Here is a 56869-nt window from a genome sequence, read left to right on the forward strand (position 1 = left end):
TGAAAATAGAATCAACTACTGTATTATATTATAAGTCACACACTAAGAGGAGTGTTATAAAATGATTGATATGTATCTATATGACGACGACGAATCAGCTCAAGTCCAATTTGTCGGATTTGTAGGTGAACATAGTCGTTACGATTTGATGTTAGTCCAAACCAATCGCCATTTTGGTAAAACTATCGTATTAAATATGCAAACAAATAAATTTGGGATTATCGGCACAGATGATTTGGAAGAAGAAGGTTACATTTCATATATACTTGGTGTTAATGAAGATGAAGGAAATGAAATCACCGAATATTTAAATGAAGTCATTCAATAGCTATTAACTATTAGAAAGCTTCATTAATTTTATATCACATTTGCATATGAGACTCCTAGGAAACAACGCGTGTCACATACTACAGGAACAATACATATGCCTATGCCTACATAATCAAAATCGTAATATTTAAATATAGCAAAAGAACTCATCCACAAATTTTAATGGATGAGTTCTTTTTAAAACGAGAGCTTTATGTTCTGTTCCCTTTTTATTAATCAACATTTATTTTTCTGTATCTTGAATACTCGGCTTAATCTTTACATCTTGTAATTTATTTTCTTCAAAATCATGATCAACCTCTTCAGTTTCATCTACATATGCTTTAAGTTCTTGTTCTGGAATACGTCTCAAGATAAAATATGGACAACCAAAATTACAATATTCTAATAAATAATCTTGTATTGTCGAAAAACGTTTGCTCAACTCTGCCTTTTTGTTTTTATCAGTATAAAAACCTTTTAATCTTAATTGTTCGTAACCAAAGTCACCTACAACGTAATCATACTTATCTAATATGTCAGAATAACGATTTGCGAAGGTTTCCTCGTCAAAACATTCTCTATACTCTTCTATGATTTCAAAGTAGTGTTCATTCACTTTTATCATTTCATTCACCTAATCTAAGTATACTATCCATGCATTCAATGAACGTCCAACTGCTTTAGTCAGGCTGGTGCTATGCATATATACTTTATATTTCTAATAAAGACTTAGCCCATAAAGTGAAGCTAAATTAAGCACACTTAACAAATGAACTAAGTCTTATTTACTATTAAATCTTTGTATCAGTACCCAATTTTTCTTCACCAATACGATGTTTTTCTTTGGCAGCTGCATTCACTTGTTCATCTGCATGATATGAGCTTCTTACAAGCGGACCAGCTTGGCAATGTTTGAAACCTTTATCCATCGCAATTTTTCTTAATTTACCAAATTCCAATGGTGTATAGTATTTTTCAACTTTTAAGTGTTTACGTGAAGGTTGCAAATATTGACCTATTGTTAAGATATCAACATCATTTGCTCGTAAGTCATCCATTGTTTCATAGATTTCTTCATGTGTTTCACCTAAACCTACCATTAAACTTGATTTAGTTGGAATATCGGGTTGTAACTCTTTAGAGCGTCTTAAGAACTCTAACGTACGATCATACGTTGCTCTTGCACGAACTGTCGGCGTTAATCGGCGGACTGTCTCGATATTGTGGTTTAAAATATCTGGTTTTGAAGCCATTAATGTTTCTAACGCTTCAAAATCTCCACCCATATCTGATGGCAATATTTCTATTGAAGTAAACGGATTACGTTCACGCACTTTACGTACCGTCTCAGCATAAACATTTGAACCAGCGTCTCTTAAATCATCGCGTGCTACTGCTGTTATAACAACATGTTTTAAGTTCATTAATTCAACAGATTCAGCCACACGTTCTGGCTCATCTAAATCTAACTCGTTAGGTAATCCTGTCTTAACTGCACAGAAACGACAAGCACGTGTACATACTGCACCTAAAATCATAAATGTAGCAGTACGGCGTTCTCCCCAACATTCATGTATATTGGGACACTTTGCTTCTTCACAAACTGTATTCAAATTCTTTTCGCGCATCATTTTCTTCAGACCAGTGTAGTTCTCATTAGTGTTCAGCTTTATTTTCAGCCAATCTGGTTTACGTAAAATTTCTTCATTTTTAGTAGCCATATCCGCACAATCCTCCTGAGTTTGAAATCTGTAATCATTATAACGAAATTTTCAATAAATTAAAACGTATATTGTTAATTTTTAAAATTCTAGTAATTTTTCCTTGAAAATATCTCTTAAGAACTCAGGCATTAAGTAATCTATAGCCTCATCTTTTAACATTGGGAAATAACGACCGAATGTGTACATATCAACTGTCCCTAAAATGTAAGTCGCTTCATCATCAATTTCTTCGCCGTTAATAAAGTAACGTGATTCAGATTCTATAAAACCTAAATTATATAATATATATCCACCAAATATATTACCTCTAAAGCCTAAACCTTGTGCATGCTCATGAATATATTCTTGTTTCTGGCTTTTTATTATAACGTTTTTCAATTCTTGTCCACTTAATTTAATCCTTACTGCATTAATTGGGTGAGGTAGCATCTGATGAATATCATATTCAGTAACTTGATCTGCAATGACACCTTTAACGATTAATCCAGCATTGATAATCGTACAGTCAGCATTCGTAAATTCAAATATACTTTCAGCAAGCATATGCGCCGTTTGCGTAATAACATCTGTTCTACGTGGCAGCTCGATTTGTCGATCGACAATAGGTTCACTTAAAAGTGCCTTACCTTCAGCTTCAAAATCTGTTTCAACTTCAGGCAAAGTTTCAACTGGATATATCGTAGCTTCTTTTCTAACAACTTGTTTGTTTTCAATTTCAAGGGTAACTTCACCTAAAAAATTGCCATATTTACCTGCTGCTGCCATTAATACACCGTTATTCATTTCACCATTTTCAAAATAATGATGAGTATGACTACCTAAAATAAGGTCAATTTCAGGAATTTCTTGGCATAACTTTTCATCGAAGAAAACACCGACATGACTCATAATAATTAATAAATCATACTCCCCTTCGTTAGCACTAATTTCATCTTTTATTGCTTCTAAAGGATTCGTTACTACCCAATCAAGTGCTCTATAAAAAGGCGTAAATGGTGCAGTAGCTGCAATAAATAAAATGCATACACCATCTATAACTTTAATTAAAGATGTTGATATATGATTTGGTAATTGTCCTTGTTCATCAAAAACATTGGCACATGTCACTTCGAAGTTCGCATCATCATAAAGTGTATTTAAAGCTTCATGTGAAATTGTCATACCTTCATTATTTCCTATCGTGGCAATATCACACTGTGCTTTATTTAACAGTTCAACATTTTTTGTGCCCATCGTTGCCTCAGTAACTGGCGCAGATAAGTCAACATGGTCGCCAATATCTAAATAGAGTGAGGGATGATCTAGTTTCGGTCTATCTTCGGCTAAATATTTTGAAATTCGTGCATATTCATGTAAATGACTATGTATATCATTTGTATGATAAATCGTTAGTTTCATCTATAATTTCCCTCCTCTTACTTTATAGGAATGATTTTATTATTAAATATATACCCATAATTAACATAAATGTACGTAATAAAAAGACTACTGTATCTGATTTTATGGATTGATTCACTTTCACGCCTAGTTTAGCACCAAAATAACTCGCAATAACTAGGACGATAGCATATGACCACGCGACATGCCCTTGTACAATGTGTCCTGCTGAACTCATTATACTTGTGAAAAATATCATCATCATACTTGTACCAACTGCCACATGAGGCGGGAACCTAAATACAATAAGCATTAATGGTGTCATTAATGCACCGCCACCAATGCCGAATAATCCAGTTAAAGTACCAATAAATAGTGTCGCAATAAATGCTACTAGCGGCGGTACACTATAATGATATTTCTTACCAGTACCATCGACATAACTACGCTCATATTTGGGTTTATCAAATATTTTAAATGGTTTAATCTTATTTCTTATAATAAGTAAGATGGATACAATGATTAAGAATATACCAAAATATAAATTAAAGGATTCTAACGTTAAATAGCGACTTAGTAACGCTCCAATTAAAGAACCAGGCAATAAGCCAAATAAAAATATTGATCCGTTTTTCACATCTACTTGCTTTGTTTTTAAATAACCTAAAGTTGAAGTTAAACCCGTCACTATTAAAATAACGGAAGATGTTCCTATAGCGATTTGAGGCGTAATACCTTCTAACAGGTTATTCTCTACCCCAAGATATATCAAAGTAGGCACGATAATGATACCGCCACCGATACCCACAATAGAGCCTAAAATTGCTGATAACCCTCCAATTAAAATCAATAATATAATTGTTAACATGTAATCTCTCCTAGAATAATTTTAATTGTTGCGGTGCTAACCCTTGATAATCAATGCCTAATATTTTTTGGTAAGTTTTTGCATTTTGAGCAGCATGGCCACCAGAATTATTATTAAAAACAACGTAAATGTTTTTAGCTTTGTGTTCTAATACTTTCACTTTACTTACTAAATCTTTTAATTCTTGTTCATTATAATCGTATAAATACCTTACATCTCTCCATGCTTCATCCGTCATATCTTTTTAGTCCAGCCGTGAACATTTCTCCCATGATACCTAACAAATGCAGTTTCATGCGTAATGCGATTAACTAACGGAATCGAACCTTGACCTGCTTGTGGTTCATCACATACGGAATGTATTATTTGTTGCTGCGTTAAAAACGCTAATGTTTCTTCTTTATAAGCATCATTAAACCATGATCGATTACGAAATTCTACACACATAGGAAATGCTTTTAATTGCTCACGAATATAGCGTATATATGTAATATTCTGAACTGTACAATCAAACCATGGTGGAAATTGTACTAATACCATAGCCAGTTTATTTTCGTCTTTTAATGGCTCTAGCATCGCTTTAAATTGATCAAATAGGATTTGCCTAGTTTCTGCATAATCATGATAATCAGCATGCAAAGTTAATGCTTGATGTATCTTTACGACAAATTCAAAGCGTTTAGGTGTTTCTCTTATCCATTTTCTTATATTTCTTTCAGGTTGAATTGCATAATAAGTAGCATCTAATTCTACTATCGGGAAATGACTTGCATATGTCACTAGTTTATCTGCTTTTCGTTGCAAGTCTTCGTATAATGAAACATGATCGCCCCAACCCGTTAATCCAATATTTATCATAGTATCACCAATGTAATGATACCATATATGTTTTATTGGATTCACTTGATTAAATTTAATTTACTATAACTTTAAAAAACAAGAGATTTCTATAATATACAGAGTACACTTAGCCTAATTTACTCATCTCTATATTATAGAAAAACGATTGCTCATAATATAAGGATACGAGCAATCGTTTAGCGTAAGACATCTATGTTATTGATATAACAATTTAACTATTCAATAGTGCTTTTGATTCATTAATTATACGTTGAATTAACAACGTAGCGGACACATTTTGAGCAAGACGTGGACTTTGACCGCTCCATAAATGTGTCCACTGTGCATCCCCTTTTTGAGCTGCTTCTTTACGAATCGCACTCGTTAACTGGTTTTGAATTGGATAGTCCGGTATGTCATCGTTATATTCATCCATTTTATGGATAAAATCATTGTCAATACCGCGAGCGGGCTTTCCAGTAAATACATTAGTGATTACAGTATCTGTTTCTTTACTTTGCTGTATCATATTTTTATATAGTAATGATGCACCACTTTCTTCAGTAGTTAAAAATGCAGTTCCCATTTGAATTGCTTCTGCACCTAAAACGATACTTGCCACTAGTCCACGACCGTCCATAATACCGCCAGACGCAATAATTGGTATATCAATTGCATCAGCAATTTGAGGGACGAGTGACATTGTTCCAATTAATGGCGTCTGGTTACTTCCAGTAACAGTAAATGAACCTCTATGACCGCCTGCTTCACTACCTTGTGCAATAATAGCATCTACCCCTGCACTTTCATTAGCGATTGCTTCATCTACAGAGGTTGCGGTACCCACAATGGTTATATCTCTTTCTTTTAATTTTGCAATGGTTATTTGATCAGGAATACCGAAAGTAAAAGTAACCACCGGTACGCCCTTTTCAATAACAACATCAATTGCATGATTAAATTGATGTGTTTCATCCATATTCAATACTGGCTCTTCAATGTTAAACGCACGCCGATATGGTTTTAGCCAAGCATTCATATGTTCTACTTTATCTGGAATATATAATTTCTGACTAGGTACAAACAAATTAACGGCATAAGGTAAATCAGTCAGTTGTTGTACATAGGTAATTTCTTTTTCAAGTCGCTCAGGTGTGAAATAACCTGCACCGATACTTCCCAATCCTCCACTATTACTCACAGTTGCTACTAATTCAGGCGTTGTGTTACCTGCCATGCCTGCTTGCACAATCGGAAATCTAATACCTAAAACCTCAGTAATTCTTGATGATAATTTCATATAGCACACCCCTTTTTCAACACTTATATTTAACTACAAAATGAGTATAAAAGTGTTATTAAAACGTTATTTCTTGTTGTATGCTTTCATTTGTTCTTCGATTTTTTCATTTTCTTCTTCATCCATTTCATCTTCTATCTCCATACCTAACATCTCTTCAATTAGATCTTCATAAGATACAATACCTTCTGTACCGCCGTATTCGTCTAATACAATCGCCAAATGTTTACGTGATACAGTCATTTTTCTTAGCACCCACTCAGCCTTATTATGCTCATTTACAAATAAAGCTTCAGAAGTATATTGTGTCATATTGTTATCGGTCTCACGACTCCAAGCTAATAAATATTTTGAATGGAAAACACCAATAACATTATCTATATCTTCATCATACACTGGATAGCGGGTATAGGGATTTGAAACAACTGTATCATATGCCTCTTTGTAAGACACATCTGATGAAAACGCTGTAACATTTATTCTAGGTGTCGTATCAATATCTTTAATTTTTAATTTTTCAAAATCCATAACCCCTTGTATACGGTTGCGTTCCATTTCATTAAATGCACCTTCACTACCTGCAATCGAAACCATCTGTCTGATTTCCTCTTTTGAAAATCGTTGCTGGTCTTCATTGCCTTTAGAAAGAAACTTATTTATCGCATCAGTCATACTATTTAAGATTAACGTTATTGGTTTAAATATAATAATAAAGAATGAAATCGGTGTATAAACTAAACGTGAAATTCTATCAGGGTATGTAGCAGCAATCGATTTGGGAATGACTTCAGATATTACAATAATCGTTACTGTTGTCACAGCTGTTGCAATACTAACACTAATTCCTAAATCAACAGCTAAAATTGTTATTAATGTAGGTAAAACAATATTTGCTATATTATTACCAATAAGAATAGTGGTAATAAATTCACTTGGTTTAACTAATAATTGCGATAATTTTTTAGACTTTTTATCGCCTTTTTGAGCTTGTGTTTGCATCTTCATCCTATTGGCTGCCGTCAATGCGGTTTCACTGCCTGAAAAGAAAGATGAAGCAAACAAAAGTATGATTATAGCTATAATCATATATGCATTACTCCTTTAGTATAATTTATAATAAAAAAATTTATAAGTTATAATTTGATTCCCTTCTTTCAAAACTTATAAACATTACAAAAGGATTAGGATTTTGAATCATCTAATTGTGATGAATTAACTAAATTAAATTTTAAATAAGTTAATTAGTAAATATCATCCTTTAGTACTATTTCCTATCATATATATATTATGAATTTTATAGCTATGCTAGAATTAAGATAAGCGTGACACTTAAGTACGCTAAATTCGGGAAACTCTTCACAAACTCACTTATATTAGTGAGTTTTTTAAGCTAACTTTACAAGGAATGTTTTATTTATGGGAAATTTAATGATGTATACGGCTTTTGCCTTTTTCTGTATATTATTCTTAATAATAATTTTCAGCCTCCTTTTTGATATTAGCAAACTAGGAAAATGGATTATTATTTGTACAGTAATGATACTGCTCTTATCAATTATCGTTTTGTACAGAACAGGTGCAGACCTGCGAAGAGAAAATATCAGTACGCTCCAATACGGTACTAGCTATACATAAACACAAGTGCCCAACCAATTCATATGGCTGGGCACTTGTTTTCTTATCCTTCTTGAAATTCGTCAAACCCTCACCCTATTAATGGTGAAAAGTTTGAAATATACCTTTGCTTTCTTCTATTTTCAAGAAAATATGTCACAAATAGTATGATTGGTGTATACCAATGCTATAAACTTCCCTTGTATTTTGAAATTATGATAGCGCATAAAGTTGTTTCTTTACTAAAAGGGGTGTTTTTTATTAAGTATTATATGACTTTAGTTTCTGCTTTCGCTACATTAGTCGCCTATCTCATACCAATATTATCTTTTAACAAAGTATTTAATGGTAACTTATATTTTTATAGTGGATTTTTTATAATCATAATATTAATTATGATTAATATTATTTCAGCTATCAATGGTGACCGCATCGTAAATAGCTTACTGTGTTTATTAACACTGGTAGCACTACTTATTTTTACTTTTCCAATATGGAAGGTTTTAATTTTTTAAAATTATGCATAAATACTAAAGTTATGTATAAAAAAGCACGAGATGATACGCAAACTTCGATAACATTTAAAGAATAAATGATATTGAATTCGTATCTCTCGTGCTTTTATTTTGTAAGAAATTGTTGAATCAGCAGCTAAGACTAGCCAATTGATCCTTCCATTTCGAATTTGATTAAACGGTTCATTTCAACAGCGTATTCCATTGGAAGTTCTTTTGTAAATGGTTCAATGAAGCCCATTACAATCATTTCAGTCGCTTCTTCTTCTGAAATACCACGGCTCATTAAATAGAATAATTGTTCTTCTGAAACTTTAGATACTTTTGCTTCGTGTTCTAACGAAATATTGTCATTAAATACTTCATTATATGGAATAGTATCTGAAGTAGACTCGTTATCTAAAATTAAAGTATCACATTCGATGTTTGAACGTGCGCCTTTTGCTTTACGACCAAAGTGCACGATACCACGATAAACAACTTTACCGCCATCTTTAGAAATAGATTTAGAAACAATTGTAGAAGATGTGTTTGGCGCTTTGTGAATCATTTTAGCCCCAGCATCTTGTACTTGTCCTTTACCAGCAAATGCGATAGATAACGTACTGCCTTTAGCTCCCTCGCCTAAAAGTACACAGTTTGGATATTTCATAGTTAACTTAGAACCTAAGTTACCATCAACCCATTCCATATTACCATTCTCGTATACTAAAGTACGTTTTGTAACTAAGTTATATACGTTGTTCGCCCAGTTTTGAATCGTTGTATAACGTACATGCGCGTCTTTGTGTACAATGATTTCAACAACAGCTGAGTGTAACGAGCTTGTTGAGTAAACTGGTGCTGTACAACCTTCTACATAGTTTACAGATGCGCCTTCATCAGCAATGATTAAAGTACGCTCAAATTGACCCATGTTTTCAGAATTAATACGGAAATAAGCTTGTAAAGGTGTATCTAATTTAACGTTTTTCGGAACGTAAATAAATGATCCACCTGACCACACAGCTGAGTTTAACGCTGAGAATTTATTATCTGCAGCAGGTACAACTGTTGAGAAATACTGTCTGAATAAATCTTCGTTTTCTCTTAAAGCGCTGTCTGTATCTTTAAAGATGATACCTTGGTCTTCAAGTTCTTTCTCCATGTTGTGATAAACAACTTCTGATTCATATTGTGCTGAAACACCAGCAAGATATTTTTGCTCAGCTTCAGGAATACCTAATTTATCAAACGTACGTTTAATTTCTTCAGGCACTTCATCCCATGAGCGTTCAGTATTTTCTGATGGTTTAACATAATAAGTGATATCATCAAAGTTTAATTCTGATAAATCTCCACCCCATTGAGGCATAGGCATTTTGTAGAATTGTTTTAATGATTTTAATCTATAATTAAGCATCCATTCAGGTTCACTTTTCATATTCGAAATTTCGCGGACAATATTTTCTGTCAAACCGCGTTCTGATCTAAAAATGGAAACATCTTCGTCGTGGAAACCATATTGATAATTCCCAACATCAGGTGCTTTTTTAGCCATTTAAATCACTCCTTTTATATATTAAAAACGACTTACGTGCAAGTTCATTTATTGTATTATTCTCTTTTAACTGTCTGCTATAAGAATAATGATTTCATTTATATACGTTCATGAAATTTCATGTTGTTCCTACTAGTTTGAATGGGATTTTACACAATGTCAATGGTTCGACTCGAATTAGTCTCCTGCATTGCCTTCCTTTTCAACTGTACCCTTTTCTAAGGCTTTCCAAGCTAACGTGGCACATTTAATTCTTGCAGGAAATTGTGAAACACCTTGCAGTGCTTCGATATCTCCCATGTCTTCACTGATTTCATAATCTTCGCCAAGCATCATTTTTGAGAATTCTTGACTCATTTTCATGGCATCAGCTAACGAATTGCCTTTAACCGCTTCGGTCATCATTGAGGCGCTAGACATTGAAATTGAACAGCCTTCTCCATCAAATTTCGCATCTTTGATAAAACCATCTTCTATATCAAACGTAAGATGAATACGATCCCCACACGTTGGATTGTTCATGTCTACTGTCATAGATCCATTATCTAAAGTACCTTTGTTTCTAGGGCTTTTATAATGATCCATAATCACTGAACGATACAACTGATTTAAATTATTAAAATTCATATGAGAAAAACTCCTTCGTTTGTTTCAAGGATTCAACTAATTGGTCAATATCTTCTTTCGTGTTATAAATGTAAAAACTTGCACGGGCTGTAGAAGATTGTTTTAACCATTTCATTAGTGGTTGAGCACAGTGGTGCCCTGCGCGAACAGCTACACCTTCAGTATCAACCGCAGTTGCAACATCATGCGCATGAACATCAGTCATATTGAAAGTAATGATACCAGCACGACGATCTTTTGCTGGACCATATATCTCGATACCTTCTATCTCTGACATTTTGTCATAAGCATACTGTGTTAACGTTGCTTCATGTTGATGAATTGCTTCGAACCCTAAATTTTGTAAATATTTTATAGCCTCTGCAAAGCCAATCGCTTGTGCAATCAGTGGCGTACCTGCTTCGAATTTTGTTGGCAAATCTGCCCATGAAGCTTCATATTTATCAACAAAATCTATCATATCTCCACCAAATTCAACCGGTTCCATGTTATTTAACAATGTGCGTTTACCATATAAAACACCTATACCCGTTGGACCAAGCATTTTATGACCACTAAAACTATAAAAGTCAGCATCTAAGTCTTGCATATCTATATCCATATGAGGGGCAGCTTGTGCACCATCCACACTGATAATTGCACCATGATCATGCGCTATTTCGGCAATAGCTTTGATATCGTTTATAGTGCCCAATACATTGGAAACGTGCGCTATAGCAACTATTTTTGTTTTTTCATTAATAGTTGCTTTAACATCCTCAATCGCTAATTCTCCATCTTCTGTCAATGGAATAAATTTCAATTCTGCCTTTTTACGCTTCGCTAGTTGTTGCCAAGGAACGATATTAGCATGATGTTCCATTTCAGTAACAACGATTTCATCACCTTCATTAACATTTGCATCGCCATAGCTATGTGCAACAATATTAATTGATGCTGTAGTACCACGTGTGAAGATAATTTCTTCAAAGTATTTCGCATTTATAAAACGTCTTACCGTTTCACGTGCATTTTCATAACCATCTGTTGCTAATGAACCAAGTGTGTGAACACCACGATGCACATTAGAGTTATATCGTTTGTAGTAATCATCAATCGCATCAATCACTTGAGTAGGCGTTTGACTTGTTGCTGTAGAATCTAGATAAGCTAGTCTATTACCATGTACTTGCTGCTTAAGAATTGGAAAATCTTTTACAATTTCACTAACATTTAATGATTCGGTCAAATTATCCACAGACCTTTCTTAATTAAAAATCTATAATCAGACCTTAGTAAAGTTAGGAAGGCTACTTTTAATTCAAATTTAAAAAGTACTTAACAAAAATTATTCGCATCCCTAACAATTGAATTACTACTGTCTTTAACGTAATTAATATCGTTAATTATTTATTAATTTTAAGTTCAATTACTTCACGTAATTTGCGTTTTACATCTTCAATCGGTAATTCACGTACAACTGGATCTAAGAAGCCGTGAATAACTAAACGTTCAGCTTCTCGACGTGAAATACCACGACTCATTAGATAATAAAGTTGTTCTGGGTCTACACGACCTACTGATGCTGCATGTCCTGCTTCTACGTCATCTTCGTCTATTAACAGAATAGGATTCGCATCCCCACGTGCCTTTTCAGAAAGCATGAGTACACGTGATTCTTGTTGCGCGTTTGATTTAGCGCCACCATGTTTAATGTAGCCAATACCATTAAATATTGTTGAAGCACTTTCTAACATAACGCCGTGTTTTAAAATATATCCGTTTGTTTCTTTACCGTATTGTACGATTTTAGACGTTAAATTGATTTTTTGACTACCCGTACCAATAACAACAGATTTTAATTCACTTTCTGAACGATCACCAATTAAATTAGTAGTATTATCAATTATTTGGCTACCTTCATTCATTAGTCCTAATGCCCAGTTAATTGTTGCGTCTGCTTCTGTCATACCGCGACGAATAATGTGACCTGTAAAGCCTTTGTCTAAATAATCTACTGAACCATAAGTGATTTTCGAATTTGCAGCAGCACTTACTTCTGAAACGATGTTAAGTTGGTTACCTTCACCACTTGCATTTGACAAATAGTTTTCAACATACGTTACTTCTGCACTTTCTTCAGTAGCAATAATAACGTGATTATAGAAACTTGCATTAGCATCGTCATGTAAAACAACGTATTGAATTGGATGTTCAACCACTACGTTTTTAGGTACATATACAAACATACCACCATTAACAAGCGCTGTGTGTAATGCTGTTAATCTATGTTCATCAACAGTTACTGTGTCATTCATAAAATATTTTTTTACTAAATCAGGATGATTCTTCAACGCATCTGATAATCCTTCAATGATTACGCCATCGTTTTTTGCAGAATCAGAAACCTTTGTATAAGCAAGTGTATTATTATGTTGTATTACTAAGTTCTCTGTGTTTTCTACATCAATAATTTCTTTTACTTCTGCAGGTAGATTTTCAATTGATTCATAAACATTACCTACTGTTTCATGTTGTTTAAATGAATCGAAATCCCATTTGTTAATTTTTGTTTTATCTGGTTTTGGCATTTCTAAAGTTTCAGTTAATTTCAACGCTTCTCTACGTAATTCAGTTAACCAAGAAGGTTCATTATGGGCTTGTGAATATTCAACAAGTTGAGCTTCAGAAATGTTCAAAGTTTCAGTCGTCATACTATTTTTTCCTCCCATTTGATGATTGTATGATTTAATTCATTGGTATAAATCAAAACCTTAAATCTTCATCTAAATTAATGTTTTCATATGATTTGAGACTTATTATTGAGCGTTGAACTCTTCTTTAACCCATTCATAGCCTTCTTCTTCTAAACGTTTTGCTAATTCAGGTCCGCCTGAAGTAACCACTTTGCCCGCATACATAACATGTACATGGTCTGGAGTAATGTAGTTTAATAGACGTTGATAGTGAGTGATAATTAATGCACCGAATTCTTCGCCACGCATTAAGTTGATACCTTTAGATACTACTTTTAGAGCATCGATATCTAAACCAGAGTCAATTTCATCTAAAATTGCGAATTTTGGTTCTAACATCATTAATTGAAGAATTTCATTACGTTTTTTCTCGCCGCCAGAGAATCCTTCGTTTAAATAACGTTGCGCCATATCTTGATCGATATCTAAACGATCCATTTCTTTATCTAATTTTTTGATAAATTGCATCAAGTTAATTTCATTACCTTCTCCACGTTTAACATTAATTGCTGAACGTAGAAAATCTGCAGTTGTAACACCAGTGATTTCTGACGGATATTGCATAGCTAAGAAAAGTCCAGCTTTTGCACGTTCGTCAACTTCAAGTTCTAATATGTTAACACCGTCTAATAAAACTTCACCTTTCGTTACTTCGTAGTTAGGGTGTCCCATGATTGCTGATGATAATGTTGATTTACCAGTACCATTTGGTCCCATTACAACGTGTATTTCGTCTGTGTTAATTGTTAAGTTAACACCCTTAAGAATTTCTTTATCTTCAATAGACACATGTAGGTCTTTAATTTCTAATGTTGATGGCATACATATTCCCTCCGTATTATATGATATGTTTTTCTTATCTAGTTTATAATAATTTTAATCTACAGTCAAAAGACTGAGCCTTTCTTACATCTTCTAATTATAACGTAGTTATATTCGAATATAAACCTTTTCAGGAGCTAAATTAAAATCGTTATTAAAACACAATCATTTTCGATAGGGATTCTTTAATTTTTGTAACTGATAATAATATCATCTTTGTTCTCAATACCTATATTCTTTTAAATTAGAGTCTCAGTTCATTTATATGTGATAAACAATAATCTTTTCTATTTTGCTTTTAATATTATCATGCTTACTTTTATGCTATTATCATTTATATATTTTTAATCAAAAGGAGACTGTCATGTCAAAAATAAAATGGTCAAATATTTGGAAAGGATTTGCTATGGGAACAACTGATTTAGTTCCGGGAGTGAGTGGAGGTACAATCGCACTCTTACTCGGTATTTATGATGAATTCATTCGTTCTGTTAGTGGTCTTTTTTCAAAACGTTTTTGGGAAAGTTTAAAATTTTTAATACCAATCGGATTAGGAATGGTAATTGCTATTGGGTTATTAAGTAAAGTTATTAATTACTTACTTAATGAACACACAGTACCCACGATGTTCTTTTTTGTTGGGTTAATCGCAGGAATCGTTCCATATTTATTAAAAACTTCTCGATTTAAACAAACATTTAATGTTAAACATTACTCTCTTGTAGCATTGGGTATCATTATAATTGTTGTTATTACTTTATTAAATAACGGCGACAAGCATGCAGGTGAAACACTAGAAATTTCAACTGGTCTTTTCATAAAATATTTTATTGCTGGTGCGTGTGCTTCTAGTGCTATGTTACTTCCAGGTATATCAGGATCATTTATGTTATTAGTGTTTGGAGTATACGGTACAGTAATGTATGCTCTCTCAGAATTTATTTCGCTAAACTTTAATGCCATTCCTGTATTGATTTCTGTTGGTTTAGGCGTTATTGCCGGTTTCTTATTTGCTAGTAAAATCATTCAACATTTATTGACTTACCATACTTACTTAACCTATGCATTAATTATTGGTTTTGTAGTAGGTTCGCTTTACGCAGTATTTCCTGGCCTCCCGGATTCTATTTTAATATGGATAATTTCAATCATAACGATAATTTGTGGCTTTATTATTAGTTATAAATTAGGAAGCACTACAAAAGATTAAAATCAATATATGTTTGAAACGCCGTCGATATTGCTCGATGGCGTTTTTAAATACACTTTCTCAAAGTTTTCGATGACACAAAACACAAATTCAATTTTTTAAACTCTGTAAATCTTGATAGTGGATAACTACACTCATTTTTTATATAATGAACTTTCAATCATTTTTAGATTGAATCAGAAAATATTGGAGGAATTAATTAATATTTGGGAACCCTTATTAGTTTAATCACGTTTATCATTTTATTAATACTTACTGCATTCTTTGTCGCTTCAGAGTTCGCAATAGTCAAAGTTCGAACATCAAGAATCCACTCGCTTGCAACAGGTAATAACAAAAATGCACTTTCAGCACAAAAGGTAGTAACACACTTAGATGAATACCTAGCCGCCTGTCAATTAGGTATTACAATTACCGCTTTAGGCATCGGTATGGTCGGCGAATCGACTTTCGAGTTTATGTTACACCCGCTTTTCAGTAGTTTAGGCTTGTCAGATTCGATGATACATGTCTTCACATTAATTAGCGCTTTCGTAATTGCAACCTATTTACACGTTGTAGTCGGCGAAATGGCTCCTAAGACAGTTGCGATACAAAAAGCCGAACAAATCACATTAATTATAGCTAAACCAATGATCATGTTTTACAAATTATTTTATCCATTTATATATATACTTAATGGTTCAGCGAGATTAATTTTGAAGATGTTTGGCATGCAACCTGCTAAAGAAAGTGAACTTTATCATTCCGAAGAAGAATTAAAATTATTGATTAAAGAAAGTCATGAAGGCGGAGAAATCTCTGAAAATGAATTAACACATATCAATCGTGCTTTTGCCTTTGATGAAATGACGATTAATGATGGTTATATTGCTCTCGACAAAGTTTCAATTATCGATATTAAAAATGATGTTGATGAAACAAAAGCTTATATAAATAATGCGAATTACACAAGATTCCCTGTATTTAGAGATAACCCAACTCAAATTGTTGGTTACTTACATGCTAAGGATTTTTTAAAAGATGATTTAACGACACTTGAAAATATTACAAACGATATTCTAAAAGTAAGTCTTAATACTAAATACCATCATGTATTAGAGCTGATGAAAACACATCAAATCCACATCGCACTTGTCGAAGATGAAAACCGTAATCCTATTGGTATAATTACCATGGAAAACATTTTAGAAAATATAGTTGGCGATATTAAAGATGAGCATGATTTAGTCTAAATATGTACTTTAATTAAAATAGTATTTCAACCGTAGACAAACCACCGACGAAGTTAAGCAACTTTGTTGGTGGTTTTTTGTAGTTCTTTAAGTACAATCTTATTATTTTATATGTCAGAAGCGTTTGGCTCAGACACGGTTACATATTTACGTATTGAAGTATTCTGCAAGCACTAAATTAGTCCCATTTGCTCATGCGTCTTGTAAGAATCCAGATAAATGCGCTAAAAAATAACCCGGAAGTATATGTCCCATCACTTTTAAATCATTTATGATATAAAAGCATCCCATAACTTCCGAGCTATTAAATAAAATATCAACAGCGAAAGTGATATTTTAGTGATTCTATATATAATCAATATATAAACCTTCCATTATTATAGAAAGCTTACCATTAATTTGTTAGTTCTCCCATTGAAAATTAAACTGATTTTTCTCAATCAATCTATTTCCATTCTCTTATTTTACTCACCTGAGACCACTATTTCAAATATAAGAGATAAGCGTGCATCACATGTTTCAATCATTTATTACAATTCACTTTATAAATGCTATACACAACTATATTTTACAGTTTTTTATTATTGCCTTATATTGTCCAAACGTCAAAAATACATACCCACGCATTTATATATTTTGATAATCTAATATATAATTTATGATATCCTTAAGCAAAAAGGAGATTTATTATGGGTTTACTAGCTGCTATTGTATTAGGGATTATTTTCATACCTATCTACGCTTATTTTTGGGCTTTTATATTTCGCTGGGAAAATAATAGAAGAGTTAAGCGGAACAACTTTACCCCCATGACTGATAAACAGTATTATTTACTTTTAATCGTACATGGAATATTTGCTACATTTTTAGTTATCTTTGCAATATACATAAGTTACTTTAAATGATATGTGGCTATTTCATAATAATAAAGCCCTCTACACTCATATTCTCAACTTTAATTTTTTATTATCGTATTAATTAAAAAACAAGAAAGAGTTAAAATGGAATGACAATTATTACCGAAATAGCAATTTTGTGTTAACGAATCACAATGGCAATCCTATACAACTTAGACGCTTTTACATATTTTTAAGAAAGACTGTTAAAGATGAAGAGATTATAAAAGAAGTATCTTCACAAATATTAAGTCGTAGCCATATCTTTAAAAAGTGTTATAGAACAAATGGATAAGGAAATGATGAACAACCTTGAATAAGTAAAACTTAGTTAACACGTCCAAATTTGGTCGTGTTTTTTATGCTTTATATTCGATAATTTTTACATACTGCCCTTTTTCAATTCTTACAACCATAAAAAAGAACCCTCAAACCGTTGCGGTTAAAGGATTCTTCATAAAATTTGATATTATTTTGCTGGTACGACCGCACCATCGTATTCTTTGTTGATATAGTCTTTAATTTCTTTAGACTGGAGTACATCAATTAGCGCTTTAATTTTCTCGTCATCTTTATGACCTTCTCTTACGCCAATTAAATTCGCATAAGGATTGTCTTTTGCTTTCTCTAGAACAATTGAATCATCTTTAGGGCTTAAATCTTGATCAATTGCAAAGTTTGAATTAATAATTACAGCATCAGCATCTTCGTTTTGATAAATTTTAGGTAGATACTCTGCAGATTGTTTATTATTAAATTTGATGTCTTTTTTATTTTCTACAATATCATCAAACGTAGCGTCTTCTGTTTTAACGCCATCTTTTAATTTAATAAGTCCTTCATCTACGAAGAATTTTAAGAAACGTCCTTCTTCAGCTGGATTATTCGAAACATATACTGTTGCGCCTTTTGGTAAATCTTTTAAACTTTTATATTTTTTAGAGTAAACTGCCATAGGCTCCAAGTGAATGTTTCCTGCTGATTCCACTTTATAGCCTTTGTCTTCCTTCTCTGTTTTTAAATATGGTGTATGTTGGAAGAAGTTCGCATCAAGTTCACCTTTATCTAATAATTTATTCGGTGTTGTATAATCATTAATCGTTTTGATTTTTAGCTTATAACCTTTATCTTCTAACAATGGTTCTGCTTTTTCTAATATTTCTGCGTGCGGTGCTGGCGAAGCTCCGACTGTAATTGTCTTATCTTTTTCATCTCCGCCACCGCCACATGCTGCTAATAAAAGTGCTAAAGCAACTACAGAAACTAAACTTAATATTTTTTTCATATAATAAAGTCCCCTTTTAAAATTTATCGTTTATCTATTTTATTTGTAGACCAGTCACCAATAAATTGAATGATAAATACAATAATCAGTATTAAAACTGTTGATACAAATATGACGTCATTTTGATTTCGTGTGAAGCCAGTTAAATACGCTAAGTTACCTAAACCACCTGCACCAATTACACCAGCAACCGCTGTTGATCCAACTAAAGCAATTGCAGTCACTGTAATACCGGATATTAAAGCTGGCATTGCTTCTGGTAAAAGGACTTTTTTCACTACTGTCCATGTATTTGCGCCCATTGACCAAGCCGCTTCGATTACGCCTTTGTCGATTTCTTTAAATGCGATCTCTACTAATCTTGCATAGAACGGTGCAGCACTAATAATCAATGCTGGTAAAGCTCCAGTTGGTCCACTAATTGTTCCTAATATTAAACTTGTGAATGGAATCAACAAGAGTATGAGAATAATGAAAGGTATCGCTCTGAATAAGTTTACGATAAATGAAACTACACTATAAAAGACTCTTGCCACTGGTGATTTACTTTTAGCTGATAAGAAGAGTAATACACCTAAAATCAGTCCTAAAACAAAAGCAAACGCTGTTGCTATTACAGTCATATAAATTGTTTCATATGTTGCTAACCAAACTTCGTCCCAACTAATATTTGGCATAGTAACCATCTCACGGAGTATGTCACCAAACGAATTACCCATGCTTTAACACCTCCACTGAAACGTGTTGCGCTTCTAAATCATTTTTGAACTTTTCGAATTTTTCTGAATTTACTGTTGGTAAATGCACTACTAAAAAGCCGATTGAACCGTCTTTCGTATGTTTAATATTAGCTTCCAATATATTTACATCAATATTATGCGTCTTAGTTATGTATGATACTAACGGCTCCGTAGTATTGCTTCCTGTAAAATTCAAGCGAACTACATAATCATTTTCATTTAATGTTATTAAATCTGTGATAGATTCATCAAAATCATCGTCTAAATCATCTTTCACAAAGCGTTTTGTTACTTCATGTTGTGGGTTTTCAAAGACAGTTGTAACCTTGCCTTGTTCAATTACACGGCCATTTTCCATAACAGCGACTTCATCACAGATACGTCGAATGACATGCATTTCGTGTGTAATGATTACGATTGTTAAATTTCGTTCTTCTTTAATCTTTAATAATAATTCTAGAATTTCATCTGTCGTTTGAGGATCTAAAGCACTTGTTGCTTCATCGCAAAGCAATACAGTAGGTTCATTAGCTAATGCACGCGCGATACCGACACGTTGCTTTTGACCGCCTGATAATTCCGATGGATATGCATTTTCTCTTCCTTTTAGTCCTACCAATTCCACTAGTTCTAAAGCACGTTGCTTCGCTTCACGGCGCGAAACACCAGCAATTTCTAGCGGAAATGTAATATTATTTAATACATTTCGTGACCACAGTAAATTAAAATGTTGAAAAATCATGCTCACTTTTTGACGTTTTTTTCTTAAATCTGATTTAGATAAATCACCAATCTTATCTCCATCAATAATTACGTCACCTGAAGTAGGTTGCTCGAGATTGTTCAAGAGTCTTACTAAAGTACTTTTCCCCGCTCCTGAAAAACCAACTACTCCAAAGATTGAGCCTGATTGAATGTTTAAATCAACATGATCTACAGCTAGTACGTCGTGTTTTTTTGTCTTGTACCTTTTGACTATTTGATTTAATTCAATCATCACACTTGCCTCCTTGTATTACACTATCAATTAAAAAATGCTTCCTCTATTATTCAGTGAAGAAAAGAGAAAGCATTAATCGCTTCTCTCATCTCCCAAAGTTAATCGTAACTTCATGTGAATTGGCACCATTTCTGATTCAGACGGTTGCCGGGCTTCAAAGGGCACATCCCTCCACCACTCTTGATAAGAGTATCATTTATTTAATTATTTTTAATCCTATCATCGCACTCATGTTTCGTCAATAACTATTTTAAATTTTCTAACAAATAAGGAACAGATTGAAATGCGTAAATTCTTTTCTGCTCTTTACCTTTAGACATCAACATGAGCACAGGTACAGATTGTATTTCTTGCGCTTGGCTAAAATCAGGATGAAAATTCAAATCTATTTTTGTAATTGGTAGTTTCAAAATTTCATTTGCTATATCTAACATGCGTTCTGAAACTTTACAAGTTCCACACGTTGGTGTATAACCAAATATTAAATATTTTTCTTTTTCTTCATGTTCGTGCACATCTGCACGGTGTTCACTTGTTACATTCATGTTAATAAACTTACCCTTTCAGCTATATAATCTAATTTTGCTTTAGCTACTTTTTCTGCGTCTTTTACAGAAAAACCATGTTTTCGCAGTACTTTGGATAAATATGGTTTAGGGCATCTAGCAACCTCACAATATTGTCTATCTATGCGTATATGTTTACTTTCACTGAGATATCGTTTGAACCATTTCCGTATCTTTTCACCTTCTTTATCTGAATCAACAAGAATATACACTTGTTTATCATATAAAGTTTCAACCATTTCATCGATTTTATCAATGCCCATAGTACCGTTTGTACATATGATATCAATTGGCTGATCAATAACTTGCTTTACCCGCTTCTTGTCTGACTTGCCTTCGACAATGATAACTTGGTTTAGTATCGTCATGACATCCACCCTCTAAATGTTGATAGTTGTTCAATCTACTTAGTTCTTCACAATACTTAGCGACTATAAACATAATTTACATATTCCTAATCTTATCTTATTATTGAAAATAATTTTTGTCATTTAAAGACATCTAATTAAATATTCATTATCTTATATAAGAACTGTTTTTTAGTACTATTAAGCTATGATTTACTATAGCTCACTTTATGCATCTTTTAACTTGACTAAAAACCACATAAAATAGATTATTCTCATTAAAAAAACCCCAAGATAATCTATATCATGGAGTTCATACTTTGTTTTTATTCACCAATCATTTCTGAGTATTGCTCAGCTGATAGTAATTCATCTAATTGACTTTCATCACTTAATTCAACTTTTACCATCCATGCTTTATCGTATGGTGATTCATTTACGAATTCTGGGCTGTCTTCTAATTCTTCGTTAGACTCGACAACTTTCCCAGTAACAGGTGCGTATAGTTCTGAAACTGTTTTTACTGATTCAACACTACCAAAAGTTTCACCTTCGTTAATCTCATCGTCGACTTCTGGTAATTCAACGAATACGATATCTCCTAATTCACCTTGAGCATATTCAGTTATACCAATTGTTACTGTATTTCCTTCAATTTTAACCCATTCATGTTCTTTAGAATATTTAAATTCACTCGGTACTGCCACAAGAATCCCCTCCTAAATGATTTTACATATTAATGATGCCATATGAAAAGCTTTCAAGCAACTATTTCCTGATACCATAATGCAATCAGATGTTTTCACAGCAATAGATGAAGCGTTTCCACAATCACTATTGTAACCACTTATTTAATTATGAATTTAAAATTTATTTTATAACCAAGTTTCTTTATATTGGTCTTCTTTAAATCCAACTGTAACTTTATTTCCTGAAATGGCTAGCGGTCTTTTAACTAACATACCATTTGAAGCCAATAAATCTAACTTTTCATCATTCGTTAGATCTTTCAACTTATCTTTCAATCCAAGCTCACGATATTTTGCGCCATGTGTGTTAAAAAGTTTATTAATATCAATTTCTGTCGCTTCAATAATATCTTTAAACTCGTTTTTAGTAGGTGTATGTTGAACGATATCAATTGGTTCAAAACTAACACCATACTCCTGTAAGAACTTAGCTGCCTTCTTACAAGTTGTACAATTAGGATACTGGTAAAATTTTATCATTATGCTGTACCTCCTATGTCTAGTTAACACTAATATATCAAATTTCTACTTAAAACGCTCTTAATATCAAGCTGATTTTTTTAATAATGGCTAATTGTCAGTTATAATAAAGTTAATAATATCTAAAATAAAGGAGTTATACTATGCAACCAATAAATTCTACAGACAATTTTAAAGAAACAATACAAAGTGATAATCCTGTCATTGTTAAATTCGAAGCAGGCTGGTGTCCAGATTGTAAAGCGATGGACATGTGGATTGATCCAATCACTGAAAAATATAATGATTACCAATGGTTCACTGTAAATCGTGATGAATTAGAAGACGTAGCGTCTGACAATGATGTAATGGGTATTCCTAGCTTGTTAGTTTTCAAAAATGGAGAAAAACTAGCTCATTTACATTCAGCAAATGCAAAATCTCCAGAACAAGTTGAATCATTTTTAGCAGAAACATTTAAATAAATTATAAAATATTGCAGATGAAAATCTAAGGCATACATTTAAGTATAAAGGCCGCATTGAATTTTAATTTCAATGCGGCCTTTATATATTTATCTCAACAATCATTCAAATGACTGCTTACCCACTTTACAATTATTATATGACAGTTAAAATTTATCAATTATATTATTTAGATGACGTTCTCTATGTGGTACTTCGTCTTCTAAATCAGTTAAATATAAAAATCCGACTAAGCTCTCATCGTCTTTCACTCCAAATAACGCACGCATTTCAGGTTCAAAAATATATGCTGGCGTTTTCCAACACGTACCAATGCCAACTTCATGTAGAAGAAGCATTAAATTTTGAGTGAAAGCTCCAAATGCCATATAATTTTCTAAATTTTGTTTTTGTCTTGGATCTTCTTTTAAGACTAAAGCTAGCATGCCCCAAGATTTGTTGCTACATTATAATGATCTTCTTGTTTTTTCTTCAGATTAGGAAACGCGATTTTGGTAAGCTGTTTACTCATATCCCCTAATCTATCTTTAGCAATATGAACAACTCTCCATGGCTCTCTCATACCATGATTAGGTGCATCAGTAGCTTGTTGAATAGCTTGATATAAAGCAGCATCGTCTATATTCATATCTCTTTTGAACACTTTAATACTACGACGTTGTGCTATTGCTTCTTGCAATTCCATATAATATCGCCCTTTCACTATTGATAATTATTTTCAATTATAAGACAGGTCGAGATTATTTTCAAACTACTCATATAACTTTAATTGTTGTTTTAACGCTTCAACATGAATTTGACCTGGTGCTTTAGGACTATCAAGACAGCCATACGTTACAGTGCCTCCAAATAATCCCTGCGCAGTCCTTGATATAACACCCAATTTTGACATTGCAATGCCTATTACTTGTTGAGTGACTGAATCAGACGTTTCTGACATCGCACTTAATAAATTAAGCACATCTTGTTTTTCATGAGGCATTACTGCAACTTTTAAATAATCTGGTTCAAGTTGATGCATTTTAAAATAAAGATGTTTTAAAGCTTCTAATGCCGGTGTTTTTTTAAAATCATGATAGGACAATACCACTTGGATTTGTTTGCTTTTAAATTGTTCAATTAAATCTATTAAAGGTTGTGTTGATTTCCCGGGTTCAAATTCAATATCAACTAAATCAATATGTGCTAAATTGATCATTTCAGCTAATGCATTCAAATATGCTTCTTGTGATAACGTGCCGCTTCCACCTTGTGAAGAAGTACGATAAGTAACGAGTATTTTTTTCCCTAAATTTAAACTATAGATATTGTCTACTACTTTAGACACATGCTTCACATCAAAATCCACCCACTGATCTATTCTAAGTTCAATGATTTCTATTGAATCTTGAAATTTAATTAAGTCTTTTATAGTAGATTGTGAAAGTTCGTTTTCTGGCGCTATCGTAACAGCTATATCAACTTCAGTCATTTTTATTACTTCCTTTATCTAATATGATTAAAATAATTGTATAACAATTTTCAAAAATAAAACAATCAATATACATTAACTTATAAAATGGCAGTATTAATCAAAGAATGAATTTTATATGATTTAAAAATAATTCTTCGGGTATACAGTAATAGTAAGTCATTAAGGAGGTAATAAAATGGCAGTAAATTATGAAACTAAAGCAACAAATACAGGTGGCCGTAACGGACACGTTCAAACAGATGATAAAGCAATCGATGTAGCGGTTATTCCACCAGCACAAGCTGACGCTGAAAAAGGTACAAACCCTGAGCAATTATTCGCAGCAGGTTATGCCTCATGCTTTAACGGTGCATTCGATTTAATCTTAAAACAAAACAAAGTGAGAGATGCTGAACCAGAAGTAACTCTAACTGTGCGTTTAGAAGATGATCCAGATGCTGAAAGCCCTAAATTGAGCGTTTCAATTGATGCTAAAGTTAAAAGCGTATTATCTCAAGAAGACGCTGAAAAATATTTACAAGACGCACACGAATTTTGTCCATATTCAAAAGCTACACGTGGCAACATTGACGTTGATTTAAACGTAGAAGTTGTTGACTAGTATTTAATATAATATTTAACCCCTAGACTCTATTTCGAGCCTGGGGGTTATTTTGTGTTTTGATGTTTCTGCCCTCTTATTTCTTGATGTCTTTAGTATTCTCTGTCTAGGTATTTAATTGTCATCATCACTAAATTGAGTGAAAAAATAAACAACTAAAATTGCAAAAGAAACCAGGATAAGTGCTGTCAGAGAAACAATAATTATAATTAATGCCTCCAAAAGTCTTGCCTCCACTTTAGTATATACCACTATATTATATCATAATCCATCAAATGAATTTCAATTCTTTAAATTTTAAATTTAATTAAAAATAAATTTAAAGCGATGAATTTATTAATCCAAGGAATTTTAAGTTAATTATATTTTTGACATAAGCAAATGGAAAAGTTGCCCAATCACTTCTTTTACTATAGTATTATAAATAAAATATCAGAATATTAATTATTTTATTATATATACTTTGTACAGTTTAGGAGGCATTCAATGACAGATATACGTTACTTAACAAGTGAAGATTCATCTATTTATCGCGCTTTTTTATTAAAGGGCATCCACAAAGAACTTGAAGTATTTGCATGGAAATTGCAAAATGACAAATGCTTAGTTGAATTAAATATACAAAAATTACTTTCTTCACAAACATCAGATTATGCAGTGCTTGGTGCCTTTGAACAAGATGAATTAGTTGGTGCGGCTACTTTAATTCACAAACAAAAATATAGCTTATCTCATAAAGCAATAATGGAAAACATGTGTGTACAAGGTCATGATGATCATTCAAGAGATTATATCTCTAAATTGTTAATGCGCCATATTTTCCAAATATGCCATGACAAAGAAATAGAAATCTTATTAACTTCACTCATTTCTAATAACATTAGTGGAAAAGTATTTTTCAGTAATCTCAACTTTGACACACTCTTTTTAGAGGAACATGCTAGAAAATATGAGGACTATTACGTCGATGAACATTGGTTAATATATTACTTTAAAGGCAATGATTTAGAACTATTTAATTAAATAGTTGATACCTGTATATAAAATAACGTTATATTTATTTCATAATCACAATAGCTCGCTTTATGTAGCAAAATCATCGAGTTAAAGTAATTTTTCAAAAGTTTTCCTATAATGGCTTGCAATCAAAAGCATTTAGAAATATTATTTTAATAAGTCATACTTACAATCTACATATGCACATTAAAATATCATCTTTCCAATTATAGAAAGGACTGAACAAATTGAAATATGCTACTACATTACTATCTTTGTTCTTATCATTAATCACTTTAGCTACACCTTTACTAGCTGTTAACAAAGTGTTAGAAGGCGATATGGCAATATTAGCAGGCGCTTTGTTTATCTTAGGTGTTTTATTATTTAACCTATACGCTTGTATACGTGGCGATCGTGTAGCTAATATCTTTGCTATGTTCGTATCCATCTTCGCATTTATTCTAATGAGTTATCCAATGTGGAAAACATATGTAATGGGTTTTTTAGGTTAGCTTTCTTTTTATACATAACTTCATCTATTTACTATCAAGTGCATCTATTGTTAAATTCAAATTTATCAATAGATGCACTTTTATTTTAAAATTAATTCTTTAGAAAGTTTTTATATAAGTTTTTATTTTTCATTTTACAAATCAAATGAAAGCGCTATAATTAGACAGATGGGGGGAGTCAAACATATGAATTTAGCTTTATTAGGTTTCATTATGATTATCGTTTTCTTGATATTAATCATGTCACGTAAAATGTCAGCATTAACAGCATTGATTGTTGTACCAACTGTTTTTGCTTTGATTGGCGGTTTCTACTCTGGTCTTGGCGAATACATGCTTAAAGGCATTGAAACAGTTGCACCAACAGGTATTATGCTCACGTTCGCCATTTTATATTTTGGTGTCATGATCGATGCCGGGTTATTCGAACCTGTCATCAATCAAATTATTAAAGTAGTTAAAGGGGATCCAGTTAAAATTGCAATGGGTACTGTTGTCCTAGCTTCTATGGTCGCATTAGACGGCGATGGCACTACTACATTCATTATAACTGTAACTGCAATGATGCCACTATATAAAAAAATTGGCATGAGCTTATATACACTTTCAACCTTAGCACTACTATCAATTGGGGTTATGAACATGTTACCTTGGGGTGGCCCGACAGCACGAGCAATTTCATCTTTACAGGTTACCACTGAGGAAGTTTTCATACCTATTATTCCTGCAATGATTGCAGGTATCGTTTTTGCTTTTGCCGTAGCATACATATTAGGTAAACGTGCAAAAAAATACATTACTTCTAATACACATATTGATTTAGATGATGTAAGACCTACAGATACGAAAGAAGAGTCATTATTAAAAAGACCTAAAATGCTCATACCAAACGCAATTTTAACAATTTCATTAATTGTTTGTCTTGTGATTGGTCTGTTGCCTATTCCAGTTATGTTCATGCTTTGGTTCGGTGTTGCAGTTGTACTCAATTATCCAAACCTAAGTATTCAAAATTCAGTAATTAAAAAGCATGCTGGCGATGTACTATCAGTAATAAGCCTTGTTTTTGCATCTGGTATCTTTACGGGTGTTATGGATGGTACACATATGGTTGATGAAATGGCAAATACATTAGTGCAAATTATTCCTGATGCTTTAGGTAATCATTTTGCTTTAATTACTGCCATACTAAGTGGGCCTTTCACTTACTTTATGGCTAACGATCCATTCTATTATGGCGTATTACCAATTCTTGCTGAATCAGCACAACAATTTGGTATATCTAAAGTAGATATGGCCAGAGCTTCAGTATTAGGACAACCGCTTCACGTATTAAGTCCACTGTATGCTGCCGGTTATTTACTAGTCGGTATGCTAGATATTGAATATGGACAAAACCAACGTATTGTTATCAAATGGGCAATAGGATCAAGTTTATTTATGATTCTAGTCGCTTGTATTCTCGGTATTATACCTTGGTAGAATTATTTTTTTGACGTGTATAACAACGTTTGAAATTAAGAGCCTGGAACATAAATATCCCATTCTCAAATTAAAAGCAGCAATCTATTAGTTTCTAATGGATTGCTGCTTTTCTATGTTAAAATATTTGTTAATTAATTTAGTTATCTTCATTAGTATCTATATTGTCCTTTATATAAGTTCAATCAATGAATAATCTAACGTTTTGTTTTTGTTTAAAAATGGCAGTGATTTGGGCTGCCTCCTGCGGGAAAAGCACTAGCCGAAGACTACAGGATGAGGCCGTGCACGCGAAAAGCATGTACTAAAAGCTGCTCATAAAGTCGTAAGTTTTTTCAACGCTATGACTGGAAACACTCTTTTGAGTGCTTCCAGTTTTTTTATTTAGTAATATTCATATTTTTTGATTAACACATACTAAAAAGCGGGTATATAAAAAGAAAACGCATAACCCATTGCGTTACACGTCATCAAGTATTATTTATTTGAATTACTTGTTTATTAACTTTAAAATTATATAGCTAAAAAATACGATTAAATTTCATTTATTTCACAATTATCGTTTTACCCATATCATACATGGGTAAAACTTAATGTCGGATTTACAATATTAAGGAGTGTTATTTATGAATCAGCTCAAAGAGTGTAATTATATTAATCCTTCGAAAGTTTCACTTGATTGGGAATGTTTTGTCGTCAGTAAGACTGATATGGAATTAGATGGATTACCTAGAGAGCTTATTAATTCATGGATGGCTCAAAGTATACTTGAACCATTCTCTATTAGAAATAATGAAATTAATTTTAAAACAAAAGATATTAAAGATGCTTTAAACAAACAAAACTGGTATTACGAAACATAGATTACTAAATATATTAAGCTATGCTTATATTATTAAGATATAAACTCAGCGCCCGTTTAGCAGAAGCTAACATTTCATGATCTATATAATTACTATAAAAATACGAGTTTAATTCATTATAGCTAGTTGCATCTTTAGGGAAATTATTATCCCTTTTAATTTTGTGAGCGAGTTGTCCAAGAGGTGTATCGTCTTCTATAAAACTAATTACAAAATCATAAAATGTCATAAGCATTACCTCGATTTTATATATTTTTAAATCGTTACATGATTTACCATATCGTACTTTTGTCTAATCATATCAAATATAAGTTATTTGTCTACCACGATTCTTTTTATTATTTAAAAAATTAAAAAGAATTGTTGTTATGGCTATATTTAATTCGGAAATGTAAACTTTATAAAGTTTTTTTAATTTAAAGTAAACATTATAAACTGCCTGCAAAATTGCGTGTTTTGTAAGCAGTTTTTTAATTTAAAAAATAAATGATTACTTTTTATGATATGCCAAGAATTAGAATTAACACCCTTTTGCGTCCATTATACTCATATATTTTGAACGAAAAAATGACTGTTAGATTTCCGTAGAATTCTAACAGCCATTTAATAAGTCTAGGATTGCTAGCCTAGACTTATTTATATTCATATTACTTATACTAATACATTACCGTTCTGATCAGCTGGTTTCAATAATGTAAGGATAGCACCAATAATCGCTAATATTTGAGGAATACCTGTCCAACAAAATACTAGATATAAAATCCCTACGCCAGTTTTCCTAGCGTAGAATTTATGAATACCAAAGCTACCTAGAAACACTGCTAATACAATATAAATCACTTTATTTACTTCATTCATAGCTAAATCTCCTCGCATAATTAATTTACTTTCATTATACATCAAACTACTTAATTAATTAAATAATATTAATTATCGCTATATAATAGTTCAAAATACGATCTCTCAATTGTCAAAATTTCACTATATTCATTTGGCATAATTTCATTACTTAACTCTATTAATTCAGTCAAAATATAATCCATCAATTTAGCATTTATTTTGTGGTCATCAAAATGGACTTTCACTTGCTCAATCAATGTATTTTCTTCCATAAGTAATAATGCACGTCCATATGCTTTATCAACTTTTCCCCTTTGAAACGTCGGTGTTAAATATCCAATAACTTCATCCACATTGTCAAATTCATCAAAGGCTACTTTTATATGCGAACTAAGTTTACTCGCTATTTCTTTGATACGTTCATCTTCTTGTTTGTTATCAGGCATGAGCTTATTTCGTATATAGTCTTTTTGTTTTATAATTTTGGTTTCAGTTTCATCATATTGTTGTTTATTATCAGAGTAATCCTTGGACTTTAAATTATTAACTGCTTCTTTAGTTTCTTCTAAGTTCACATTCATATTTTCCAATATATAACCACCCCTTCCAGAAAATCGTTATTTAAATTGTATAGTATTATCTTTCCTAATTTTATCTTTTGAAACTTTTAATTAATCAAACGGTACTCATCCATTTGATTGTGACTCAATATATTCTATATAAATATTTACACTATTGCTGTTAAGTATTTAGTGATAAACTTATAATGTTATAATAAAAATTATATTTACTACATTTAAAATTACAAAAAGCAATAATATTATGTCTTAAATCATTGGCAATTCAACTTTTATATTAAAGGAGGTCTAGTGCTTTGAGTCTACATTTCATGATTATATTCTGGTTATCATTAGTTTTTCTAGTATGTGGTATCGCGTTACTTATCACTTACAAAAACAAAAAGTCTCAGCAAGCTAAAGAATCATTACTTGGAGCAACATTTATGTTAATTATTATAGGTGTCGCTGGTATTTTATGCTCAATTATATTCAGTTAATCGAATTAAGTCCTGATCACAACGCGAATAATCTCTTAAAGATTATTCGCGTTGTGATCAGGACTTTTTTAATTTCTCATAAAATTATAAACCTAATTTACATGTACAATTATAAAACTAAATTTTCGATATAAATCTGGTGGAATCGTAATTAATCAGTCAGAAAATGATAAATTGTTAACATAGCTATTCCTAAAATAAAAAAGTATATAAAGCGTTTATACGCTCTCCTTTTCTCATGACGAACCTCTTCACTTGAATGGTTAACATTTTCGTGCAATCTCGTATTTACAAATAAAAATGGCATTGTTCCTAAAAATGCGAATACAAGACTTAATATTATTGCTATCAGAATATTCATAACATCACCTCTATTAAACAATTTCTTCAATATTGTTATTCCCTGTAATTAACATTTTAACTAAATGAGTCGCATTTACTTTCAGTTGTGTTTAATACCATTTTCAGCAATATAGTTTATAATGAAAATTAAATAATAATTTTTGAACAACAACAATTAGGAGGGTTAATTTTGAAGTTAACATACTTACCTCAATGGGAGGTTATTAATCAAAGTCAGAAACAATTTGTAATACAGGAAGATGCCAATTCTATTTCATTGGTCAGCCCAATTAATGACTATGCAATGGGTATCTTAAGCCAAGTTCATTTTTCTATACAAAATGGTGAAGTAATTAGCACTACTGTAGAAAATAATAGTAAAAATCTAAAAATAGAAATTAATGAAACACAATCACAACTTAAAATCATTGACGTTTAATTTTTTAGACTAAGCCCTTTCTACAATTTGTGTAAAATGCCAATTACAATATTGTAGAAAGGGTATTATATTAATAAGGCAATTATGTATTAAAAATATGTTGCTATATTTAAGTCGTTTTAATAAAGACGGGTGAGTGATAATTATGAAATTATTCAAAAATTTACTTTTACTATTAACTGGTGCACTTATAGTACGAGCATTATTATTAAGTGTAGACAACTCAACTGACGAAAAAGTCGAAAATAAAGTTAGCATACAAGATAAACAAAAATCTTAATATGGAAATTAACTGTACTCATAATCGCTATTAATATAGCTTAGCGATTATGAGTTTTGTGTTAAAACTTAAACTTTTTACTTTAAAATCACAATTGTATTTTAGAGTGGGACAGAAATCTAATTTTTCAACAAGATTTCGTCGTATGAACCTAGCCTGGCTATGCTGACTGTAAAATGGAATGCAAGAGCTACTTGTCTTCATAATTGAAGTAGTAGTTCTTTAAAGGTTTGCTATAAGCCCATTTTCAATTCAATCAGCCACTTCGAATTTATAAATTGAGGATTAAAAATTAAAAAACAACAAAACCCACAAGGCTTTGCTGATCACTTAAAAAACCCCTAATTAAAGGGGCTTTTGACTATAACGGGAGTTATGAATCTTCACATGTCAAAGGACACGTAGAAAACCCATCTCCGTTAAATTCTATCATGCCCTAAGACATGCCTTGGTTATTATATCAAAATAAAAGTTGCCTATACAATCAAAAACTTATTATATCGTCAAATGCGTATATTAAATTTCATAGAGTATCACATTAAGTTATAATTAATTTGTATACATCATCTAAAAGCGAGGTCATTATGCAACACTTTAAAAGTAAAATTGAACACTATCAAATTTATATATATTTTGTAGCACTTGTGCTGGGTATATTAGCTGGTTTATCCTCACAAATATTTTCTGTTTTTCTAGAGTCTGTGGTTTCAATTTTTATTGGTATTTTAATGTTTAGCATGTTTTCACAAATTCCTTTTTTCAATATTCGCCAAAATCTTTTTACCACGAAATATATAATTGCATTAATTTTATCTAACTTTATAATCATACCTATTTTTGTTTTTGCTTTAATACAATTATTTGAAGTTAGTTCTGCTCCAATATTAATTGGGCTATATCTCGTACTGTTAACACCGTGTATTGATTACGTTATCGTCTTCACCGCATTAGGAAAAGGAAATGCACAGCGTATGCTTATTTCTACACCTATATTATTTGTATTACAAATTATTCTACTGCCCGTTTATTTTACTATTTTTTTACATAATGAAATCTTATCAATCATTGATGTAGCACCATTTATTAATGCTTTTTTCACATTCATTATTATTCCTTTGATGCTCGCATTATTATTACAACTGCTCAGTAAAAAATCTAACTCTATGAATCGTGTCTTAAATCTTACTGCATGGTTACCAGAACTCTTTATGTCACTCGTACTTTTTTCAGTCGTCGGTTCACAAATAAACAAGATTACGAATGATTTAAATATTGTATTAACTGTTGTGCCTATTTATATCTGTTTTATGATTATTGCACCTATAATAGGCTTATTTTGTGGAAAGTTATTCCGTTTAGATATTCCGAATTTAAGAACATTAGCTTTCAGTACTAGTACGAGAAACGCATTGGTTGTGTTACCTCTTGCCCTTTCCTTACCAAACCATTGGATAACCATCACTACAATAGTCATTATTACTCAAACATTAACCGAACTCATTGGTGAGCTTGTTTACATTAAAGTTATTCCTAAGCTTATAAAATAAACAATTAAAATTGAATATTGGTGTCGCTAATCCTATATTTAGATATTTAACAACTCATTTTTTTAGTATAATTAATAAAAATACTAACAAACTCATCATATATATATTCGTTTGTCAGTATGGCTGTATGGTAAACTATCTAACAAAGAGGAGCTTGATGTTATGAAAAAAATTGCCTTAGTCTCATTAGGTATTGTTTCATTTTCACTATTAGTAAAATCTATATTAAGTACATCTACTGATTACGGCACAGATGAATATATTGTTGAAGAAGATAGAACAAACGATCAATTTTAATCATTTTTTACATTGCAATTCTATCAAATCATTATAGAAATAGATAAAGCGAGGCTGAGTTCATATATACATTTCTCAGTCTTTTTATATCGTTTAATCACCCTTTTTAAAATCCAATTATTTCCTATTTGATCAAAAATGCTTTAATATAATCGTTAGGTAACATTTTACACTCAAAAGTTTTTGATTTCCTCTTTCTTGCACTTTCGTATTTCTATTTGATGAGGTGATAAAGATGCAAATTCTAAGAAAAGTATATGAAAACAAGGCACCTATTTATCATATAAAGACAAACTTAGGTCTATTAATTAAAGTCAAAACTGATGACAAATCGAATAAAACTGAAATAACTCACTTATTAACTGCCGTTGCTAAAGACATGGACGAAAAATTAAAAAATAATATTGAATAACGGAAAAGCTATACACCACTCGTGTTTATTCAAATAAAATACAGTCCAATAAATTGAATTAAATTCAACTTATTGGACTGTATCTTTATATACATTAATTCATAACAACTATAATAAAACCTACAAATAATATAAGCATAGATAATCTAGGTTTTTGCTTTCCGACTAATCCACTAAGTAAGACTAATGATAGCCCTACAATGAGTAATTGACCATTAAAAGTTGTAATACCCATGGCATCACCAACCATCATAATCACACCATAAACAATGATCAATGCTATAAATATGCTACAAACCAATGATAGTATATTGAGTAATTTCATCTTTTACATCCTTTTAATTTAAATGATACTATTAATATAACTTATCGCTATTATAAAAGAAATACGCCACTTCGAAAAGTGGCGTGAAATCTCGAATCGAAAATATATTCCACACTAAAGTTTGGAGGACTTCTTGTGCTTAGTTATATTTACCCGTTTTTATATAATAAAAACCTAAATAACTAAATTTTGTAAATCGTTCTCAAATTATTTATTTGAACTTATAATTGATTTATCAATGAAGAATATAGCAATATATGTAAATATTAATAAATTTAAATAAAATTAATCATACTGTTGGAAATGAATCCAACAAAAAGTTATCCTATAGTTAAAGTATTAATAACTAGCAATTTATTTTATAAAAATGATTGCTAGTTACGATAACAACTCAATTCTTTACTTTTAACCATTATGTGTTACTAATTATATTGAATTGTTTCAGATAAAAAAGGGTGATGAAATGGAAGTACTACGCAAAGTTTATAAAGATGACGAGCCTATCTATCATGTTAAAACAGATAAAGGTTCTGTTATAAGAATTAAAGGTTCTGATGATTTAACGGACTCTGAAACTGAAGAATTATTAATGTTAGTTTCTCAAGATATTGATAAAATGAAAAAACAATAAATCAGAAGCTAAAGGATATGCATTTAAGTTGGTGTATCAACCGGAGATATTCAAACAAACATTAAGGGGCTATCACATTTGTTTGAAAAAAAGTCTTTCTAAATGATTTTTCTAAAGACGATGAGTTCAAAAAGACCGAAATTACATCTAGGTAAACCCTAGTTAAATTTAAAAGAGTAGTTTCCATTTCGGAAGCTACTTTTTTTAAATCTATCTAATCCGTTTTGTATTAAATTTAAACAGTTCAAACACATTTCGTTTATTAAACCTTCTTATTATCTTACCATCATTTCAAATTTAATATGTGGAATATCGTCTTCTAAATAAATATCAGAAACACCTTTAAAACCAAATGATTCATAAAATGATTTTAAATAGGCTTGCCCCGAAATACTGATGAGTGATCCACTATATTTTTCATTTATAATATCTATTGTTTTCTGTACAATGTTACGCCCAAAGCCTCGCATTCTATAGTTTTGTGCCACTAGCACCCTTCCGAAGCTAATATGCGACTGGCGATCAACAATACGCGTGTATGCAGCAATATGGTTTTCATCCTTCAATATAATATGCAAAGCTTCCTCGTCGTCTTTATCTATTTCTTGGTATGCACATTTTTGCTCTACTACGAATACTTTTATTCTTTCTTCTAAAATATGTAATAGTTCAATATTTGATAAATCTTTTGTCCGTTTAACTACTAATTCCATAAAACACCTCCTATAATTCTTAGAAAATAAACTAAATTAATATTAATGGTAATAGTTCAGTAGTCGGTTACAGTGTCTTTCATCATATATTATTGTTCTATAAGTTGAATTAAATTACCACAAGTATCTTTTATAACCGCAAGTTTGGTGCCATCAACTACCTTAGGTTTAGTATGAAACTCGACACCTAAATTAACTAAACGCTCATGTGATGCTTCCATATTTTCAACACCAAACATAGTTACGGGTATACCAGCACTATATAAACCTTCTTGATAATTTTTGGCAATCTCACTCACATTAGGTTCTAACACTATTTCAACTGGATTATTAGAATTATTTTCTTTTACGGTCAACCATTTAAATTCCCCGCCCATTTCAATATCATGTTTCAGTTCGAATCCTAATTTTTCAGTATAGAATTGTTTCGCTTTATCTTGATTATCAACAAAAATACTCATAGCAATAATTTTCATATGAATCCACCTTATCTCTCTTTTTCGAATTTTTTATTATTAATACATTCTAATCCTGCTCTTATTTACCAAGCTAAATTGCATAATACCAGTATATGATAACGCCTTTATAAGTTCACTGATTTGAAAATAAATAGTGTGTATACTACAATTAAATACGGATTTTATTACAACTCGTTTGGGAGTGATTAATTGTGAAAGTACTAAATGATTTACGTGAAAAATATAATTTAAGTATCTCTAGATTAGTTGTTAATTTAAATAATAACTATGGCAAAGATTTTAGAATTTGTCAGGTTTGGGATTGGGAAAATGGATACCGTCGTGTTTCAGAAAACGATATTGCCATTCTCGCAGATTATTTTAATGTTTCTAAACAGACATTTAGTGCATAATGCTATTGTTATATTAAGCTAAGTACGCATTAAGGGACAGAAATTCGAATAACGTTCTTAGTTATAATAAAGTGGGAAACAACAATCGTTTTCCACTTTTATTTTTTAAATACGACGGTAATAAAATAATCTACACCTTCCAAACTATTTGTAACAGATGGTGTAACGCTCACAAGATCCCAATGTTGCTTTTCACTAACTTCTTGTAGGAATTCGTTCACTCGTTCATCGAAAGCTTCAAAACCCTCTTCATATTGCATATGCAATGTTTTTATCATCATAAATAATTTCTCTCCTTAAACATGACTTCTACACTTATTGTAAAATGTTCAATAGTTCAAAACAAACATTTCCTGATAGTTAATAAAGTATTGAGCAATAATAATGATGTATACTTTAAAATTCCAAAGCTATTTTAGTTCATAATTTAGCCAATCTACAATTTCATTAAATATACTTTTGTTATAAGAAGATTCGTTAAATATTTCGTGTTGCAAGCCGTCATAAATATGAATAGATTTATGCTCTGAGCCTATTTCATTATATAATTGAATTGAGTCCTTATAACTAACTAAACCGTCTTCTTTACCATGTAACATTAATATATTATCCTTGAACTGCTTTGCGTTATTTTTTAAATACTCAACACCATCAAGTAATGTATAAATGAGCCCCATGGATATTTGTTTCGCATTTAAATCATCTAATTTATACTTTTCAACAACTGTTTGGTCAGAACATAATCCATCACTTAATTCATTTTCTACATATTCATATGGAGACATACTTCTATCTAGCTCACCAAATAATTTAATATTATAACGTGTTAATCCCCCGAAGTGATTATGCCATCTACTGCATTGGGATATTGCGTACCAAATAATGTCACTGTATAGCCTCCCATACTATGGCCAATCAAGTATACTTTACCCTCAAAATTCGATTCCACATAATTAATTACTGCTGATAAATCTTCTACTATTTCATTCATATTACTATAATACGTTTGACGTCCTTCTGAGCGTCCATGTCCTCGTTGATCATATCGAATGACATTGAATTTATTTAAATTTAAATGCCTTGTTAATTCATCATAGCGATCTAAATGTTCTCCTAATCCATGCACTACGATGATATTTGCTTGTGCTTCTTTAACATCATTAATCTTCGTATAAATTCGGGTACTATCTTGAGAATTTAAATATTTTATATAATTCATAAAATCCACCCTTTCATTTAAATTATTGCGCCTCAACAATTTTATTCTAACGGCTCTTTAAAACAACATGACTGTATGATTATTCATGCACGTATGAGTAATAACATATTATATCTATACCCCTAAATTTCTAATATATTTTATTTTCCGTAGTATATAGAAATGGTTTAATTAAAAAAAGCCAACAAAGTCAGAAACTTTGTTGGCACTCTAAATTAAAATCTTATTTACAGAGACCATTTGAATACTCTGGGTTATCTTTATTTAACAACCAATTGCCAGTATTTAAATAGCTGGCATAACTAGACCAAAGAACATAAGGGAAAAGCAAGATACCTGAAATAGGCTTGTTTTTAAAAAATACAACAACGTTAGTTGTTACTGCTATTAATAAAATAAAACTCTCAATCAATGCGATGCCCCTTACTTTCTTTTTAAAATACAATAATGACCATAGAAAATTCAAACTAAGCTGAGTATAATGCGTAACAGTTGCTGCTTTGGTATTTGTTCCATTGCCTTTAACCAAATTATAAGCTATACCCATGCATAAATATAATATTGGCCAAACAATAGGAAACGCATATCGTGGTGGAGAATACGGTGGTTTTTCAAATTTGCCATAATCTTTTGGTGCTTCTTTTGCAGTGATTTTGCCTATGATATTTCCACCCACAAAAGGTAATAATGTTCTCGTTAACATTTTTATCATTCCCATTATAATTCCTCCTATTTCAAATTTTTTATAATTGAAGATTGTTTTATATAATCAACGTTGTAAAAATAAGCCATACTTTTGAGAAATTCTAAAAGATAAGTTTCATCTATTTTATGTTGTTGAAATTGATATTTTAAACTTTTCTGGAATTCATTTTCTGATGAACTACGTATTTTTTTAAAATACCCCCACATATGATCATAAGCATTGATAATAGAACCTTCAGTTGGCTTTAATATTAACGCATATGATATCAAAGATGCTATATCTCCATATGTCGGATTTTGTTTCATTCTTTCTCTAATTTTATTGTAACTATTTTGGTCGTGCCACAGCACTTCATATTTATATTGACGCCATAACTGTTCAATTTGATAACGTTGTGTCATATTTATCCGTACCTTTTTTAATACCACATCGTGGCGGTATTTTATCTTTTTTCCATTTATTGAATAATAATGTTTGATATAACTCAAATGCATCTTCACCGTGTACTTTATAATCACCAAAAACATAAAATGGAGGTAGTTTTTCATGTGAAAAATATTTTTGATATTCTTTTTTATAAACAATTTCTCTCAAACGTGCTATATCATTTTTAAAATCTACAGACCGTTTTCCTCCTCGGCGAATATGCTCTTCGTTCATACATTCTAAAATTTTGAAAGTATCTATAATATATGGTTCGCCATTGTTATAAACATGAGCAACAATTGGATGTTTAATATAATTACTGTTTACATCAACAAGGTTTAACTTTGCTAAACATACTCTAATAATTTGATATAATTCTAATACTTGCTTCGATAGCCTTCTATTATCTAAAAAACGTGCACTTTTCTTATGGTCTGAGCTTATTCTGAAAATTTGCATATGCATCTTCCCTTACTTATATAGATTATGAATTCTCTAACAAAGTCATTTTTTAAATCCCTACATACAGTATTCACTTTTAAATATTTATATGCAAATGAGAGCTATTTCTCTCAATTTAAATTACCTCTAAAATAAATTAAGCTTCAGTAAATAGAACACTAAATTAAATACTTTTTATAATTCTTGTAAAAGCTTACTCTAAATTCGCTTAATATCAACCTTTGCCCAACTTTTATTTTACAGTTAATGATATGCTTATATAGGAGGCTGATATTAATGTCAAAATACATATTGTCGTATAATTTGAATTCTATTTCATATGGTTATGAAAAATTGCCTGCTAAATTAAATACCTTGGGTAATGCTTTGTATATTTATAGAGGGTTATGGCTTTTAAAAAGTGATTTAGAAAGAAACGAAATATACGAAAGTATTAAAAATTCTTTTAATTCAAACGATGATTTTTTAATATTTAAATTTGAAGAAAGTCCATTAGGTATGTTAAGCGAACAAAAATACGATGAAATCTTGCAAATACTTAATGATTAAACACATCCAAAATTACTGATGTGTTTTTTATTTACATAAATTTCATAGAATAATTCTTGCTATATATTTAAAATTCAATCTTTTTATTACTTTCTACAACAATAAATAGTACAATATAAATATTAAGTTATTTATTGGGGGATGCAAAATGAAAAAGATTTTTGTTTTATTTTTAATGAGTTTTTTAGTATTAGCAGCATGTAGTAACGAAAATGAAAGTAATTCTGATGAAAAAAAGTCTCAAGCTTCCGAGAATAAATCAGAAAAAAAGAAGAATGACGATGATAAAAATAAAGAGTCTGATGAATCAAACTCTAAAGTTTCAAATAAGGAACAAAATAACACTAGCAATGACACACAAAGTAGTAATGAATCATCTGTTGAAAATGAGGAACTAAATCAAGACGTGACTCAAAATAATAATCAACAAAATAGAGCTCTAACAAAAGACGAAATAACACAAAAAATGAAGAATGGCGTAAATGTTAATGGTATGGTTGATGCTGATGGAGATACTTGGTATCAAGCTCCGGGGAATGGAGATGTAGTAGGATATAATAAAGCTGACGGCACTCAATGTACTGTTGGTGGTTGCGTAACTCCAGAACAACAAATGGAAACTAATAGTGAAGATCCAGAAACTGCAAATACCGGTGATGTAAATACTGAAATTAATTCTGCAGAAACGGAAGATGAATATATAAATGCATTACGCAAAAAATACAATGGTGGTCTTTCATCTGGAGAAATACAAACCAAACATGCAATTGAAGAAGGCTATTACGACGGCGATGATGCAGAAGAAGTATATAATGAAATAGAGCAACGTGAAGCAGAAGTCGACTCTGGGAAATATGATCACTATAAAGAATAAAAATATAACAAATCTTATGATATAACGATTTACACTTTAATTAAAGCGCCAATCCATCTTTTTGATGGATTGGCGCTTCTTTTGTTAAAACACGTTAATTTATATAATCTATTTTAAATTTTTTTCCTTTTTAACACAAAAAAACACCCACCCCGTAGGGTGAGTGTTAAAGATAATTTATTATTTTAAATTATGCTTTGTTAACGTTAGCAGCTTGTTTACCACGGTCGCCATCAACGATGTCGAATTCAACTGTTTCGCCTTCTTCTAATGATTTGTAACCTTCAGAATTGATAGCTGAGAAATGTACGAATACGTCGTCGTTATTTTCTACTTCGATGAAACCGAAACCTTTATCTGCATTGAACCATTTTACTGTACCTTTATTCATATGAAAACCTCCGTGTGCTTTAGCACATATATTTGTAACTTGTTATTAAAAAATCCAAAGGAGTAAAATTCAATGAATAAGACTACTTTTAAAATTTCCGAATGAAAAATTACTTGAATACAAATATACTATGGTTATAACGCTTTGTCAACATCTTCTATAAAAATTTGTGTTTCTACAGTTTAATTAAACTATCAGATTTTAGTAAATATAAAATTAAATTAGCTTTTATTACCTTTTTTACAACAAATTAACTTTATATGTAGTACAATTAGATATAATTAGTTATACATCGTTCAAAACAATTAAAAAGTCACGAAAAATTACGAACGCATTCATTGTATAATAAATTCAATTTCCGAGGAGAAATTTATGCAAATCATTAATTATAATATCAATCTTGACCACGTCACTTATACTGTTGAAACTAAAAACGGGCATGTATTTACTCACAGTTTACCGAAAGATACCACTTCAAATAATATATATCGCTACTTAGAAATTTTATCAAATAATGTAGATGGAGCTAACTCATAAATGGACATATTAATCATTATTACTTTCATAATTAGTTTGATTCTATTGATCATTAGTTTGTTTTCATTTTATGAATTTAATAATGAGCGCAAAATCATCAACGAAAAAAAATTAGACAATAACCATGAGTTAGGTATTCAAAAACAATCTAGAAAACTCGTGTTTTTTGGTGCTATCTTATTTATTTTATCAGCCGTATTTTTTGTGATTTCTATAATTTTATTATAAAATATAAAAGACAACAAAAATTCCAAGTGTTTATTTTAGAACATAAACAAACCATTTGTTATAAAAGCATTTGGTTCTTTTTTATGAGCAATTTCTTCATAATGCGACATTAGTACCGAATCTTCCAATTTTGAAAGGACATATCATGATCAACAAAACCTTGAATTTCACTGGTTTAATTTTTATTATTTTACTTTTTTTATATACTTCTATTAATTACAATAGTTTGCCAGAGAAAGTACCTGTGCACTTTGATTTATATAGTAACCCAGATGCGTGGGGATACAAAAAAGAAATATTCCTTCTTCCAATAATAATTTTAGCTTTATGGATTTTCATGTATCTCTTATTTAAGTATTACGTAAAATTCGAAAATTTTAAATCCACTTTTGAGAATAAAACAATATCCAAAGACGCTATAAATTTCAATAGAAGATTCATTACTATATTAAATTTCGAGTTATCCACGCTTCTATCTTTCATGGGTATTAAAGACGTATATAACGCTACTGGCGGAAATATTGATATAGGTATATTTCAATTTGTCATCATTTTAGTAGTCATTTTTTCTACAATTATTTTGCACCTCTACAAGTGCTACAAACACAAATATTTCTAAAGTTTACTACTTATAGTAGAACACCACTTAAAAGAGTTATTCCTCGTCTTTTAAGTGGTGTTTATATTATTATATAAACTCTTTCTGAAATGCTATGAGACATTGTTTTACAAAAATACAGTCTTTATCTTTAAAATAGATGGCTGCTTCATATTGGATAGGTAAATTATTTTTTAATGTTTTAACATTTTCTTTCATTAAATTTGTCTTGCCTCCATTAATCCTGATATCATCATTCAAACAGTCTGGCGCTGTGAGGACACTTCGACCTATATCCCAAGCACTAAGTAAATTATAGAATGTTTCTGTATCTAAACTTTCCAGAAAATTTAACCCTTCACTTTTCGTTTCAGGGTTTTTAATAAACAGTCCAATTATTTTATCTACACCGTTTCTTCGTTTATCATTTTTACTTGTTGTAGAAGCATTCGAGAGTATTACTTTATAGGTATTTATGACATTATTTAAATCCATAGTTATCCAACCTCTCTAAATATCTCATTTAAACTAACTTTACTATACCCATATAGCAAATACAAAAGTATCTGTTCACTATTGTTATAAAGCATAAAGTTCTGCACATACTTTTAAAAAAACGCTTAATTTCTAAAATGATATATCAATTTCTTTTACGTAAACAGCATTGCCAGTTATTTCGATTTCGTTATTTTCTGCAACATTCACTATCATCTGGCCATCCTTATTCATTTCTTGTCCTTGTTCTACAATAAGATTGATAGGCATATCAGACTCTTTTTTTATATACTTGGCAAAATATGCCCCCATTACACCTGAAGCAGTGCCAGTAACCGGATCTTCTATTGTTCCTGAAAAAGTTGAAGAAAAATGACGACCATGCATATCCGCTTCTTCATAATAACTTTCAAGGCAAAATGGATGTACCGATGCGTTTGGTATTTCATTTAAAATTGAAGAAAACACCTTATTATTTGGTTCCATTTTATTAAAAATATCAAGTGACTTTATAGGTATTAAAAGTGTCCATGCCCCAGTGCTACCGTACATTATGGGTAGCTCATCGTCAAAATCCACTTCTTCAATGCCAATTGCTTTTGCTAAATCATATGTAGATCCTTCAAATTTTTTAAATTGTGGTAATGCTTGTTTCATTGTTATATGTATTTCCTTTTGCTCATTCTTTGTAATACGTATCGGTAAGACCCCTGCATTGGTTTCAATAGTTAGCTCTGTTTTATTTTCTAACCATCCGTTTGTCTTTAACGCATAAATGGTTGCCATTGTTGCGTGGCCACAAAGTTCCATCTCTTGTTTTGGTGAAAAATAGCGTATTCTAAGGTCTGCTCTATCAGATGCTATTGGAAAAGCTGTTTCATTAAACCCTACTTTAAAAGCAACGTCTTGCATCTCCGTTTCTGTTAGGTCATCTCCATTTAAAACAACTCCAGCAGGATTACCTTTATTTGGCTTTTTACTAAAAGCATCATAATGATACACTTTTATTGATTTCATCTATAATCCTCCATTTTTCTGTAACTTAATAGTTTTTATAAGCGTATCATGCCTCCAAAAAACTGAAAATCAGAAAATGAAAAAACACTAGGTATCTATGTCTACCTAGCGTTTAACTTTATATCTATATTAATATTACTTAAAGCAATATTTTTTAATCATTTTTAGATATTAATAGCATTAACTACATTAAAAGAATGGAATTGTTTTACTCGCTTTCATAATATCTTTTGTAAAAAAGAATTGTCTACCTTCTCCAGTATATGCAGGGTTCAATATCATATTCGCTTTAGCACTATATAACCATTCAGGATTAATGCCAGAATTTAGTATTTCTTGGAATTCTTGAAAATCTTTTTTCCAATTTAAATTTGGCTCCATATTTATCACCTCAAAGATATAATAGAACACTTGTTCTTGTTTGTAAACAAAAAAAGAAGCAACTGTTAAAACAGTTAACTTCTCAAATGTCACACTTAGATTAGAAGAAAATAAATAGAGTATCAATTTCAAGCGTGGATACGTGAAGTCGAGCCAAACTTGTTTAAACAACTAGATTACCTTCTATTTATTTTTTTATTAATCTATTTAGACTCCCTATTATGCTTTTTTTCATACAAGAAAGAAATAAAACTTCCAAAAAAGCCTAATAGTGCCATAATCACACTACCAAGCAGTTGATCTTTTCCTGTGCCTATAAACATTAATAAGAAGATTAAAATCCCAATTAAGATGCTCATCCCAAGAGCCTTAACATATAATAACATTTATAATCCCTCACTAAATCCCCAAAATACTACACTAGACCATTCTATTATTTATATTTAGTATCGTAAACCGCCTTTTTACACTTTTCAGATATAAAAATAAGGCTAACGCAACGTTGCGCTCGCCTTAAATTATAATCTGTTAACTTTTTATTAATTAAATAAGAATGAGTAATTGATCAAGTGTTGTGTGCATCATCAATCTTTATAGAAGTAATCTTCGCTACATTTACATAGCTATCACAATCTTTTAGATAAAAGTAATTATATCTATGAATTCCTTTTTCAAATCTTTTAAGTGCTAATGCCTTATCAATTTTCCATATATTCTCCACATACTCACGATAAACATTACCATCGCTACATTCTATTATGAATACATATACATCACTCATGTGTTGTCACCCTAATTAATATTTTATGGTTCTCATACGTTAACTCTATTATCCACCTAATGAGTTAGGGTTGCAACATAATGTGGAGTTATTTATATCAAGATACTCTTGTGCATAATTTTGATTAACCGTTCCAATGATAAACAAACGTATTAATCATGAATTAATTTATTGAACATAATGAGGACGTATAAACCACATTTCAGTTTCATAATCATGTACTACTCTGTGAGCTACTTCTGTTTTTTCAGCGCCACCGCCATCCCAATTTTGATCTAATGATTCAAATTTATCACTAGCGCCATTATAATTACCTTCCGTAACGATTGCTGTGTGACCTGCACCACTGCCAAATTCATCATTGAATACAACGATATCTCCAGCTTGTGCTTGGAAGCCCTCATAATTTTTATATACTGTGGCTTCACCCTCAAAGTTATTTTTAGTTGGAATTTCTTTTGCATAGTCACCTTCTAATCCGTGACCATACAAATAATCCCATTGCTCATTCACTAAATCAAAACATTGCCAGCCATATTCATCATCATAATCCCATCCCTTACCTTCTAACGTGTTCATATGACTTATGGATTCCTCTTGAGTTGCAGCCGTCGCAGCGGATGCAGTGTTTAAATGTGTAAATCCTAATATGCTTAAAACGCCTATAATAAAAAATGAAAAAATATATATGTATCGTTTAATTATAAATCGTCCCTTCTAAGTGTTATTTTACTAAATAAACTATACAAGCAATATTGTCATTGACTTGTAAGCTAAAGTGTAAAATAATTCAATCTTAGAATAATATATCATGTGGTTTTTAATTGTCGATTACACTAATATTAATTCCATTTTAATTTTTTTGGTTAATCTGTAATATTCAAATTAATTTCATTATAAAGTTATCTCAATAATCAAAAAAAGACACCTTAATTAAGGCGTCTCAAAGAATCCAAATTTGCCAACGTTTTTTGTACATACTTTGAGCAATCACAGAAACTGCCTGTAGTCTTCGGCTAATACTTCATCAACTAGGAAGGCGTCAGACCAAGCCTCTACGATTTCTGTAACAGTTTAAAAACAATCCATAGTAATTTTTAGATTTAAAAGTCGTTCTTTTCCACATTCATTCTAAATTGTTCAATTTCTTTAATGTTGGTTAAAACAAATACTTTTTTATCGTTTTTATTTGCCTTAATTTTTTGTAATAAATATGGTTTTCTGTGCTTAGGAAAATTCCAAATATATTTTAAAAATGTGAGATTGATCCTTTCTTTACAATCTTTGCCCATATCAATTCTAGTCTTACCAATATTTTTAAACAATCTCTTAAAAACTCTATAAAAACAAATTTTTCTTGGCAAATCTAAAAGTATCACACTATCTGCAGCATTTAATCTTTCATCTAAGATACCAGTATAACTTCCATCAATAATCCATTTCTTTTTTTGCAATAATGTTTTTTGAATTTCTTTTTGTTCTTCAGAACTTGTCATAACCCAATTAGGTTTCCAAAATAATACGTCTAAATGAAAAACAGGTATATTTAAATTATGACCTAGTTGTCTTGATAACGTTGATTTTCCAGAACCCGAAGACCCGATAACCATTATTTTCTCCATATATTTACCACCAATCTATTTAAATGAGTTTCATTCACTATACAATAATTTGATTGCTTTCATTCTTAGCAGTTACTTATATTCATTACAGTATAATTCATGTAGTTTATTGATTAAATCATATGTAAAACGCTCAACTCTTTATATTTAACATTACCACTGATACTTAAGAAAATAATATTAAAATAGATTCATTTACTAAACATGCTACATGTTCAGTAGGAATAACGAATATCAATGTTTAAATTCATACATTTAAAAATGAACCTATTGACCAAGAAAAAATTAGAAACTTATAGAAAAGTAACTAAATAGCATGAATAGACTGGTATACTTAATAGTGATAGCACTATCAACTGACAAATATTATTCTAATAATCAATTAGTCCAGATACTGGGTTATTCAATAACAATTCAGTCCATTATAAAATAAATGAATTATTCATCAGGTATTTAATTTACCCTATTATTGTTAGAATTATGTAGAACGTTGTTTTTTAAAAGAGGAGAATATTTATGAATTTAAATGAATTTCAAGCACATATAGAAGATAAATTACCAGCGTTAGATAGCTTTTACGACAAAGCTATCAACTATCAACTAGAAAAGGATAAAAGACGTCCACCGAAAAAGCGCTGGTCAGAGGCAAAAATAGAAAGAGCAGCAAATGCGATGTATAAAGATTTGATGAAAGGTATATATGAAAAAATTAAATCTTTAGTTGAAGAAAGAGAAAAGAAACCGAATGATGTATGGATTGATTATTTAGAAAAATATGAGCTGTACGAACAAATAAACGAATCATTATACGAAATAGAGTTTGATTAAACAATCACAGGTTAACCTCGTAACCCCTGTATATTTCCATCTTTCACTAGTATAAATTAACATTATTCTATTTCTGTTTTTTAAATATCATAACAAGTAGTAGAGGCTGGGACATATCACATGTCTCAGCCTCTTTGCGCAATGTTCATTCCCTATTAACTTTATTTAAGCCCCTTTATTAAATTTAATGACTGTGTAAATAAATATTGGAATTAAAATAATAAATTCTAATGTTCCTATAATGAAAATAAACACTTCAATATTAGCACTAACTATTTCATTACTTAAGATTAGAAAATCCCATAAACAGTGATATATAATAAGTGGTATAAAGCTCTTTAAATTTATTGAGAGGCAAGCATACACTATTCCACCTAAAAATACCCCAATCATTTGGTTTATCACTTCACCTATTGATGATCCGCCAAAAATATTAACTGCGTGAAATAAGGAAAATAATATCGCACTAACTAAAATAGCTGTTACTATTCCGCCCTTTTGTAAAAATGTTTCCAACACTATACCTCTAAATACTACTTCTTCACTAACACCAACTAAAAGTGTTGTTACTAATATTAAAGAAACCATTGGTATTTTGCCGGTAAAATCTCCATTTATAAAAAATACAACCAATGTAATTATGATTAGAATAATAAGAGGTAAAAACCAAAAAGAAAGCCGTATGTTAAATAATTTTTGTGTTGAGAAAAGTTTTTTATACATAAATATGGAAAGCATACTCATAATAATTTCAAAGTAAATCAATACTTTAACCATTTCCGAATTCTCATAATTATAGCCAAAAATATAATGCATTGTTGACATAGCTAATGCCATAATTAACGTAATAATCAATACAAAAACTAAAGCTTTCTTTCTTTTATTTTTCATCTTATTCCACTCTCTCATTAGTGTAATTTTAAAAACTCAACCTATTTTTTTATCAAGCTAAACCATTTCCAATAAGTTCCCATTCTCCATATATATTCCAATGGGCCATATTTAAAGTATTTCAGCCAAATACTTGTGAATAACAATTGTAAAATATAGATTGCAATACAGATCCATAAAGTATCCATATAATCTACTTGATCACTATCCACACATAATATAACCAGCCAAATTAATAAAGTTTGTCCTACATAATTTGTAAGCGCCATTCTTCCATATAATCGTAATGGGCTTAAGATTTTAGCAAAGCTTCGTACTTTTATAATTAATAATAATAGAGAGACATAAAATAACGCTATAAATGGACTAGTAACAACGATTAATTGATCATACAAATCTTTATTTTGAATATATTTATTAATCAATTCATTGTTCGAACTATCTTCTAAAAATTTATATGTAGGAAATACATATGACTTATTTAGCAAAATCCAACTTAATGCAGACATCACACCTGAAGCACTTACTATTACAATTAACACTTTAGTCTTAATATTCTCAAAAATATTAAATTGACCAGCTGCCAGTCCTAATATGAAATATGGTATCGGTAATATTGTTTTACTACCTATATATAAACAAATAGCCAATAATATTAAGCCAATGGCTAAATTGATAGACCTTTTAAAATAAAAACAAGGCAATAAGATCAAGCCAATGATTGAATATAATAGTAACGCTTCTCCTGGTTGAAGCATTTGATGCAATATACCGAAACACGCTAAGATTACTAACCTTCTTATAAATACGATATTACTATTTAATTGTTTTGCTTTAGCATTGCGAATAAATATATAAAATCCGACTCCAAATAAAAATGTAAATATTGTAAAAAATTTACTTTCAACAAAAAAATCAATGAACTTTAAATAACTAGCCTGATCGTAGTTACTTGGTGCTGGCAAGACAAATATTGAAATTATATTAGTTAGAATTATTCCTAGTAAGGCAAAGCCTCTCATATAATCTAATTCTGAAATTCTATTGTATTTTACGCTCTCGTTCATATTATCCTCCTAAATTAAATATCTTTTTTTAAAGTTGACTTTCATTAAGCCAAAGATAATTTTAACAAAGGCGGGTATTAATACAACTTACATTATTGTCACACTTCATTTCATTAAATTTAAAAACACACCGCTTCTTACAACAAAAAGATTATTTTGTATACGGCACCGTACTTCAACAAGCTTATATTCGACAATACTAAATCAACACAAACTAAAAAGACTAAGCCACAATGGCTTAGCCTTATAATCTAACGTCTGCGGGAGTTAATTACTTCATTTAATACCGCTATAGGTGTTGCTAAATCATGACTCACATTGTATTTCTAGCTGTGTCTAAAATATAAAAATCACAAAAACAACGTAAGTCGTTGCACTTTGTACATATTCATTTTCATACTTGTGTTAGGTAATTATTAAAAAGTGACATTACCTTCAAATTTAAGTACAGTTTCTATTTTAACAACATGATTTAAATTAATTACTTTATTTTTTGGTTTTGTCACAAACAATAAATTCTCGGATGATTTATCAACATCAATTTCTTTAGCACGTTCTAATTTACCAGTTACCAATAATAAATCTATACTCACAACGTTTTCTTCTTTCAATAAATCAGTTACTATATTTATATTCATTTTATAAATCTCCTTTTCTTCATTACCTTCATTATACATCAAAATGTAATTTTTTACTTAATAATCAAAATTTATTATTAATTATACAATTTAATTGTTATATAATCGTATAACAATTAATGGTTTTTATAGTAATTAAGGGTATCTAATTGCAACATAATTTAAAACTGCCCCACTAGACTTATAAAGATACTTAACTTAATCTTAACAATTTAGTTTCACTATTCATTTTTAAGTATAGTACAATTAAGTTATATAATTATTTTTTAGGGGGATGCATAAATGAAGAAGTTATTGTTTTTATTTCTAGCAAGCTTTTTAGTATTGGCTGCATGTGGGAATGAAGAAGAAAGTAAGTTAGACGACACAAAAGAAACTAAATCTGAAGATAAAGAAAGTAAGAAAGATGATAAGGATTCAGATAAAGGGTCAGATGAAGAAAAAGATAAGTCAGATGAAAAACAAAAATCAGACGACAAATCATCTGAAGAAGTAGCAACACAAGATGAAAGTACTGAAGAAGCTCAACCTCAAGAACAAGTGAATACACAAGAACAACAATCTACACAACAGCCGGCCCAATCACAACAACAAACACAACAAGCGCCTGTTCAGTCTCAAGAACAATCACAACCAACTCCTCTCGCTCATTATTTAAGCTTTCTTTCACTTCTACTACAAAGTTTTGATATATAACTTCATTCTCTTTTTCACGCTGTTCATTGCGTTCTATACGCTTATTGTGATGTATCTTATATAAATATCTACCTGCAATTTATCAATGATCATGTAGGACTTGTTACTCTTTTGATTGGTTTATTCTCTATAAATACTACAATTAAAAAATTTAAAAAGTACTATGTTAAATAATCTTGATTCTAGGCCAGTTTAAAGAAAATATTTATTTAAAATATTAGGTACAAATAAGCTCACAATGAATGATGTTTATCAATTACGTGCAACATTGAGATTTGAAATATGTATCAACTTAAATACAAAAAAGGCTTAGCCACAATGGCTAAGCCTTTTGATATGGAGACGGCGGGATTCGAACCCGCGTCCAGAGGTCCTGATACAGATCTTTCTACGTGTGTAGTCTATCATTGAGTTTCGCATAATGGTAAGTGATAGACGGCCATCATTATGCTAGTTTGATTAATCTCTTCTAGGCAGACTTCAAACGGCAGTGCCTAGCGTATCCTACTAAAGGTTGAATCGCGGTTAACGGCACATAGGAGATGCCGTTAGGCGATGCAGAGTGCTATTACGCAGCTACTGCGAAATTATTGTTTTCTTTGCCAGTTATTATAACTGTGTGTGTTAGTGACGGAGACAACCCTCCGACACGCTTAACCTGCTCATGGTACCCCTGTCGAATCCAAAAACGCCCCCTAAATAGTATAAAATGCACTTCCTGTCCACTTCACGCTTATCGCTCAGCTTTTTAGAAAGCACATATTATATTACCAAAGATCAGGGTCTTTGGCAATATATCCGCTTAATAACGGTCTTTCATTGCTCTATCCATATCACGTTTTACTGCTTTATCTTTCAATGCTTGTCGCTTATCGTAATTTTTCTTACCACGTGCAACACCTAGCAATACTTTACAGTGTCCATGTTTTAAATAGAGTTTCAATGGCACAATCGAATAACCTACTTCTCTCGTACGCTCACCTAATTTTTCAATTTGACGTTTGTGCAATAAAAGTTTACGTGAACGGCGAGGATCATGGTTAAAGCGATTGCCTTCTTCGTATGGGGCAATATGCATATTATTAAGATACATTTCACCGCGATTAACTTGCGCATAACTATCTTTAAGATTGGCACTGCCACGACGAATTGACTTAATCTCAGTCCCTTGTAACACAATGCCCGCTTCAATCGTATCTTCAATGACGTAATCATGTCTGGCTTTACGATTTTCAGCTAGTGTTCCTGGTGATTTTTTCTTTGGCATTGAGTTTCACCTCTTTGTTGAGTTATTTTTTCTTCTTACGTGCTTTATTTTTCACATTTTTATCTTTATAAAATGGTTTGTGTTTTGTATTACCACTATTTGATTTATCGTTGTTACGCTGATTTTTACCTCTGCGTTGTTTGTGTTTCGTTTTATCCTTGCTATCACCTTTAGATTTATCTGATGATTTGCCACGAGGATTCGCTTGGATTGTCTTACCACGTGAAGGTCTTTGACTGCGTTCATTTTTAGGTAATGGCATACCAACGATTTGGAAATCGATCATGCGCTCATCTACGTCCACGTTGATGACTTTAATTTGAACTGGGTCGCCTATACGGAACACTTTAGCCTGACGTTCACCAATCATTGCCATTTGGCGTTCATCGAAATGGTAAAAATCGTCTGTCATATTCGAAACGTGTACCATGCCTTCAATCGTATTTGGTAATTCAACAAACACACCAAAATTAGCAACTGAACTTATAATACCTTCGAATTCTTCGCCAACATGTTGTACCATATATTCTGATTTTTTAAGTTCATCTGTATCACGTTCTGCTTCAATCGCTCTACGTTCTCTTTGAGATGTATGATCAGCAATTTCTGGTAACAGTGCTTCCCATTTTGACTTCTCTTTATTGTTCATAGATTGTTCTACAATATATTTACGTATTAATCTATGTACGATTAAATCAGGATATCTACGTATTGGTGATGTGAAATGTGTATAGTATTCAGCTGATAAGCCAAAGTGTCCTAAATTTACATCATCATAACGTGCTTGTTGCATTGAACGTAACATCATTGTTGAGATAACCATTTGTTCTGGTTGGCCTTCAACTTCTTGTTGAATCTTTTGTAATGTTGAAGGATGGATTTCTTCTCCTGTACCTTGAATCATTAGTCCAAAATTCGTAATAAAATCAAAGAACTTGCGTAAACGTTCTGATTTTGGTTGTTCGTGAACACGATATATGAATGGTACTTCTAAGTGATCGAAGTGTTCTGCTATCGTTTCATTTGCTGCAAGCATAAATGACTCGATTAAGCGTTCTCCTTCACCACGTTTTCTTAATTCTACATCTGTTGGGATACCTTCTTCATTAACGATTACTTTTGCTTCACTAATATCGAAGTCGATTTCACCACGACGTCTTCTCATGTTAACTAAACGTTGTGATAAATCTTGTGCTAAGTCTAACATTGGCGTAACTTCACTAAATTTTTCACGTGTGTCTGCATTTTGATCTGTAATGATTTCATTCACTTCATCATATGTCATACGATAATTTGAATGTATCACACTATCAAAAATCTCATGCTTAACGACTTCTCCACGTTCATTAAATTCCATGCGACAGCTCAATGTTAAGCGATCAACGTCTGGATTTAAAGAACAAATACCGTTACTTAAGCGGTGTGGAATCATAGGGATCACACGGTCAACTAAATAGACACTTGTAGCTCGACTATATGCTTCTTCATCTAAGGCTGATCCTTCAGTGACATAATAACTAACGTCAGCGATACTGACTGTTAATTGCGTATGACCATTGCTTAGCTTTTTAATACCAATTGCATCATCTAAATCTTTTGCGTCCGCGCCATCAATTGTAATTGTAAGTTCATCACGTAAATCGCGACGGCCTTCAATTTGTGATGGTTCAATTTCATCCGGCACGGCTTCAGCTTCTGCTAAAACATTGTCTGGAAATTCAATTTCAATGCCATGTTGATAGATGATTGATAATATATCTACCCCTGGATCGTTTTTATGGCCTAATATAGCCGAAACTTGTCCTTCTGGATTGTTTGTACCATCTGCGTACTTCGTGATCTGTACAAGTACTTTATGGCCGTCTACAGCGCCTAAGTTATGTCCTTTGGCGATAAAGATGTCTTGCATAATACGTTTATCATCTGGTAATACAAAACCGAAATGGCGTGCTTCGCTAAACGTACCAACCACTTGTGTGACTGAATGCGTTTCTATCGATTTCACTTCGCCTTCTAGCTTACCTTTATGTTCACCTTTTGAATTTTGTACTTCTACTAGGACCGTGTCACCGTCCATGGCTCTATTAATTTTTGTAGGTGGAATAAAGATATCATCCATTTCACCTTCTTCTGGACGTAAGAATGCAAAGCCTTTTTTATTCTGGCTTAGTTTACCCTTCACCAATTTTGATTGTTGGGATTTGTTAGATTCCTTGCGTTGATATCTATCTGTTTTTGTACGTTGAATTAAACCTGTTTGTTCTAATTCAACAAGCACCTTAATTAAGTCTCTAAATGAGTCGGCACTATTTAAACCTAATGCGTCTTGAAAATCAGATACAGACATGGGTTCATAATCTGGTTGTTTAATAATTTCTTCAATGGCTGGTTTTAAATTCATTATGCCCCTCCTTTCTTTTTTTAAATAATTCTATAATTTTTATTCAGACCAATCTAATGATTCTAAAAATTGGTATACATCTTCAAATACTAATTCTTTTTCCTTATCAATTGTAATGACATGTCCGGAATTCGCATACCATTTAATATCTTTCTCATCAGATTCGCTCTCATTGTATATAATGTTTGCAGAATCTGTATTGATCATTTGGTCTTGTTCTGCTTGAACGACCAATAATGGATCCATTACTTCGTCCACATGATCTCTTACATCTTGGATTTGTCCTTGAAGCTCTTTTAAAGTTTCTGAAGGTTGAAAAACGTCCATTTCTTTATTAATTGTGGTTTCATCTTTACCTTCATACTTTTTAAAATTGCGGGCATATTCTAGCACACCATCAAACATAGACCCTTCTGTCTTAATGTACATAGGTGAACACATAGTTATAATACCCTTTACATCTCTGTTTAAGCTTAATTTTAATGCATAGCAGCCACCAAGTGACAAACCAGCGACTACAATTTCATCGTATCCTTTTTCGACTAAAAAGTCGTAACCGTCTAATGCTTCTTTAAACCATACAAAAGGACTGGATTTTAATATTTCTTCAGGGGGTGCAGTATGTCCCTCATAGTGAGGCGCATAAGATGTGTACCCTTTTTTCTGTAAGAATCGGCCTAATTGTCTTACATCTGATGAATTCCCAGTGAAACCATGTAATAATAACACAGCTCGGTTGCCTTCTTCAAAAAAGAATGGCTTTGGAAGTTTGATTTGCATCGTGATTCAACCCTTTCGCTTATGCTTGATTTCGAGTTAATTAATTTTTATAAATTTCTTTTTAGCGTACAACATATCTATTATAAATAAAAAAGCCCGACTTTAACATTGTCGGACCTTATAAACCAAAATAACTTATGCCTAACATTAACAAGAAGAAAATGACAGACAATATAATTGTTAATCTATGCAAGAATAAATCGACACCGCGTTGCTTTTGTTTACCAAATAACTGTTCGGCGCCACCACTTATCGCACCTGATAGTCCATTACTTTTACCTTCTTGGAGTAATACAACAGTTACTAATGCAATACATACTAAAACTAAAATAATCATTACTACTGTATGCATGAAAATTGTCCTCCATTCATTATATACGAATCGCATTATACCACACGTTCGTCTTCTTTAGCAAACTACTATCTATTGAACGTACTCTTACGTTTAATAGAAACAGCTAACATATAAATCGCTAATACAAATGACATAATCAATACAACCGTTAATGGAATTAAATTAATTCCTGCTTTAACATCTAATATTGCTCCATATACCGGACCGATATTAACTACATTATACAAGATTTGTGAGATGAATACAGCAAACATAAACCACCATAAATAAGTATGTCTATTCCAGATGGCGATGATACCTGCTAAGTTAGCAAATATGTACATTACGCCTGTAAATTGAAAACTATTTTTAATTGTTCCAACAGCATTTTCCGATGGCTTTTGTTCACTATTTAAAAGTAATTGTTTAATTACACTATCATCTAAAACAACAAATAAATGTATTGCATAAAGAATAGCGATGATTAATGAACTATAAGCAATCAGATGAGCCGTTTTTGTTTCTTTTGATTTAGGTTTTACATCCATATAAATTAAGGCTCCTTCTATGATTTACATCTTTAATTATATCAGTTTCATAGTGAAAGATGAACAATTTAAGAAAGTCTTACTATATAAATTATGTGACATAATTTATATAGCCATATTGTAAGGTAGTACTATAAATCTTGTTCGTTTAGCATTTCATCTACCTTCATACTTCTATTTAAGTAGACGTATTCATTAACTT

At 31.3% G+C, this 56869-nt stretch carries 68 protein-coding genes, 1 other RNA gene, 3 pseudogenes and 1 riboswitch; of the genes and pseudogenes, 23 read left to right on the forward strand and 49 right to left on the reverse strand.

From position 1 onward, the window contains the following. Positions 1–61: 61 nt before the first annotated feature. Positions 62–328 (forward strand): DUF3055 domain-containing protein, encoded by a 267-nt coding sequence (locus AOB58_RS05355; protein WP_002508165.1) that lies wholly within the window; start codon positions 62–64, stop codon positions 326–328. 225 nt (positions 329–553) lie between these two features. Here AOB58_RS05355 and AOB58_RS05360 read toward each other — a convergent pair whose 3' ends face one another. The 12 genes and pseudogenes from AOB58_RS05360 to sufC form a co-directional block, all read right to left on the reverse strand. Beyond that, positions 554–937 (reverse strand): YutD family protein, encoded by a 384-nt coding sequence (locus AOB58_RS05360; RefSeq protein WP_002508166.1) that lies wholly within the window; start codon positions 935–937, stop codon positions 554–556. Between the two features lie 166 nt (positions 938–1103). Continuing rightward, positions 1104–2033, reverse strand: a complete 930-nt coding sequence (lipA, locus tag AOB58_RS05365; protein ID WP_002508167.1) for a lipoyl synthase — start codon at positions 2031–2033, stop codon at positions 1104–1106. Positions 2034–2114: 81 nt separating this feature from the next. Continuing rightward, a complete protein-coding gene (locus tag AOB58_RS05370) occupies positions 2115–3434 on the reverse strand; it encodes a bifunctional metallophosphatase/5'-nucleotidase (RefSeq protein WP_064783060.1) in 1320 nt (439 codons plus the stop codon). A gap of 22 nt (positions 3435–3456) precedes the next feature. After that, on the reverse strand, positions 3457–4281 hold the full coding sequence (locus tag AOB58_RS05375; protein WP_021339845.1) for a sulfite exporter TauE/SafE family protein: 825 nt from the start codon (positions 4279–4281) through the stop codon (positions 3457–3459). Positions 4282–4291: 10 nt separating this feature from the next. Further along, positions 4292–5139 (reverse strand): annotated as a pseudogene (locus AOB58_RS05380) (DUF72 domain-containing protein). A gap of 214 nt (positions 5140–5353) precedes the next feature. Further along, positions 5354–6421 (reverse strand): NAD(P)H-dependent flavin oxidoreductase, encoded by a 1068-nt coding sequence (locus AOB58_RS05385; protein ID WP_021339847.1) that lies wholly within the window; start codon positions 6419–6421, stop codon positions 5354–5356. Between the two features lie 66 nt (positions 6422–6487). After that, positions 6488–7507: a hemolysin family protein gene (locus tag AOB58_RS05390; protein WP_002508172.1), complete on the reverse strand. Its 1020-nt coding sequence runs from the start codon at positions 7505–7507 to the stop codon at positions 6488–6490. A gap of 1185 nt (positions 7508–8692) precedes the next feature. Next, the gene (gene sufB / locus AOB58_RS05395) at positions 8693–10090 is read right to left on the reverse strand and encodes a Fe-S cluster assembly protein SufB (RefSeq protein WP_021339848.1); all 1398 of its coding nucleotides are present in this window, start codon (positions 10088–10090) and stop codon (positions 8693–8695) included. A gap of 177 nt (positions 10091–10267) precedes the next feature. After that, entirely contained in the window at positions 10268–10717 is a 450-nt protein-coding gene (gene sufU / locus AOB58_RS05400) for a Fe-S cluster assembly sulfur transfer protein SufU (RefSeq protein ID WP_021339849.1), read from the reverse strand. Next, positions 10707–11945 carry a cysteine desulfurase gene (locus AOB58_RS05405; protein ID WP_031266114.1) on the reverse strand — a complete coding sequence of 413 codons (1239 nt, stop codon included), beginning with the start codon at positions 11943–11945 and terminating at the stop codon, positions 10707–10709. Before AOB58_RS05405 ends, sufU begins: the two co-directional genes overlap by 11 nt. 157 nt (positions 11946–12102) lie before the next feature. After that, positions 12103–13410 (reverse strand): Fe-S cluster assembly protein SufD, encoded by a 1308-nt coding sequence (sufD, locus tag AOB58_RS05410; protein WP_021339851.1) that lies wholly within the window; start codon positions 13408–13410, stop codon positions 12103–12105. A 105-nt stretch (positions 13411–13515) separates the two neighbouring features. Then, complete coding sequence (gene sufC, locus AOB58_RS05415) at positions 13516–14274, reverse strand: Fe-S cluster assembly ATPase SufC (RefSeq protein WP_002512209.1); 759 nt, start codon at positions 14272–14274, stop codon at positions 13516–13518. Between the two features lie 364 nt (positions 14275–14638). Between sufC and AOB58_RS05420 the strand changes: the two genes are divergently transcribed. After that, positions 14639–15484 (forward strand): polyprenyl-phosphate transporter PopT, encoded by an 846-nt coding sequence (locus AOB58_RS05420; RefSeq protein ID WP_021339852.1) that lies wholly within the window; start codon positions 14639–14641, stop codon positions 15482–15484. Positions 15485–15690: 206 nt separating this feature from the next. Next, positions 15691–16719: a hemolysin family protein gene (locus tag AOB58_RS05425; protein WP_064783061.1), complete on the forward strand. Its 1029-nt coding sequence runs from the start codon at positions 15691–15693 to the stop codon at positions 16717–16719. Positions 16720–18084: 1365 nt separating this feature from the next. Here the strand turns inward: AOB58_RS05425 and AOB58_RS05435 are convergent. The 7 genes from AOB58_RS05435 to AOB58_RS05465 all read right to left on the reverse strand — a co-directional run bounded on the left by AOB58_RS05435 (position 18085) and on the right by AOB58_RS05465 (position 22782). Continuing rightward, positions 18085–18900, reverse strand: coding sequence for a MetQ/NlpA family ABC transporter substrate-binding protein (locus AOB58_RS05435; RefSeq protein WP_064783062.1), 816 nt, complete (start codon positions 18898–18900; stop codon positions 18085–18087). A 23-nt stretch (positions 18901–18923) separates the two neighbouring features. Continuing rightward, positions 18924–19619: a methionine ABC transporter permease gene (locus AOB58_RS05440; RefSeq protein ID WP_002508186.1), complete on the reverse strand. Its 696-nt coding sequence runs from the start codon at positions 19617–19619 to the stop codon at positions 18924–18926. Continuing rightward, entirely contained in the window at positions 19612–20637 is a 1026-nt protein-coding gene (locus AOB58_RS05445; protein WP_021339856.1) for a methionine ABC transporter ATP-binding protein, read from the reverse strand. Before AOB58_RS05445 ends, AOB58_RS05440 begins: the two co-directional genes overlap by 8 nt. An 85-nt stretch (positions 20638–20722) precedes the next feature. Then, a riboswitch (SAM riboswitch) is annotated at positions 20723–20830 on the reverse strand. 55 nt (positions 20831–20885) lie between these two features. Beyond that, on the reverse strand, positions 20886–21185 hold the full coding sequence (locus tag AOB58_RS05450) for a thioredoxin family protein (RefSeq protein WP_021339857.1): 300 nt from the start codon (positions 21183–21185) through the stop codon (positions 20886–20888). Further along, entirely contained in the window at positions 21182–21574 is a 393-nt protein-coding gene (locus AOB58_RS05455) for a toprim domain-containing protein (RefSeq protein ID WP_002508189.1), read from the reverse strand. The genes AOB58_RS05450 and AOB58_RS05455 overlap by 4 nt, the downstream gene beginning before the upstream one ends. A gap of 305 nt (positions 21575–21879) precedes the next feature. Continuing rightward, positions 21880–22260 carry a glycine cleavage system protein GcvH gene (gene gcvH, locus AOB58_RS05460; RefSeq protein WP_002508190.1) on the reverse strand — a complete coding sequence of 127 codons (381 nt, stop codon included), beginning with the start codon at positions 22258–22260 and terminating at the stop codon, positions 21880–21882. Between the two features lie 168 nt (positions 22261–22428). Then, a complete protein-coding gene (locus AOB58_RS05465; RefSeq protein WP_002508191.1) occupies positions 22429–22782 on the reverse strand; it encodes an arsenate reductase family protein in 354 nt (117 codons plus the stop codon). A gap of 143 nt (positions 22783–22925) precedes the next feature. Here AOB58_RS05465 and AOB58_RS05470 point away from each other — a divergent pair, with 143 nt between their 5' ends. Continuing rightward, positions 22926–23246 (forward strand): thioredoxin family protein, encoded by a 321-nt coding sequence (locus tag AOB58_RS05470; RefSeq protein WP_002508192.1) that lies wholly within the window; start codon positions 22926–22928, stop codon positions 23244–23246. 146 nt (positions 23247–23392) lie between these two features. On the opposite strand, the pseudogene AOB58_RS05475 reads toward AOB58_RS05470, so the two are convergent. Further along, a pseudogene (locus tag AOB58_RS05475) lies at positions 23393–23931 on the reverse strand (nitroreductase family protein). Between the two features lie 66 nt (positions 23932–23997). After that, on the reverse strand, positions 23998–24717 hold the full coding sequence (gene aroD / locus AOB58_RS05480) for a type I 3-dehydroquinate dehydratase (RefSeq protein ID WP_021339859.1): 720 nt from the start codon (positions 24715–24717) through the stop codon (positions 23998–24000). Between the two features lie 178 nt (positions 24718–24895). Between aroD and AOB58_RS05485 the strand changes: the two genes are divergently transcribed. The 5 genes from AOB58_RS05485 to AOB58_RS05505 all read left to right on the forward strand — a co-directional run bounded on the left by AOB58_RS05485 (position 24896) and on the right by AOB58_RS05505 (position 29177). After that, positions 24896–25321: an organic hydroperoxide resistance protein gene (locus AOB58_RS05485; protein ID WP_002508195.1), complete on the forward strand. Its 426-nt coding sequence runs from the start codon at positions 24896–24898 to the stop codon at positions 25319–25321. A 486-nt stretch (positions 25322–25807) separates the two neighbouring features. Then, entirely contained in the window at positions 25808–26344 is a 537-nt protein-coding gene (locus tag AOB58_RS05490; RefSeq protein WP_056935397.1) for a GNAT family N-acetyltransferase, read from the forward strand. Positions 26345–26565: 221 nt separating this feature from the next. Beyond that, positions 26566–26832, forward strand: a complete 267-nt coding sequence (locus tag AOB58_RS05495) for a hypothetical protein (RefSeq protein ID WP_021339861.1) — start codon at positions 26566–26568, stop codon at positions 26830–26832. 186 nt (positions 26833–27018) lie between these two features. Beyond that, complete coding sequence (locus AOB58_RS05500) at positions 27019–28314, forward strand: CitMHS family transporter (protein ID WP_002508198.1); 1296 nt, start codon at positions 27019–27021, stop codon at positions 28312–28314. A 626-nt stretch (positions 28315–28940) separates the two neighbouring features. Beyond that, complete coding sequence (locus AOB58_RS05505; RefSeq protein WP_002508200.1) at positions 28941–29177, forward strand: hypothetical protein; 237 nt, start codon at positions 28941–28943, stop codon at positions 29175–29177. A gap of 13 nt (positions 29178–29190) precedes the next feature. Here AOB58_RS05505 and AOB58_RS05510 read toward each other — a convergent pair whose 3' ends face one another. The 3 genes from AOB58_RS05510 to AOB58_RS05520 all read right to left on the reverse strand — a co-directional run bounded on the left by AOB58_RS05510 (position 29191) and on the right by AOB58_RS05520 (position 30598). Next, positions 29191–29406 (reverse strand): sterile alpha motif-like domain-containing protein, encoded by a 216-nt coding sequence (locus tag AOB58_RS05510; RefSeq protein ID WP_002508201.1) that lies wholly within the window; start codon positions 29404–29406, stop codon positions 29191–29193. A gap of 422 nt (positions 29407–29828) precedes the next feature. Further along, entirely contained in the window at positions 29829–30035 is a 207-nt protein-coding gene (locus tag AOB58_RS05515) for a TM2 domain-containing protein (RefSeq protein ID WP_002508202.1), read from the reverse strand. A gap of 68 nt (positions 30036–30103) precedes the next feature. Further along, positions 30104–30598 (reverse strand): hypothetical protein, encoded by a 495-nt coding sequence (locus AOB58_RS05520; RefSeq protein ID WP_226956860.1) that lies wholly within the window; start codon positions 30596–30598, stop codon positions 30104–30106. Between the two features lie 293 nt (positions 30599–30891). Between AOB58_RS05520 and tsaT the strand changes: the two genes are divergently transcribed. The 6 genes from tsaT (at position 30892) to vraX (AOB58_RS13555) (ending at position 34391) form a co-directional block, all read left to right on the forward strand. Continuing rightward, positions 30892–31074, forward strand: a complete 183-nt coding sequence (gene tsaT / locus AOB58_RS05525; RefSeq protein WP_021339863.1) for a type II toxin-antitoxin system toxin TsaT — start codon at positions 30892–30894, stop codon at positions 31072–31074. 532 nt (positions 31075–31606) lie between these two features. Beyond that, positions 31607–31855: a hypothetical protein gene (locus AOB58_RS05535; RefSeq protein ID WP_064783063.1), complete on the forward strand. Its 249-nt coding sequence runs from the start codon at positions 31607–31609 to the stop codon at positions 31853–31855. A 145-nt stretch (positions 31856–32000) separates the two neighbouring features. Further along, a complete protein-coding gene (locus AOB58_RS13950; RefSeq protein WP_002508207.1) occupies positions 32001–32135 on the forward strand; it encodes a hypothetical protein in 135 nt (44 codons plus the stop codon). Positions 32136–32719: 584 nt separating this feature from the next. Beyond that, positions 32720–33682 (forward strand): arsenic resistance protein, encoded by a 963-nt coding sequence (locus AOB58_RS05540; RefSeq protein ID WP_021339903.1) that lies wholly within the window; start codon positions 32720–32722, stop codon positions 33680–33682. Between the two features lie 162 nt (positions 33683–33844). Further along, on the forward strand, positions 33845–33979 hold the full coding sequence (locus tag AOB58_RS13955) for a hypothetical protein (RefSeq protein WP_002508209.1): 135 nt from the start codon (positions 33845–33847) through the stop codon (positions 33977–33979). A 235-nt stretch (positions 33980–34214) separates the two neighbouring features. Beyond that, entirely contained in the window at positions 34215–34391 is a 177-nt protein-coding gene (gene vraX / locus AOB58_RS13555) for a C1q-binding complement inhibitor VraX (protein WP_002508210.1), read from the forward strand. A gap of 94 nt (positions 34392–34485) precedes the next feature. On the opposite strand, the gene AOB58_RS05545 is transcribed toward vraX (AOB58_RS13555), so the two are convergent. Next, a complete protein-coding gene (locus AOB58_RS05545; protein ID WP_021339902.1) occupies positions 34486–34716 on the reverse strand; it encodes a hypothetical protein in 231 nt (76 codons plus the stop codon). A 463-nt stretch (positions 34717–35179) separates the two neighbouring features. Here AOB58_RS05545 and vraX (AOB58_RS13635) point away from each other — a divergent pair, with 463 nt between their 5' ends. Further along, positions 35180–35347 carry a C1q-binding complement inhibitor VraX gene (gene vraX, locus AOB58_RS13635; protein WP_002508212.1) on the forward strand — a complete coding sequence of 56 codons (168 nt, stop codon included), beginning with the start codon at positions 35180–35182 and terminating at the stop codon, positions 35345–35347. A gap of 275 nt (positions 35348–35622) precedes the next feature. Here vraX (AOB58_RS13635) and AOB58_RS05550 read toward each other — a convergent pair whose 3' ends face one another. Beyond that, the gene (locus AOB58_RS05550; RefSeq protein ID WP_021339901.1) at positions 35623–36060 is read right to left on the reverse strand and encodes a GNAT family N-acetyltransferase; all 438 of its coding nucleotides are present in this window, start codon (positions 36058–36060) and stop codon (positions 35623–35625) included. A gap of 89 nt (positions 36061–36149) precedes the next feature. After that, positions 36150–36536 carry a VOC family protein gene (locus AOB58_RS05555; protein WP_021339900.1) on the reverse strand — a complete coding sequence of 129 codons (387 nt, stop codon included), beginning with the start codon at positions 36534–36536 and terminating at the stop codon, positions 36150–36152. 194 nt (positions 36537–36730) lie between these two features. Between AOB58_RS05555 and AOB58_RS05560 the strand changes: the two genes are divergently transcribed. Then, positions 36731–36931, forward strand: a complete 201-nt coding sequence (locus tag AOB58_RS05560; RefSeq protein WP_021339899.1) for a helix-turn-helix domain-containing protein — start codon at positions 36731–36733, stop codon at positions 36929–36931. A gap of 98 nt (positions 36932–37029) precedes the next feature. Here the strand turns inward: AOB58_RS05560 and AOB58_RS05565 are convergent, their stop codons facing one another. From AOB58_RS05565 to AOB58_RS05585, 5 genes and pseudogenes are all read right to left on the reverse strand, one after another. Next, positions 37030–37212: a hypothetical protein gene (locus AOB58_RS05565; protein ID WP_002508216.1), complete on the reverse strand. Its 183-nt coding sequence runs from the start codon at positions 37210–37212 to the stop codon at positions 37030–37032. A 129-nt stretch (positions 37213–37341) separates the two neighbouring features. Beyond that, positions 37342–38150 (reverse strand): annotated as a pseudogene (locus tag AOB58_RS05570) (alpha/beta hydrolase). Between the two features lie 223 nt (positions 38151–38373). After that, positions 38374–38868 carry a TspO/MBR family protein gene (locus AOB58_RS05575; RefSeq protein ID WP_021339898.1) on the reverse strand — a complete coding sequence of 165 codons (495 nt, stop codon included), beginning with the start codon at positions 38866–38868 and terminating at the stop codon, positions 38374–38376. Between the two features lie 11 nt (positions 38869–38879). Beyond that, positions 38880–39257 (reverse strand): DUF1722 domain-containing protein, encoded by a 378-nt coding sequence (locus AOB58_RS05580; RefSeq protein WP_021339897.1) that lies wholly within the window; start codon positions 39255–39257, stop codon positions 38880–38882. Further along, entirely contained in the window at positions 39235–39741 is a 507-nt protein-coding gene (locus AOB58_RS05585; RefSeq protein ID WP_002508220.1) for a pyrimidine dimer DNA glycosylase/endonuclease V, read from the reverse strand. Before AOB58_RS05585 ends, AOB58_RS05580 begins: the two co-directional genes overlap by 23 nt. A gap of 279 nt (positions 39742–40020) precedes the next feature. Between AOB58_RS05585 and AOB58_RS05590 the strand changes: the two genes are divergently transcribed. Together AOB58_RS05590 and AOB58_RS05595 are read left to right on the forward strand one after the other, a co-directional pair. Then, on the forward strand, positions 40021–40293 hold the full coding sequence (locus tag AOB58_RS05590) for a hypothetical protein (RefSeq protein WP_002508221.1): 273 nt from the start codon (positions 40021–40023) through the stop codon (positions 40291–40293). Positions 40294–40441: 148 nt separating this feature from the next. Then, positions 40442–41167 (forward strand): hypothetical protein, encoded by a 726-nt coding sequence (locus AOB58_RS05595; protein WP_021339896.1) that lies wholly within the window; start codon positions 40442–40444, stop codon positions 41165–41167. Positions 41168–41357: 190 nt separating this feature from the next. Here AOB58_RS05595 and AOB58_RS05600 read toward each other — a convergent pair whose 3' ends face one another. Continuing rightward, the gene (locus tag AOB58_RS05600) at positions 41358–41558 is read right to left on the reverse strand and encodes a cold-shock protein (protein WP_002508223.1); all 201 of its coding nucleotides are present in this window, start codon (positions 41556–41558) and stop codon (positions 41358–41360) included. A 537-nt stretch (positions 41559–42095) separates the two neighbouring features. Between AOB58_RS05600 and AOB58_RS05605 the strand changes: the two genes are divergently transcribed. Continuing rightward, positions 42096–42323, forward strand: coding sequence for a hypothetical protein (locus AOB58_RS05605; RefSeq protein ID WP_021339895.1), 228 nt, complete (start codon positions 42096–42098; stop codon positions 42321–42323). 145 nt (positions 42324–42468) lie between these two features. Then, positions 42469–42942: a DUF1648 domain-containing protein gene (locus AOB58_RS14050; protein ID WP_021339894.1), complete on the forward strand. Its 474-nt coding sequence runs from the start codon at positions 42469–42471 to the stop codon at positions 42940–42942. Between the two features lie 69 nt (positions 42943–43011). Here the strand turns inward: AOB58_RS14050 and AOB58_RS05615 are convergent, their stop codons facing one another. From AOB58_RS05615 to AOB58_RS05645, 7 genes are all read right to left on the reverse strand, one after another. Then, positions 43012–43416 (reverse strand): hypothetical protein, encoded by a 405-nt coding sequence (locus AOB58_RS05615; RefSeq protein ID WP_021339893.1) that lies wholly within the window; start codon positions 43414–43416, stop codon positions 43012–43014. A 132-nt stretch (positions 43417–43548) separates the two neighbouring features. Then, positions 43549–44433 carry a PhzF family phenazine biosynthesis protein gene (locus AOB58_RS05620; protein ID WP_021339892.1) on the reverse strand — a complete coding sequence of 295 codons (885 nt, stop codon included), beginning with the start codon at positions 44431–44433 and terminating at the stop codon, positions 43549–43551. 189 nt (positions 44434–44622) lie between these two features. Continuing rightward, the gene (locus tag AOB58_RS05625; protein WP_031266130.1) at positions 44623–44814 is read right to left on the reverse strand and encodes a hypothetical protein; all 192 of its coding nucleotides are present in this window, start codon (positions 44812–44814) and stop codon (positions 44623–44625) included. Positions 44815–45017: 203 nt separating this feature from the next. Then, on the reverse strand, positions 45018–45200 hold the full coding sequence (locus tag AOB58_RS05630; protein ID WP_021339890.1) for a hypothetical protein: 183 nt from the start codon (positions 45198–45200) through the stop codon (positions 45018–45020). Between the two features lie 179 nt (positions 45201–45379). Beyond that, positions 45380–45535 (reverse strand): hypothetical protein, encoded by a 156-nt coding sequence (locus AOB58_RS05635; RefSeq protein ID WP_230456616.1) that lies wholly within the window; start codon positions 45533–45535, stop codon positions 45380–45382. A 228-nt stretch (positions 45536–45763) separates the two neighbouring features. Beyond that, positions 45764–46174 (reverse strand): CHAP domain-containing protein, encoded by a 411-nt coding sequence (locus tag AOB58_RS05640; RefSeq protein WP_021339889.1) that lies wholly within the window; start codon positions 46172–46174, stop codon positions 45764–45766. Between the two features lie 524 nt (positions 46175–46698). After that, positions 46699–47217 carry a DNA topology modulation protein gene (locus AOB58_RS05645; protein WP_064783064.1) on the reverse strand — a complete coding sequence of 173 codons (519 nt, stop codon included), beginning with the start codon at positions 47215–47217 and terminating at the stop codon, positions 46699–46701. A 516-nt stretch (positions 47218–47733) separates the two neighbouring features. Between AOB58_RS05645 and AOB58_RS05650 the strand changes: the two genes are divergently transcribed. After that, positions 47734–48045, forward strand: a complete 312-nt coding sequence (locus tag AOB58_RS05650) for a hypothetical protein (RefSeq protein WP_002508233.1) — start codon at positions 47734–47736, stop codon at positions 48043–48045. 165 nt (positions 48046–48210) lie between these two features. Here the strand turns inward: AOB58_RS05650 and AOB58_RS05655 are convergent, their stop codons facing one another. From AOB58_RS05655 to AOB58_RS05665, 3 genes are all read right to left on the reverse strand, one after another. Continuing rightward, complete coding sequence (locus tag AOB58_RS05655) at positions 48211–48936, reverse strand: CPBP family intramembrane glutamic endopeptidase (protein ID WP_021339887.1); 726 nt, start codon at positions 48934–48936, stop codon at positions 48211–48213. Between the two features lie 41 nt (positions 48937–48977). Next, the gene (locus tag AOB58_RS05660; protein ID WP_021339886.1) at positions 48978–50003 is read right to left on the reverse strand and encodes a DUF418 domain-containing protein; all 1026 of its coding nucleotides are present in this window, start codon (positions 50001–50003) and stop codon (positions 48978–48980) included. A gap of 416 nt (positions 50004–50419) precedes the next feature. Next, positions 50420–50641, reverse strand: coding sequence for a hypothetical protein (locus AOB58_RS05665; RefSeq protein ID WP_021339885.1), 222 nt, complete (start codon positions 50639–50641; stop codon positions 50420–50422). Positions 50642–50923: 282 nt separating this feature from the next. On the opposite strand from AOB58_RS05665, the gene AOB58_RS05670 reads away from it, so the two are divergent. After that, on the forward strand, positions 50924–51337 hold the full coding sequence (locus AOB58_RS05670; RefSeq protein WP_237283174.1) for a hypothetical protein: 414 nt from the start codon (positions 50924–50926) through the stop codon (positions 51335–51337). Positions 51338–51671: 334 nt separating this feature from the next. Here AOB58_RS05670 and ssrA read toward each other — a convergent pair. The 6 genes from ssrA to AOB58_RS05700 all read right to left on the reverse strand — a co-directional run bounded on the left by ssrA (position 51672) and on the right by AOB58_RS05700 (position 56667). Further along, positions 51672–52033, reverse strand: a transfer-messenger RNA (tmRNA) gene (gene ssrA / locus AOB58_RS05675). A 106-nt stretch (positions 52034–52139) separates the two neighbouring features. Next, positions 52140–52604: an SsrA-binding protein SmpB gene (smpB, locus tag AOB58_RS05680; RefSeq protein WP_002508246.1), complete on the reverse strand. Its 465-nt coding sequence runs from the start codon at positions 52602–52604 to the stop codon at positions 52140–52142. A gap of 22 nt (positions 52605–52626) precedes the next feature. Then, entirely contained in the window at positions 52627–55005 is a 2379-nt protein-coding gene (gene rnr, locus AOB58_RS05685; RefSeq protein WP_064783065.1) for a ribonuclease R, read from the reverse strand. A gap of 39 nt (positions 55006–55044) precedes the next feature. Beyond that, positions 55045–55785: an alpha/beta hydrolase gene (locus tag AOB58_RS05690; RefSeq protein WP_064783066.1), complete on the reverse strand. Its 741-nt coding sequence runs from the start codon at positions 55783–55785 to the stop codon at positions 55045–55047. A gap of 118 nt (positions 55786–55903) precedes the next feature. After that, positions 55904–56137: a preprotein translocase subunit SecG gene (gene secG / locus AOB58_RS05695; RefSeq protein ID WP_002508249.1), complete on the reverse strand. Its 234-nt coding sequence runs from the start codon at positions 56135–56137 to the stop codon at positions 55904–55906. 68 nt (positions 56138–56205) lie between these two features. Further along, complete coding sequence (locus AOB58_RS05700; RefSeq protein ID WP_021339868.1) at positions 56206–56667, reverse strand: hypothetical protein; 462 nt, start codon at positions 56665–56667, stop codon at positions 56206–56208. Positions 56668–56869: the final 202 nt, after the last annotated feature.

Source organism: Staphylococcus sp. AntiMn-1 (assembly GCF_001663395.1).
GTDB lineage: Bacteria > Bacillota > Bacilli > Staphylococcales > Staphylococcaceae > Staphylococcus > Staphylococcus equorum.

What these genes read in the sequence shown, in the direction of transcription:
- AOB58_RS05580 (WP_021339897.1), bottom strand. Translation starts at nt 39,257, where the DNA reads ATGACACAACGTTATCAAATTGAACAGTTATGGCGTCAATATAAATAT.
- AOB58_RS05450 (WP_021339857.1), bottom strand. Translation starts at nt 21,185, where the DNA reads ATGAATGTAACAAGTGAACACCGTGCAGATGTGCACGAACATGAAGAA.
- AOB58_RS05355 (WP_002508165.1), top strand. Translation starts at nt 62, where the DNA reads ATGATTGATATGTATCTATATGACGACGACGAATCAGCTCAAGTCCAA.
- AOB58_RS05700 (WP_021339868.1), bottom strand. Translation starts at nt 56,667, where the DNA reads ATGGATGTAAAACCTAAATCAAAAGAAACAAAAACGGCTCATCTGATT.
- AOB58_RS05510 (WP_002508201.1), bottom strand. Translation starts at nt 29,406, where the DNA reads ATGACATTTTATGATTTTGTAATTAGTTTTATAGAAGACGATACACCT.
- AOB58_RS05550 (WP_021339901.1), bottom strand. Translation starts at nt 36,060, where the DNA reads ATGGAATTAGTAGTTAAACGGACAAAAGATTTATCAAATATTGAACTA.
- vraX (WP_002508210.1), top strand. Translation starts at nt 34,215, where the DNA reads ATGCAAATTCTAAGAAAAGTATATGAAAACAAGGCACCTATTTATCAT.
- AOB58_RS14050 (WP_021339894.1), top strand. Translation starts at nt 42,469, where the DNA reads ATGATCAACAAAACCTTGAATTTCACTGGTTTAATTTTTATTATTTTA.
- lipA (WP_002508167.1), bottom strand. Translation starts at nt 2,033, where the DNA reads ATGGCTACTAAAAATGAAGAAATTTTACGTAAACCAGATTGGCTGAAA.
- smpB (WP_002508246.1), bottom strand. Translation starts at nt 52,604, where the DNA reads ATGCCAAAGAAAAAATCACCAGGAACACTAGCTGAAAATCGTAAAGCC.
- AOB58_RS05590 (WP_002508221.1), top strand. Translation starts at nt 40,021, where the DNA reads ATGTCAAAATACATATTGTCGTATAATTTGAATTCTATTTCATATGGT.
- AOB58_RS05615 (WP_021339893.1), bottom strand. Translation starts at nt 43,416, where the DNA reads ATGGATTTAAATAATGTCATAAATACCTATAAAGTAATACTCTCGAAT.
- AOB58_RS05605 (WP_021339895.1), top strand. Translation starts at nt 42,096, where the DNA reads ATGGACATATTAATCATTATTACTTTCATAATTAGTTTGATTCTATTG.
- AOB58_RS05465 (WP_002508191.1), bottom strand. Translation starts at nt 22,782, where the DNA reads ATGATAAAATTTTACCAGTATCCTAATTGTACAACTTGTAAGAAGGCA.
- AOB58_RS05505 (WP_002508200.1), top strand. Translation starts at nt 28,941, where the DNA reads ATGAATCAGCTCAAAGAGTGTAATTATATTAATCCTTCGAAAGTTTCA.
- AOB58_RS05665 (WP_021339885.1), bottom strand. Translation starts at nt 50,641, where the DNA reads ATGAATATAAATATAGTAACTGATTTATTGAAAGAAGAAAACGTTGTG.
- AOB58_RS05650 (WP_002508233.1), top strand. Translation starts at nt 47,734, where the DNA reads ATGAATTTAAATGAATTTCAAGCACATATAGAAGATAAATTACCAGCG.
- AOB58_RS05620 (WP_021339892.1), bottom strand. Translation starts at nt 44,433, where the DNA reads ATGAAATCAATAAAAGTGTATCATTATGATGCTTTTAGTAAAAAGCCA.
- sufD (WP_021339851.1), bottom strand. Translation starts at nt 13,410, where the DNA reads ATGACGACTGAAACTTTGAACATTTCTGAAGCTCAACTTGTTGAATAT.
- AOB58_RS05645 (WP_064783064.1), bottom strand. Translation starts at nt 47,217, where the DNA reads ATGGAGAAAATAATGGTTATCGGGTCTTCGGGTTCTGGAAAATCAACG.
- AOB58_RS05625 (WP_031266130.1), bottom strand. Translation starts at nt 44,814, where the DNA reads ATGGAGCCAAATTTAAATTGGAAAAAAGATTTTCAAGAATTCCAAGAA.
- AOB58_RS05375 (WP_021339845.1), bottom strand. Translation starts at nt 4,281, where the DNA reads ATGTTAACAATTATATTATTGATTTTAATTGGAGGGTTATCAGCAATT.
- AOB58_RS05660 (WP_021339886.1), bottom strand. Translation starts at nt 50,003, where the DNA reads ATGAACGAGAGCGTAAAATACAATAGAATTTCAGAATTAGATTATATG.
- AOB58_RS05575 (WP_021339898.1), bottom strand. Translation starts at nt 38,868, where the DNA reads ATGGGAATGATAAAAATGTTAACGAGAACATTATTACCTTTTGTGGGT.
- AOB58_RS05630 (WP_021339890.1), bottom strand. Translation starts at nt 45,200, where the DNA reads ATGTTATTATATGTTAAGGCTCTTGGGATGAGCATCTTAATTGGGATT.
- AOB58_RS05690 (WP_064783066.1), bottom strand. Translation starts at nt 55,785, where the DNA reads ATGCAAATCAAACTTCCAAAGCCATTCTTTTTTGAAGAAGGCAACCGA.
- AOB58_RS05655 (WP_021339887.1), bottom strand. Translation starts at nt 48,936, where the DNA reads ATGAAAAATAAAAGAAAGAAAGCTTTAGTTTTTGTATTGATTATTACG.
- AOB58_RS05500 (WP_002508198.1), top strand. Translation starts at nt 27,019, where the DNA reads ATGAATTTAGCTTTATTAGGTTTCATTATGATTATCGTTTTCTTGATA.
- rnr (WP_064783065.1), bottom strand. Translation starts at nt 55,005, where the DNA reads ATGAATTTAAAACCAGCCATTGAAGAAATTATTAAACAACCAGATTAT.
- AOB58_RS05435 (WP_064783062.1), bottom strand. Translation starts at nt 18,900, where the DNA reads ATGAAAAAAATATTAAGTTTAGTTTCTGTAGTTGCTTTAGCACTTTTA.
- AOB58_RS05595 (WP_021339896.1), top strand. Translation starts at nt 40,442, where the DNA reads ATGAAAAAGATTTTTGTTTTATTTTTAATGAGTTTTTTAGTATTAGCA.
- AOB58_RS05515 (WP_002508202.1), bottom strand. Translation starts at nt 30,035, where the DNA reads ATGAATGAAGTAAATAAAGTGATTTATATTGTATTAGCAGTGTTTCTA.
- AOB58_RS05385 (WP_021339847.1), bottom strand. Translation starts at nt 6,421, where the DNA reads ATGAAATTATCATCAAGAATTACTGAGGTTTTAGGTATTAGATTTCCG.
- AOB58_RS05370 (WP_064783060.1), bottom strand. Translation starts at nt 3,434, where the DNA reads ATGAAACTAACGATTTATCATACAAATGATATACATAGTCATTTACAT.
- AOB58_RS05600 (WP_002508223.1), bottom strand. Translation starts at nt 41,558, where the DNA reads ATGAATAAAGGTACAGTAAAATGGTTCAATGCAGATAAAGGTTTCGGT.
- AOB58_RS05455 (WP_002508189.1), bottom strand. Translation starts at nt 21,574, where the DNA reads ATGACGATACTAAACCAAGTTATCATTGTCGAAGGCAAGTCAGACAAG.
- secG (WP_002508249.1), bottom strand. Translation starts at nt 56,137, where the DNA reads ATGCATACAGTAGTAATGATTATTTTAGTTTTAGTATGTATTGCATTA.
- AOB58_RS05390 (WP_002508172.1), bottom strand. Translation starts at nt 7,507, where the DNA reads ATGATTATAGCTATAATCATACTTTTGTTTGCTTCATCTTTCTTTTCA.
- AOB58_RS05540 (WP_021339903.1), top strand. Translation starts at nt 32,720, where the DNA reads ATGCAACACTTTAAAAGTAAAATTGAACACTATCAAATTTATATATAT.
- sufC (WP_002512209.1), bottom strand. Translation starts at nt 14,274, where the DNA reads ATGCCATCAACATTAGAAATTAAAGACCTACATGTGTCTATTGAAGAT.
- AOB58_RS05490 (WP_056935397.1), top strand. Translation starts at nt 25,808, where the DNA reads ATGACAGATATACGTTACTTAACAAGTGAAGATTCATCTATTTATCGC.
- AOB58_RS05555 (WP_021339900.1), bottom strand. Translation starts at nt 36,536, where the DNA reads ATGAAAATTATTGCTATGAGTATTTTTGTTGATAATCAAGATAAAGCG.
- aroD (WP_021339859.1), bottom strand. Translation starts at nt 24,717, where the DNA reads ATGACTGAAGTTGATATAGCTGTTACGATAGCGCCAGAAAACGAACTT.
- AOB58_RS05360 (WP_002508166.1), bottom strand. Translation starts at nt 937, where the DNA reads ATGATAAAAGTGAATGAACACTACTTTGAAATCATAGAAGAGTATAGA.
- sufU (WP_021339849.1), bottom strand. Translation starts at nt 10,717, where the DNA reads ATGAATTTTAATAATTTAAATCAGTTGTATCGTTCAGTGATTATGGAT.
- vraX (WP_002508212.1), top strand. Translation starts at nt 35,180, where the DNA reads ATGGAAGTACTACGCAAAGTTTATAAAGATGACGAGCCTATCTATCAT.
- AOB58_RS05420 (WP_021339852.1), top strand. Translation starts at nt 14,639, where the DNA reads ATGTCAAAAATAAAATGGTCAAATATTTGGAAAGGATTTGCTATGGGA.
- AOB58_RS13950 (WP_002508207.1), top strand. Translation starts at nt 32,001, where the DNA reads ATGAAATTATTCAAAAATTTACTTTTACTATTAACTGGTGCACTTATA.
- AOB58_RS05485 (WP_002508195.1), top strand. Translation starts at nt 24,896, where the DNA reads ATGGCAGTAAATTATGAAACTAAAGCAACAAATACAGGTGGCCGTAAC.
- sufB (WP_021339848.1), bottom strand. Translation starts at nt 10,090, where the DNA reads ATGGCTAAAAAAGCACCTGATGTTGGGAATTATCAATATGGTTTCCAC.
- AOB58_RS05585 (WP_002508220.1), bottom strand. Translation starts at nt 39,741, where the DNA reads ATGCAAATTTTCAGAATAAGCTCAGACCATAAGAAAAGTGCACGTTTT.
- AOB58_RS05545 (WP_021339902.1), bottom strand. Translation starts at nt 34,716, where the DNA reads ATGAAATTACTCAATATACTATCATTGGTTTGTAGCATATTTATAGCA.
- AOB58_RS05640 (WP_021339889.1), bottom strand. Translation starts at nt 46,174, where the DNA reads ATGAACACGTTAGAAGGTAAGGGATGGGATTATGATGATGAATATGGC.
- AOB58_RS13955 (WP_002508209.1), top strand. Translation starts at nt 33,845, where the DNA reads ATGAAAAAAATTGCCTTAGTCTCATTAGGTATTGTTTCATTTTCACTA.
- AOB58_RS05440 (WP_002508186.1), bottom strand. Translation starts at nt 19,619, where the DNA reads ATGGGTAATTCGTTTGGTGACATACTCCGTGAGATGGTTACTATGCCA.
- AOB58_RS05520 (WP_226956860.1), bottom strand. Translation starts at nt 30,598, where the DNA reads ATGAATGTGAACTTAGAAGAAACTAAAGAAGCAGTTAATAATTTAAAG.
- AOB58_RS05670 (WP_237283174.1), top strand. Translation starts at nt 50,924, where the DNA reads ATGAAGAAGTTATTGTTTTTATTTCTAGCAAGCTTTTTAGTATTGGCT.
- AOB58_RS05445 (WP_021339856.1), bottom strand. Translation starts at nt 20,637, where the DNA reads ATGATTGAATTAAATCAAATAGTCAAAAGGTACAAGACAAAAAAACAC.
- AOB58_RS05470 (WP_002508192.1), top strand. Translation starts at nt 22,926, where the DNA reads ATGCAACCAATAAATTCTACAGACAATTTTAAAGAAACAATACAAAGT.
- AOB58_RS05565 (WP_002508216.1), bottom strand. Translation starts at nt 37,212, where the DNA reads ATGATGATAAAAACATTGCATATGCAATATGAAGAGGGTTTTGAAGCT.